The organism is Rhizobium sp. PP-CC-3G-465 (genome assembly GCF_004343445.1).
Taxonomy (GTDB): Bacteria; Pseudomonadota; Alphaproteobacteria; order Rhizobiales; family Rhizobiaceae; genus Ferranicluibacter; species Ferranicluibacter rubi.
This window is the reverse complement of record NZ_SLYH01000003.1, coordinates 227,502-285,172: the sequence shown is the minus strand read 5'-3', so window position 1 is coordinate 285,172 and position 57,671 is coordinate 227,502. Positions and strand designations below refer to the sequence as shown.

General features: G+C 62.7%; 52 protein-coding genes and 1 tRNA gene (2 of these 53 cut by a window edge). 21 read left to right on the top strand and 32 right to left on the bottom strand.

The features are described from left to right. On the bottom strand, positions 1–506 hold the start of the coding sequence (locus C8J33_RS15550) for an ABC transporter substrate-binding protein (protein WP_132664914.1). 565 nt of this gene lie to the left of the window's left edge; the window shows 506 of its 1,071 coding nt (coding positions 1–506); it begins with the start codon at positions 504–506; its stop codon lies beyond the left edge, outside the window. A 142-nt stretch (positions 507–648) separates the two neighbouring features. Between C8J33_RS15550 and C8J33_RS15545 the strand changes: the two genes are divergently transcribed. From C8J33_RS15545 to C8J33_RS15530, 4 genes are all read left to right on the top strand, one after another. After that, positions 649–1,347, top strand: coding sequence for a response regulator (locus tag C8J33_RS15545; protein ID WP_110730390.1), 699 nt, complete (start codon positions 649–651; stop codon positions 1,345–1,347). A 5-nt stretch (positions 1,348–1,352) separates the two neighbouring features. After that, entirely contained in the window at positions 1,353–2,756 is a 1,404-nt protein-coding gene (locus C8J33_RS15540) for a sensor histidine kinase (protein WP_165929830.1), read from the top strand. A gap of 169 nt (positions 2,757–2,925) precedes the next feature. Beyond that, positions 2,926–4,377: an NAD-dependent succinate-semialdehyde dehydrogenase gene (locus C8J33_RS15535; protein ID WP_132664845.1), complete on the top strand. Its 1,452-nt coding sequence runs from the start codon at positions 2,926–2,928 to the stop codon at positions 4,375–4,377. A 141-nt stretch (positions 4,378–4,518) separates the two neighbouring features. Next, entirely contained in the window at positions 4,519–5,763 is a 1,245-nt protein-coding gene (locus tag C8J33_RS15530) for a M24 family metallopeptidase (protein ID WP_132664844.1), read from the top strand. Between the two features lie 23 nt (positions 5,764–5,786). Here the strand turns inward: C8J33_RS15530 and C8J33_RS15525 are convergent, their stop codons facing one another. Together C8J33_RS15525 and C8J33_RS15520 are read right to left on the bottom strand one after the other, a co-directional pair. After that, a complete protein-coding gene (locus tag C8J33_RS15525) occupies positions 5,787–7,316 on the bottom strand; it encodes a UdgX family uracil-DNA binding protein (protein ID WP_245507191.1) in 1,530 nt (509 codons plus the stop codon). A gap of 32 nt (positions 7,317–7,348) precedes the next feature. Continuing rightward, positions 7,349–8,581, bottom strand: a complete 1,233-nt coding sequence (locus C8J33_RS15520) for a putative DNA modification/repair radical SAM protein (protein ID WP_110801105.1) — start codon at positions 8,579–8,581, stop codon at positions 7,349–7,351. A 234-nt stretch (positions 8,582–8,815) separates the two neighbouring features. Between C8J33_RS15520 and C8J33_RS15515 the strand changes: the two genes are divergently transcribed. The 3 genes from C8J33_RS15515 to C8J33_RS15505 all read left to right on the top strand — a co-directional run bounded on the left by C8J33_RS15515 (position 8,816) and on the right by C8J33_RS15505 (position 10,630). Next, on the top strand, positions 8,816–9,376 hold the full coding sequence (locus C8J33_RS15515; protein ID WP_132664842.1) for a type 1 glutamine amidotransferase domain-containing protein: 561 nt from the start codon (positions 8,816–8,818) through the stop codon (positions 9,374–9,376). A gap of 148 nt (positions 9,377–9,524) precedes the next feature. After that, positions 9,525–10,427 carry an HpcH/HpaI aldolase/citrate lyase family protein gene (locus tag C8J33_RS15510; protein ID WP_132664913.1) on the top strand — a complete coding sequence of 301 codons (903 nt, stop codon included), beginning with the start codon at positions 9,525–9,527 and terminating at the stop codon, positions 10,425–10,427. Continuing rightward, on the top strand, positions 10,424–10,630 hold the full coding sequence (locus tag C8J33_RS15505) for a DUF1737 domain-containing protein (protein ID WP_132664841.1): 207 nt from the start codon (positions 10,424–10,426) through the stop codon (positions 10,628–10,630). Before C8J33_RS15510 ends, C8J33_RS15505 begins: the two co-directional genes overlap by 4 nt. A 36-nt stretch (positions 10,631–10,666) precedes the next feature. Here C8J33_RS15505 and C8J33_RS15500 read toward each other — a convergent pair whose 3' ends face one another. Further along, positions 10,667–11,101 (bottom strand): metallopeptidase family protein, encoded by a 435-nt coding sequence (locus C8J33_RS15500; RefSeq protein ID WP_110801101.1) that lies wholly within the window; start codon positions 11,099–11,101, stop codon positions 10,667–10,669. A 171-nt stretch (positions 11,102–11,272) separates the two neighbouring features. Here C8J33_RS15500 and C8J33_RS27565 point away from each other — a divergent pair, with 171 nt between their 5' ends. The 6 genes from C8J33_RS27565 (at position 11,273) to bfr (ending at position 18,555) form a co-directional block, all read left to right on the top strand. Continuing rightward, on the top strand, positions 11,273–12,271 hold the full coding sequence (locus C8J33_RS27565) for an ImuA family protein (protein ID WP_245507190.1): 999 nt from the start codon (positions 11,273–11,275) through the stop codon (positions 12,269–12,271). After that, positions 12,222–13,748, top strand: coding sequence for a DNA polymerase Y family protein (locus C8J33_RS15495; RefSeq protein WP_245507202.1), 1,527 nt, complete (start codon positions 12,222–12,224; stop codon positions 13,746–13,748). The genes C8J33_RS27565 and C8J33_RS15495 overlap by 50 nt, the downstream gene beginning before the upstream one ends. Then, positions 13,745–17,332, top strand: coding sequence for an error-prone DNA polymerase (locus C8J33_RS15490; RefSeq protein ID WP_132664839.1), 3,588 nt, complete (start codon positions 13,745–13,747; stop codon positions 17,330–17,332). Before C8J33_RS15495 ends, C8J33_RS15490 begins: the two co-directional genes overlap by 4 nt. A 9-nt stretch (positions 17,333–17,341) precedes the next feature. Beyond that, a complete protein-coding gene (locus C8J33_RS15485) occupies positions 17,342–17,677 on the top strand; it encodes a hypothetical protein (RefSeq protein ID WP_110801098.1) in 336 nt (111 codons plus the stop codon). 97 nt (positions 17,678–17,774) lie between these two features. Beyond that, complete coding sequence (locus tag C8J33_RS15480; RefSeq protein WP_092930998.1) at positions 17,775–18,086, top strand: (2Fe-2S)-binding protein; 312 nt, start codon at positions 17,775–17,777, stop codon at positions 18,084–18,086. Further along, positions 18,052–18,555: a bacterioferritin gene (bfr, locus tag C8J33_RS15475; RefSeq protein WP_110730400.1), complete on the top strand. Its 504-nt coding sequence runs from the start codon at positions 18,052–18,054 to the stop codon at positions 18,553–18,555. Before C8J33_RS15480 ends, bfr begins: the two co-directional genes overlap by 35 nt. A 97-nt stretch (positions 18,556–18,652) precedes the next feature. Here bfr and C8J33_RS15470 read toward each other — a convergent pair whose 3' ends face one another. From C8J33_RS15470 to rplU, 14 genes are all read right to left on the bottom strand, one after another. Then, a complete protein-coding gene (locus tag C8J33_RS15470; protein ID WP_132664838.1) occupies positions 18,653–19,201 on the bottom strand; it encodes an RNA pyrophosphohydrolase in 549 nt (182 codons plus the stop codon). A 56-nt stretch (positions 19,202–19,257) separates the two neighbouring features. Continuing rightward, positions 19,258–20,445: a divergent polysaccharide deacetylase family protein gene (locus tag C8J33_RS15465; RefSeq protein WP_132664837.1), complete on the bottom strand. Its 1,188-nt coding sequence runs from the start codon at positions 20,443–20,445 to the stop codon at positions 19,258–19,260. A gap of 232 nt (positions 20,446–20,677) precedes the next feature. Continuing rightward, positions 20,678–22,000, bottom strand: coding sequence for a S41 family peptidase (locus C8J33_RS15460; protein WP_110730403.1), 1,323 nt, complete (start codon positions 21,998–22,000; stop codon positions 20,678–20,680). Then, positions 21,990–23,438 carry a murein hydrolase activator EnvC family protein gene (locus C8J33_RS15455; RefSeq protein ID WP_422038352.1) on the bottom strand — a complete coding sequence of 483 codons (1,449 nt, stop codon included), beginning with the start codon at positions 23,436–23,438 and terminating at the stop codon, positions 21,990–21,992. Before C8J33_RS15455 ends, C8J33_RS15460 begins: the two co-directional genes overlap by 11 nt. A gap of 131 nt (positions 23,439–23,569) precedes the next feature. Next, the gene (gene rlmH / locus C8J33_RS15450; RefSeq protein WP_132664836.1) at positions 23,570–24,052 is read right to left on the bottom strand and encodes a 23S rRNA (pseudouridine(1915)-N(3))-methyltransferase RlmH; all 483 of its coding nucleotides are present in this window, start codon (positions 24,050–24,052) and stop codon (positions 23,570–23,572) included. A gap of 153 nt (positions 24,053–24,205) precedes the next feature. Then, positions 24,206–24,652: a ribosome silencing factor gene (rsfS, locus tag C8J33_RS15445; RefSeq protein WP_110801093.1), complete on the bottom strand. Its 447-nt coding sequence runs from the start codon at positions 24,650–24,652 to the stop codon at positions 24,206–24,208. Between the two features lie 101 nt (positions 24,653–24,753). After that, positions 24,754–25,347 carry a nicotinate-nucleotide adenylyltransferase gene (locus C8J33_RS15440; protein WP_132448856.1) on the bottom strand — a complete coding sequence of 198 codons (594 nt, stop codon included), beginning with the start codon at positions 25,345–25,347 and terminating at the stop codon, positions 24,754–24,756. A gap of 39 nt (positions 25,348–25,386) precedes the next feature. After that, on the bottom strand, positions 25,387–26,667 hold the full coding sequence (locus C8J33_RS15435) for a glutamate-5-semialdehyde dehydrogenase (RefSeq protein WP_132664835.1): 1,281 nt from the start codon (positions 26,665–26,667) through the stop codon (positions 25,387–25,389). Further along, a complete protein-coding gene (gene proB, locus C8J33_RS15430; protein WP_132664834.1) occupies positions 26,660–27,835 on the bottom strand; it encodes a glutamate 5-kinase in 1,176 nt (391 codons plus the stop codon). Before proB ends, C8J33_RS15435 begins: the two co-directional genes overlap by 8 nt. Next, the gene (obgE, locus tag C8J33_RS15425; RefSeq protein WP_110801202.1) at positions 27,835–28,845 is read right to left on the bottom strand and encodes a GTPase ObgE; all 1,011 of its coding nucleotides are present in this window, start codon (positions 28,843–28,845) and stop codon (positions 27,835–27,837) included. Before obgE ends, proB begins: the two co-directional genes overlap by 1 nt. 120 nt (positions 28,846–28,965) lie before the next feature. Continuing rightward, positions 28,966–29,550, bottom strand: coding sequence for a GNAT family N-acetyltransferase (locus tag C8J33_RS15420; RefSeq protein WP_132664911.1), 585 nt, complete (start codon positions 29,548–29,550; stop codon positions 28,966–28,968). Positions 29,551–29,588: 38 nt separating this feature from the next. Next, a complete protein-coding gene (locus tag C8J33_RS15415) occupies positions 29,589–30,221 on the bottom strand; it encodes a GNAT family N-acetyltransferase (protein ID WP_110730409.1) in 633 nt (210 codons plus the stop codon). 123 nt (positions 30,222–30,344) lie between these two features. Beyond that, a complete protein-coding gene (gene rpmA / locus C8J33_RS15410) occupies positions 30,345–30,614 on the bottom strand; it encodes a 50S ribosomal protein L27 (protein ID WP_062477551.1) in 270 nt (89 codons plus the stop codon). Between the two features lie 30 nt (positions 30,615–30,644). Next, complete coding sequence (rplU, locus tag C8J33_RS15405; RefSeq protein ID WP_092930972.1) at positions 30,645–30,962, bottom strand: 50S ribosomal protein L21; 318 nt, start codon at positions 30,960–30,962, stop codon at positions 30,645–30,647. A gap of 317 nt (positions 30,963–31,279) precedes the next feature. On the opposite strand from rplU, the gene C8J33_RS15400 reads away from it, so the two are divergent. After that, positions 31,280–31,369 (top strand) — tRNA-Ser (locus tag C8J33_RS15400). Between the two features lie 685 nt (positions 31,370–32,054). On the opposite strand, the gene C8J33_RS15395 is transcribed toward C8J33_RS15400, so the two are convergent. The 9 genes from C8J33_RS15395 to C8J33_RS15355 form a co-directional block, all read right to left on the bottom strand. Continuing rightward, entirely contained in the window at positions 32,055–32,375 is a 321-nt protein-coding gene (locus C8J33_RS15395; RefSeq protein WP_132664833.1) for a hypothetical protein, read from the bottom strand. 300 nt (positions 32,376–32,675) lie between these two features. Then, the gene (locus C8J33_RS15390; protein ID WP_132664832.1) at positions 32,676–33,011 is read right to left on the bottom strand and encodes a hypothetical protein; all 336 of its coding nucleotides are present in this window, start codon (positions 33,009–33,011) and stop codon (positions 32,676–32,678) included. A 126-nt stretch (positions 33,012–33,137) separates the two neighbouring features. Then, positions 33,138–34,256, bottom strand: coding sequence for an AAA family ATPase (locus tag C8J33_RS15385; protein ID WP_132664831.1), 1,119 nt, complete (start codon positions 34,254–34,256; stop codon positions 33,138–33,140). 4 nt (positions 34,257–34,260) lie between these two features. Beyond that, positions 34,261–34,470, bottom strand: coding sequence for a helix-turn-helix transcriptional regulator (locus C8J33_RS15380; RefSeq protein ID WP_132448773.1), 210 nt, complete (start codon positions 34,468–34,470; stop codon positions 34,261–34,263). A gap of 679 nt (positions 34,471–35,149) precedes the next feature. Next, complete coding sequence (locus tag C8J33_RS15375) at positions 35,150–35,461, bottom strand: hypothetical protein (protein ID WP_132664830.1); 312 nt, start codon at positions 35,459–35,461, stop codon at positions 35,150–35,152. Between the two features lie 233 nt (positions 35,462–35,694). Further along, entirely contained in the window at positions 35,695–36,858 is a 1,164-nt protein-coding gene (locus tag C8J33_RS15370; protein WP_132664829.1) for a tyrosine-type recombinase/integrase, read from the bottom strand. A 345-nt stretch (positions 36,859–37,203) separates the two neighbouring features. Beyond that, a complete protein-coding gene (gene ispG / locus C8J33_RS15365) occupies positions 37,204–38,457 on the bottom strand; it encodes a flavodoxin-dependent (E)-4-hydroxy-3-methylbut-2-enyl-diphosphate synthase (protein WP_110801090.1) in 1,254 nt (417 codons plus the stop codon). Between the two features lie 178 nt (positions 38,458–38,635). Then, entirely contained in the window at positions 38,636–39,796 is a 1,161-nt protein-coding gene (locus C8J33_RS15360; RefSeq protein ID WP_245507200.1) for an MFS transporter, read from the bottom strand. A gap of 116 nt (positions 39,797–39,912) precedes the next feature. Beyond that, on the bottom strand, positions 39,913–40,692 hold the full coding sequence (locus tag C8J33_RS15355; protein WP_245507189.1) for a DeoR/GlpR family DNA-binding transcription regulator: 780 nt from the start codon (positions 40,690–40,692) through the stop codon (positions 39,913–39,915). 164 nt (positions 40,693–40,856) lie between these two features. Between C8J33_RS15355 and C8J33_RS15350 the strand changes: the two genes are divergently transcribed. Further along, positions 40,857–41,234 (top strand): CidA/LrgA family protein, encoded by a 378-nt coding sequence (locus C8J33_RS15350; protein WP_132664827.1) that lies wholly within the window; start codon positions 40,857–40,859, stop codon positions 41,232–41,234. A gap of 59 nt (positions 41,235–41,293) precedes the next feature. Then, on the top strand, positions 41,294–42,001 hold the full coding sequence (locus C8J33_RS15345) for an LrgB family protein (RefSeq protein ID WP_110801200.1): 708 nt from the start codon (positions 41,294–41,296) through the stop codon (positions 41,999–42,001). A 99-nt stretch (positions 42,002–42,100) separates the two neighbouring features. Here the strand turns inward: C8J33_RS15345 and pyc are convergent, their stop codons facing one another. After that, positions 42,101–45,556, bottom strand: coding sequence for a pyruvate carboxylase (gene pyc, locus C8J33_RS15340; RefSeq protein WP_132664826.1), 3,456 nt, complete (start codon positions 45,554–45,556; stop codon positions 42,101–42,103). Between the two features lie 368 nt (positions 45,557–45,924). On the opposite strand from pyc, the gene C8J33_RS15335 reads away from it, so the two are divergent. Further along, positions 45,925–47,679, top strand: coding sequence for a glucan ABC transporter ATP-binding protein/ permease (locus C8J33_RS15335; protein ID WP_110729802.1), 1,755 nt, complete (start codon positions 45,925–45,927; stop codon positions 47,677–47,679). A gap of 81 nt (positions 47,680–47,760) precedes the next feature. On the opposite strand, the gene C8J33_RS15330 is transcribed toward C8J33_RS15335, so the two are convergent. Then, positions 47,761–48,162 (bottom strand): RidA family protein, encoded by a 402-nt coding sequence (locus C8J33_RS15330; RefSeq protein WP_132664825.1) that lies wholly within the window; start codon positions 48,160–48,162, stop codon positions 47,761–47,763. Then, positions 48,162–48,767 carry a 3-isopropylmalate dehydratase small subunit gene (gene leuD, locus C8J33_RS15325; protein WP_110729804.1) on the bottom strand — a complete coding sequence of 202 codons (606 nt, stop codon included), beginning with the start codon at positions 48,765–48,767 and terminating at the stop codon, positions 48,162–48,164. Before leuD ends, C8J33_RS15330 begins: the two co-directional genes overlap by 1 nt. Positions 48,768–49,001: 234 nt before the next feature. Between leuD and C8J33_RS15320 the strand changes: the two genes are divergently transcribed. Then, entirely contained in the window at positions 49,002–49,493 is a 492-nt protein-coding gene (locus C8J33_RS15320; protein ID WP_132664824.1) for a DUF3597 domain-containing protein, read from the top strand. A 76-nt stretch (positions 49,494–49,569) separates the two neighbouring features. Here the strand turns inward: C8J33_RS15320 and C8J33_RS15315 are convergent, their stop codons facing one another. Together C8J33_RS15315 and C8J33_RS15310 are read right to left on the bottom strand one after the other, a co-directional pair. Continuing rightward, positions 49,570–49,893, bottom strand: coding sequence for a hypothetical protein (locus C8J33_RS15315; protein WP_132664823.1), 324 nt, complete (start codon positions 49,891–49,893; stop codon positions 49,570–49,572). 163 nt (positions 49,894–50,056) lie between these two features. Continuing rightward, entirely contained in the window at positions 50,057–52,732 is a 2,676-nt protein-coding gene (locus C8J33_RS15310; RefSeq protein WP_132664822.1) for a DNA translocase FtsK, read from the bottom strand. Positions 52,733–53,016: 284 nt separating this feature from the next. Here C8J33_RS15310 and C8J33_RS15305 point away from each other — a divergent pair, with 284 nt between their 5' ends. From C8J33_RS15305 to C8J33_RS15295, 3 genes are all read left to right on the top strand, one after another. Further along, positions 53,017–53,412 (top strand): hypothetical protein, encoded by a 396-nt coding sequence (locus C8J33_RS15305; RefSeq protein ID WP_110801081.1) that lies wholly within the window; start codon positions 53,017–53,019, stop codon positions 53,410–53,412. Between the two features lie 259 nt (positions 53,413–53,671). Beyond that, positions 53,672–55,069 (top strand): FAD/NAD(P)-binding protein, encoded by a 1,398-nt coding sequence (locus C8J33_RS15300; RefSeq protein WP_132664821.1) that lies wholly within the window; start codon positions 53,672–53,674, stop codon positions 55,067–55,069. A gap of 138 nt (positions 55,070–55,207) precedes the next feature. Beyond that, a protein-coding gene (locus C8J33_RS15295) for an alpha-2-macroglobulin family protein (protein WP_132664820.1) crosses the window boundary here: on the top strand, positions 55,208–57,671 show its beginning. 2,978 nt of this gene lie beyond the right edge of the window; the window shows 2,464 of its 5,442 coding nt (coding positions 1–2,464); the start codon lies at positions 55,208–55,210; its stop codon lies off the right edge, out of view.

The following is a 57,671-nucleotide window of genomic DNA, read 5'->3' as shown; positions in this document are numbered from 1 at the left end:
TTGCTGCCCGCCTCGCGCAGGAAGCGCACGAACTCCGCGCGGGTCGAGGGCGGTTTGCGGCCGGCAAAGCTCGGCTTGTGGTAGACGAAGACGGCCGGCTCGAAGGTCAGGGCATAGGCGGTGTTGCGCCAGTTGGCCCAGGCCGGCCAGGAGCGGGTGAGGGGCAGGTCGCTTGGCTGGGCATAGCCGTCATTGGTCAGCTTCACCTGCAGGTCCATCGCCGAGGAAAAGGCGAAGTCCGCCGTCTTCTGCCCGGCATCCGTTTCCCGGACGATCCGGTCGTAGATCTCGCCGGTCAGCATGTTTTCATGGCGAACGGCAATGTCGGGATTGGCGGTCTGGAACCCGTTGATCAGCGGCTGCGCCAGGGGATCGTCCAGCGAGGAATAGACGTTGAGCACCGGCGCATCCGCCCGGCCGGATCGTGCGGGGAAAAAATCGGGCGCGGCGGCGGCAGCGACCGGACCGGCAAGAAACAGGAGGAAGGCTGCGGCGAGGCGAAACATCGGCGGAGTGTGCGCCAGCGGTGGCCTTCGCACAAGCGTGGCCAAGCCGGCTTCCTCTGCAATTCCAAATCGATGGTCGAAAATCGTTTTGTCCGTACCAGGACTTATTCTAGGATCGCGAGGGTCGAGGAGCCGCCACGTTTTGAGAATTCTTCTGGTCGAAGACAACAAGGTCCTGTCGGAAGGGCTTGCCGCCATCCTGCGCGGCAGCGGCTATGCCGTGGACGTGGTGCGTGACGGTGCTTCGGCGGATGCGGCGGCGGCAACCGAGCGGTTCGATCTCGTGATCCTCGACCTGACCCTGCCCGAGATGGACGGGCTCGACGTGCTGCGCTCCATGCGGGCGCGGCAGAACCGGTCGGCCGTGCTGATCCTGACCGCGCGGGGGAGTGCGGAGGAAAAGGTGCGCGGGCTCGATCTCGGCGCCGACGACTATATGATCAAGCCCTTCGACATCGGCGAGTTCGAGGCGCGTGTGCGCGTTCTTCTGCGCCGGCAGGCGGGCCTGCGCTCTTCCATGGTCACCTTCGGCTCGGTTTCGCTGGACCTGACCTCGCGGACCTTCTCGTCCGACGGCATCCCTATCGACATTCCCCTGCGCGAGACCGGGCTTCTGGAGATCCTGTTCATGCGGGCCGGCAAGGTGGTGGCGAAGGACGCCATCATGCAGTCGCTGACGGCGTTCGACGACGATCTCAGCCCCAATGCCATCGAGCAATATGTCAGCCGCCTGCGCAAGCGCCTCTCGCCCTATGGGCTGACGGTGCGTACGGCGCGCGGCATCGGCTACTATCTCGACAAGGCGGCGGCGCCGGCCGATCCTGCGCCGGACATGGCATGAGCGGGGTGCGGGCAGCGCATTCGCTGCGCAGGCGGCTGCTGGCCTGGCTGCTGGCAGCCACGGCCGTCATCGGCATCATCGCACTCGGCGATACCTATCGGGAAGCCGTGAAGACGGCGAACAGCGTGTCGGATCGTGTGCTGGCGGGATCGGCGCTCGCGATTGCCGACCGTGTGGTCGTTGCGGAAGACGGCACGCTGGAGGTCGACATGCCCTATGTCGCGCTGGAAATGTTGACCTCGGCAGCGCAGGACCGGGTGTTCTACCGGGTCGATGGGCCGCCCGGCCATTTCATCACCGGTTACCGGACCCTGCCAGGCATTGCCGAAATGCAGGGACGGCAGGCGGTCTATCTCGATTCCGACTATCGCGGCGAGCCGATCCGTATTGCCGCGCTGGAACGCTCCGCCTCGACGGGGATCAATTCCGTACCCTTCGTCGTGACGGTGGCGGAAACCACGGTGGCGCGCCAGCAGTTGGCCCGTGCGCTGCTGTTTCGCTCCGCACTGCGCCTGTTCCTGCTGATCGTCGGGGCGGCGGCCATCGTCTGGATCGCCGTCACATTGTCGCTCCGTCCGCTCTACCGGCTGGGCGACGCCATTGCCGAGCGCAGCCCCGATGATCTTCGCCCGATCCGGCAATCCGTGCCGCGGGAGGTGGAAGGGCTGGTCGAGACGGTCAATTCCTTCATGGTGCGGCTGCAATCGGCGCTCGATGCCATGCGGCATTTCTCCGGCAATGCGGGCCACCAGCTGCGCACGCCGCTCGCCGTGGTGCGCACACAGCTCGCGCTCGCGGCCCGGTCCGAAAAGCCGAAGGACATCAAGACGTTCATCGCCCGCAGCGACGAGGCCGTCGGTCATGCGGAACGGATCCTGACGCAGTTGCTGCTTCTGGCAAAGATCGATGCGACGGGATCGGGATCGTCGACCACTCCGGTGCCGATGGACCTGACGATGGTCGCGCGGGAGATCACGGCGGAATACGTGCCCCGCGCGGCCGATGCCGGTATCGATCTCGGCTTCGAAGGCGAGGGAACCGCCTTCATCGCCGCGGAACCGCTGCTGATCGGCGAACTCCTGCGCAACCTCGTGGAAAATGCGCTCGCCTATGCCGGACAGGGTGCCGAGGTAACGGTGAGGGTGGGCCACGAGCTGGCCGTCGTGTTCCTTGATGTCGAGGACAACGGGCCGGGAATTCCACCGGAAAGATTGTCCGCCGTGCGCCAGCGCTTTGCCCGCGGCGAGAGCGAGGCGCCGGGTCTTGGGCTCGGGCTGCCGATCGTCGAGGAGATCGCGGTTCGCTTCGAGGGACGTCTCTCGCTCGGGCCGGCCGTGATGGATGAGCGCGGGACCGGCCGCGGCCTGAGGGCGCGGGTGGTGTTTCCCGCTGCAGCCATCGACGCCTGACGATCGTTCGCAGCGCCGATCATTCGCCCTTTTCATTCGTTGGCGTGGTCATCTGATCAGCGGATTTCATTGGTCACATCGGGCCAATCGCGGCAATGTCTGGAGCCTTCTCCCCGGGGCATTAGAACGCCTGACGCGGTGGGGAATTGCCTTGACTCGGGAGCCTGCCATGCGTGTCACATCCGACCTTACCCGCCATCTCCGGGATCCGCGGATCCTTGCCGAGGCCGAGGTGACGTGTGCGGCGTTCGAGGTTCGCAATCCCTCTTCCGGCGTTCTGCTCGCGACCCTGCCGGATATGGGCGTGCCGGAAACGCGCGCGGCGATCGAGCGGGCATCGGTGGTGCAGCCGGCCTGGGCGGGGCTGCCCGCCAAGGACCGCAGCCAGCTCATGCGGCGCTGGCACGATCTCGTCCTCGCGCATATCGACGATCTCGCCGCGATCCTGACCGCCGAGATGGGCAAGCCGCTGGGCGAGGCGCGCTCGGAGGTGCAGCATGCCGCAGCCTATATCGAATGGTATGCCGAAGAGGCGAAGCGCGTCTATGGCGAGACGTTTCCGGCACCGTCCACGGACAGGCGGATGTTCGTGATCAAGCAGCCGGTCGGCATCGTCGGCACGATCACGCCGTGGAATTTCCCGGCCTCCATGGTGGCGCGAAAGGTCGCGCCGGCGCTGGCTGTGGGGTGCCCCGTCATCCTGAAGCCGGCCGAACAGACGCCGCTGGTGGCCGTCGCGCTGCATCGGCTGGCGATCGATGCCGGCTTCCCCGAAGGCGTGTTCCAGCTCGTCCTTGCCAGCGAGGGCCAGGCGGTGGGCTATGAGCTCTGCACGCATCCGAAGGTGCGCAAGATCAGCTTCACCGGCTCCACCGAGGTCGGGCGGCTTTTGATGCGGCAATGTGCCGACCAGATCAAGAAGGTGAGCCTTGAACTGGGTGGAAGCGCGCCGTTCATCGTCTTCGACGATGCGGATATCGACGCCGCGGTCGATGGCGCCGTGCAGGCGAAGTTCCGCAATGCCGGGCAGACCTGCACGTCGGCCAATCGGATCTATGTTCAGTCCGCGATCTATGACACCTTTGCCGAAAAGCTCGCGGCCCATGTCGCCGATCTGTGCGTCGGGGATGGTTTCGAGCCGAGCGTTTCGGTCGGCCCGCTGATCGACGAGGCGGCGCTGCGCAAGGTGACGCATCATGTCGAGGATGCGGTGTTGCGCGGCGCGCAGGTGCTTTGCGGCGGCGGTCGGGTCGGCGAGACCGGCACCTTCTTTGCGCCGACGGTGCTGACCCATGTGGATCACGGCATGCTGGTCGCCTGCGACGAGACATTTGGCCCGGTGGCACCGGTCATTAGGTTCGAGACCGTCGAGGATGTGATCCATCAGGCGAACGACACGATCTACGGCCTTGCGGCCTATTTCTATGCCACCGAGCTGCGCAAAGTCTGGCGAGTGGCCGAGGCGCTGGACTACGGCATGATCGGCATCAACACCGGACGCATGTCGTCCGAGGCGGCGCCCTTCGGCGGGCTGAAACAGTCGGGGATCGGCCGCGAGGGGTCGCGGCACGGCATGGAGGATTACCTCGACATGAAATATCTCTGCATGGGCAATATCTAGAGTCTGTCAGGTTCATTCTGAAGCAGCCAGACTCTAGATTCCTTTGTTGTCGTTTGTCTCTTGGGGATAACCGGATTCCACTTATCCCTGACAAACTCTAGCGTACAGACCGCAATGAAGCCCGGGTGAATGGAGACGGATATGACGTATCTCGACAGGGACCGGGCGGCACGGCTCATGGCTGCGGCCGGACTCGATGCGCTTCTTCTGTTCACGCCGGAAGGCTTTACCTATGCGACGGGTGCGAGCCCCGGTGTCGGCACGATGTGGCGGCGTGCCGGGGCCGTCGCGGCCCTCGTTCCCGCAGATTCGGGTCTGCCCATCGGTGCCGTCGTCAGCGATCTGTTCGAGGAGAGTTTTCGGGCATCGAGCGCGGTCACTGATATCCGCATCCATCCGCTCTGGGTGGAGACGGCGGATGTGAGGCTGCACGACACAACCCAGCCTGTGCCCGATCTTATTGTCGCTGCGTGGGCAGGCTCCGGACGGGCGGCTGGCTTTGTGCGGCCGGAGACGTTCGATGCGGCGCTCGGGTTTCGCCTCGCCGGCGATCTTCTGGCGGCCCGGAAGCTTGGCAGCGCGCGTGTCGGCGTCGAGCTCGACAGCCTTTCGGTTTCGGATTTCGCCGCGTTGTCGGCGGCACTGCCCGGTTGCCGGCTGGTCGATGGCAGCGACGTGCTGCGCCGGCTGAAGATGGTGAAATCGGCGCGGGAGATCGAACATCTGCGCACCGCCGTCACGCTGGCCGAGGTCGGGATCGGCGCACTGGCGGCGGCGATCGCGCCCGGGCAGACGCGCGATGCGCTGGCGCAGGTCTGGACGTCGGCCGTGCAGGCGGCGGCGCGGGAGCGGGATATCCACAACCTGACAGGACATTGGGAATATGTGTCGGTCGGCGCCAATCCCTGGTCGCGGGGCGGCGTGGTGGAGGAGGGATCGCTGATCAAGGTCGATGTGGGTTGCCTGATCAGTGGCTATACGTCGGATACCGGACGGACCTTCGTCTGCGGCACGCCGACGGCCCTGCAGAGCCGGCTGTTCGACGCGCTGTCTCAGGCTTTCGCGGCGGGCCTCTCGCAGATCCGGCCAGGCATAGAGATGCGGGCGGTGCATGAGGCGGCGCGTGGAGCGATGGCGAAAGCGGGCTTTCCGGGTTTCAGCCGCGGCCATTTCGGCCATGGTCTCGGTGCAGGGCTCGGCAGCGAGGAGTGGCCGTTCTTTTCCGCGACCAGCAGCGTCGTGCTGGAGCCCGGTATGGTCGTCGCCTTCGAGACGCCCTGGTATGTGGAGGGCGTCGGCGGCATGATCATCGAGAACCAGTTGCTGATCACGCCGGATGGCCATGAGGTTATGAACAGCCTGCCATGGGGATTGGTCTCTGTCTGACACCGGCTACCGCATAGCCGGCTCTATAGTGTGTCGCTGAGGCTCTTGATCGCTTGCAGATCTTCGCGAAAACGGTCGATCTCCTCACGCTTGCGTCCCTCGTCGGGAATGCGCAGGAGGTAGGAGGGATGGACTGTGGTGTAGAGCGCACGCCCGTCATCGAGATCGACCCTGCGGCTCCGGTAGTCGCTGAGGCGTTCGGCATGGTTCATGACGGAGGTCAGCGCGGTTGCGCCCATCGCGACCACCAGTTTGGGCTGGATCAGGTCGAGTTCCAGCTTGAGCCACCAGCGACAGGCGCGGATTTCGCCCATATTCGGCTTCTGGTGGATACGGCGCTTGCCGCGTGGCTCGTATTTGAAATGCTTCACCGCATTGGTGACATAGGCATGTTTCCGATCGAGCTCGACCTCACCGGCGATCGTGTCGAACATCTTGCCGGCGGGGCCGATGAAGGGACGGCCGGCAAGATCCTCCTGGTCGCCCGGCTGCTCGCCGACGAACATCAGTTTTGCGTCGTCAGGCCCTTCGCCGAACACGGTCTGCGTCGCCTTGCAGGAGAGCGGACAGCGGGTGCAGTCGCGCGCTTCTGCTCGTGCGGCCTCCAGCGTACCGGGACGGGTGGTGTTCTCCTCGGTCTTTGGCATGGCGGCCTCGCGCACCTTCGCGTGGAAGGCCGGCGGGTCCCTCATCGCCTGTTCGGCCATGGCCCGCACTTTTTCTTCCGCGCCGGCGATCAGGCCGGGGATGAGGTCGGCTTCCGGCAGGTTCTTCCAATATTTCTTCGGCATTTCCGACTGCATCGCCTTCACCTTCAGCCGCGCCGGATTGAAGATGTTGCTGTAATAGGTGCGCCACAGTGTGTCCGCGTCATCGGTCAGTTTGGGATCGTCGGCCGGCTCCGACGTCACCGTCAGCGCGGTTCCATCCCAGGCGGCGGAGCCTTTCGGCGTGGCGATGATCCAGTCCATATCGGTGAAGCGCCGCTGGAAGAAAGGGGCCGCGCGCGCGACGATGAAATGATCCGGCTCGAACCAGGCGAAAAAACGCCGGCGGCCGATCGGGATGCCGCTCGCCTCCAGAGGGGCGGGACGGGCGATCACCTCCATGATGTCCGTCGTCGATGTGCCTGTTGTGGATGTGCTGGCGCCGATCTCCTTGAAGCGCACGAAGGCCTTCATCTTGTGACTGTCACGACGAACGGATTTTTCCATGGCATTGAGACGGACGACATCGGCATCGGAGACGATGTCGAGCAGATTGCGCTCGGCCTGCAGGCGCCAGAGCGTGCGATAGAGAAGCGTGAAACGGCCGGGATCGGAATGGCAGATCACGGTTTCCGCCAGCGTCATGAAGGCGCGGGGAACGGTGATCTCCGGCCGCGCTCCCTCTGGTTTCGCTTCTGCGTTCGGCTGCGCCGGCGGCGGATCGGCAAAGAGGTCGGTTGCGCCGTGCTTTTCCCGCCAGTCCACGGCGGCCGGCCGCGTTCCCACCATCAGAAGCCGGCGTGCGGCCTCCCGCCATTCGCCGAAATCGCCCTTCCCGTCGAGCATGACCGTTTGCCTCTCAAGGTCGAGCGGCTGCATCAGAGAAGGACCAGCTGTTCCGGTTTCGGCGCGAACATCGTGCGCAGGTCCGGCCGGTCGATCAAGCGCGACGGCGTCCAGCCTTCGGCAATGATGAAGGCCTGTACTTTTTTCAGCGAGACCTTGAGGCGGACGAGATCTTCCAGCCGCAAGGTGCGGTGCCGGCGGGCGGTGAGGATGGCGCGGACGATCTTCGTGCCGAAACCGGGTACGCGCAGAAGCATCTCGCGATCGGCCTTGTTGATGTCGACGGGAAAGCGCTGCCGGTTGGCGAGCGCCCAGGCGAGCTTCGGGTCGAGATCGAGATCGAGCATGCCATCCGGCTGGTCGCGCGTGATCTCCTCGATGCCGAAGCCGTAGAAGCGATAGAGCCAGTCGGCCTGGTAGAGCCGGTGCTCGCGCATCAAAGGCGGCTTGACGAGGGGCAGGTTGCGTGAGGCATCCGGAATGGGGCTGAAGGCGGAGTAATAGACACGGCGCAGGCCGTAGCTGCCGTAAAGCCGGGCGCTGGTGCCGAGGATGACGCTGTCGTTCGCCTGGTCGGCGCCGACGATCATCTGCGTGCTTTGACCGGCGGGCGCAAAGCGCCGTATGCGCTTGGTCTGAAGGGTCGGGTCGCGCATTTCCTCGATCTTCAGGCGGAGATCGCCCATCGACTTGCGAATGCCGGCAGGCCGTTTTTCCGGCGCATAGCGGGTCAAGCCTGCATCGGTCGGCAGTTCGATGTTGATCGACAGGCGGTCGGCATAAAGCCCGGCCTCTTCGATCAGCGCAGCGGATGCTTCGGGGATGGATTTCAGATGGATGTAGCCGCGGAAATTATGCGTGACGCGCAGCTCGCGCGCAATGCGCACCATCTCCTCCATCGTATGGTCGGACGAGCGGATGATGCCGGACGACAGGAACAGGCCTTCGATATAGTTGCGCCGATAGAATTCGAGCGTCAGCCAGACGACTTCCTCGACCGAAAAGCGTGCGCGCTCGACATTGCTGGACGACCTGTTGATGCAATACGCACAGTCGTAGATGCAGAAATTCGTCATCAGGATCTTGAGCAGGGAAATGCATCGCCCGTCGGGCGCATAGGCATGACAGATGCCGGATCCCTCCGTAGAGCCGAGGCCGCCACTGGCCGACGAATTGCGTTTCGTCGTTCCGCTGGAGGCACAGGACGCATCGTATTTGGCCGCATCCGAAAGGATGGCCAAACGCTCTTTCAGCGACTTTTTCATGATGTTCTACATATGTTCTTTTATCGTTCGCGTCAATGTTGTGTGCGTGAACGGTTTCATTTTCGACGTTGATCGTCTGCTGATGCGACAGGCCGGGTCGGAAATGATGCGGATGTTTTTGGGGAACGATCGGTGGAGCGTCTCGTTAACAGGGCGAACCCGTCGTGACATTCGCCTCCGATATCCCCGGGATGATCGGAAGCAAAATATCAAAAGACAGTAAGGAGCAGGCTTATGCCTTCCATCAAGGAATCCAAAATCCTCATTCTCGCAACGGACGGCTACGAGCGGTCTGAACTGCGCGTGCCCTATGATGACTTGCAGAAGCAGGGTGCGACCGTGAAGATCGCCTCGATCGGCAAGACCAGCATCAAGAGCTGGGACGAAAAGGATTGGGGCGACAGCATCGACGTCGATCTCGAGGCGAAGGACGTCAGGATCGAGGATTTCGATGCGCTCGTTCTGCCGGGCGGACAGATCAATCCCGACAAGCTGCGCGTCGAGGACGAGGCGCTCCGGATTGTTCGCGAATTCGTCTCGTCCGGCAAGGTCGTGGCCGCCATCTGCCATGCGCCGTGGCTGCTGGTCGAGGCCGGCGCGGTCAAGGGTCGCAAGGTTACGTCCTTCAAGTCGATCAAGACGGACGTTGTCAATGCCGGTGGCCTCTGGTCGGACGAGGCCGTGGTGACCGACAAGGGCATCATCACCTCTCGCAACCCTGGCGATCTCGATGCCTTTGTGGCGAAGATCGTCGAGGAAGTGGAAGAAGGCCGTCACGATCGCAAGGCCGCCTGAGGCCCGTATTTTTCCAGACATATCAGCCGGCTCCATCGAAAGACGGGGCCGGTTTTTTGATGACCGTCTGCAGGTGCGTTGCTGATAGGCGAGGCTCTGAAAGCATGAGACTTGCGAAGACGGGACGGGAAAGGCACAACATGGCATGATGTCCTTGTCCGATCGCCATCCCCACCGCATTCGTCGCTCGGTGCTCTGCGTACCCGCCGACAACGACCGCGCGCTCGCGAAGGTGGCGAGCCTTTCAACCGATGCAGTGATCTACGATCTGGAGGATGCCGTGCTTCCGGAGCGCAAAGCCGGTGCACGCGAAGCGCTGGTGCGTCATCTGGCACAGGCCACGCCCGGTATCGAGCGGATCGTCCGAATCAACAGCCTTGCCTCCGGTTTCGGCGAAGCGGATCTCGAAGCGCTGTCCGCCTGCCGGTTCGATGCGGTGCTGGTACCCAAGGTGGAAGGGCCGCGCGACATTCTCGACATTGCCGAAGCGATGGACGAGGGCGACGGTCTGGAAGACCTGCGGCTCTGGGCGATGATCGAGACGCCGCGGGGCGTTCTCAACGTGGCCGCGATCGCCGAGACCGGGCGAACCCGCGGCGGGCGGCTTGATTGCCTCATTCCCGGCCTCAACGATCTGCGCAAGGAAACGGGCGTTGCGGCTCTCCCAGGGCGCACCTATCTCGTGCCCTGGCTCATGCAGATCCTTCTTGCCGGGCGCGGCAGCGGGCTCGACGTTCTCGACGCCGTCTTCAACGATATCGGCGATGCCGAAGGGTTCGCACAGGAATGCGCTGCCGGCCGCGACATGGGTTTTGACGGCAAAATGCTGATCCATCCGCAGCAGATCGCACCGGCCAATGCCGCCTTCGGCCCAACGGTGCAGGATGAGGCAGAAGCGCTGGAGATCGTCGCGGCCTTCGCTCACCCCGACAATGCGGGCAGGTCGGTCATCGTTCACAAGGGAAAAATGGTCGAGGCCCTGCATCTCGAACAGGCGATCGCCTGTCTTGCAAAGGTCGAGGCCATCCGAAACAAAGGAACACAGCCATGAAGCTCTACCGTTTTCTCACCGGCCCCGACGATGCCAGCTTCTGTCACAAGGTAACGGCCGCCCTCAACAAGGGCTGGGATCTCTACGGCTCGCCGACCTACACCTTCAATGCCGATAGCCAGATCATGCAGTGCGGCCAGGCCGTGGTGAAGGATATCGAGGGCAAGGACTACGTGCCGGAGATGAAGCTGTCCGAGCAATAGAGGCGAAAGCCTCTCACAACGCTATGCGGCGGGCTCCTACCCGCCGACATGCTCCACGCTTTCCTCGATGCGCTCCATGTCGTCATCCGACAGGCCGAAATGATGGCCGATTTCGTGGATCAGCACATGGGTGATGATATCGCCCAGCGTTTCGTCGTTTTCGGCCCAGTAATCGAGGATCGGTCGGCGATAAAGCGTGATCCGGTTCGGCATCGTGCCGGTTTCCATGGTGAACCGCTCGCCGATGCCGCGACCTTCGAACAGGCCCAACAGATCGAACGGCGTTTCCAGCGCCATGTCCTCGAACACGTCGTCATCCGGAAAATCCTCGATCACAATGATGAGGTCTGTGGCCAGCAGCCGGAATTCCTCGGGAAGATGCCCATAGGCCTCCAGTGTCAGGGATTCGAACGTGCTGATGGTCGGCGCATGGCGTTCCCGCCAATCGTCGCTTTGGTCAATCCGGGCCATGGATACTCCTTGTCCTTTTTATATAGCCATTTTCCGGTTCATTTCGAGAAGCAATTCGTTTGGTAAGGCAATTGTGCATAATCTGCGGAATCTTTTCCCAACTGCGTTGACTCTTTTTTGAAGCTCTGGAATCTATAAGAACATATCAAGAACAGATAGGAGTTGACTGCCATGGCTGAAAACGCTGTGCCGCGGGAGACGGTGCTCGCCCTGCGCGATGCCATTGCCCGACTGGAACGAGACAGGCCATCCGGTTCCTGTCTTTCCAGATTGGAGACGGAGGGCGAACGGGCGGGATTTTCCGCGTCCGGACGGTCTCTCCCCATGCCGGACGTCACTGGGCAACACGGCACTGGGCAGGACGTCACCCGGCAGGCTGACGTTCTGCCGCTCGGCGTTCCCACGCTCGATCATGCCATGTCCGGCGGACTGCCGCTCAAGGGGTTGAGCGAGATCCGCGTGGCGGAAACGCGCGATGCCGGTGCCGCCACGGGGTTTACGCTGGGACTTGCCGCGCTCTGCCAGGCGCGGCGTAAGGCGCGGGGCGAGCTCGGGCCGATCCTCTGGATCTCTGAGACGATGGCCGGACAGGAGGCGGGCGAGCCTTATGGTGTCGGCCTGTCGCTTCTCGGGATCGATCTGCGTGCCGCCCTCTTCTCCCGGCCTCGCAATCTGCAGCAGGCGTTGTGGATTGCCGAGGCGGCACTCGGCTTTTCCGTGTTTTCCGCCGTCATTCTGGAGATCCGCGGAAATCCGGCGCGTCTCGGGCTTGCCGAAAGCCGGCGGCTGCAATTGCGGTCGATGGGCAGCGGCGTTCCGATCTTTCTCCTGCGGCAGGCGGGCGAGGAGGAGGCGAGCAGCGCGCACCTGCGTCTTCTCGTGCGCCCCGCGCCCGCAGCCCCGTTCATGCTGCCCGATGGCACGATGCTCACGACCGGCATCGGGCATCCCGCCTTTCACGTCATTGCCGAGAAGACACGGGCCTTTTCCCCTGTCGATGCCTACCTTGAATGGAGTTCCCATGCGCGCCGGTTCCATCCTCTCGACCCCGTCGCCGTCCCTCTTCCGGCAAACGCAGCGGATCCTGTCACTGTCCTTTCCGCATCTGTCGGCCGACCGGGTGGCGCGCCGGCGCTGGGGCGCGTCGTGGCTTTCAAGCGGGCGTCCTGATCACCCGCCGGTGGTGTTCTCCGACAAGGTCGAAAATGCCATGCGGATCGTGGCGCTCGACAGCGTGGCCGATCGCCTGCGACTGAAGCGGGGACAAGGGGTGGCCGAAGCCCGCGCCATGCATCCGCAGCTCGACGTGCTGCCGGCCGATCCCGCCGCCGATCAGACCTTTCTTTCGGCTCTCGCCGACTGGTGCGATCGCTATACGCCGCTGGTCGCCTATGCTGGTGCCGATGGTCTGGCGCTCGACATTACCGGCTGCACGCATCTGCATGGCGGGGAAAAGGCGCTGCTCGACGATGTCCTGTCGCGCCTTTTCCAGCTCGGCGTCGAGGCGCGCGGGGCGATTGCCGCATCTCCCGGCCTCGCCTGGGCTCTTGCACGATTTTCCACTGCGCGATTGTCTGACGATAGCGTGATCGAGGCGGGAGAGGAGGCCGCAGCGCTCGGCCCCCTGCCGGTGACGGCGCTTCGGCTGCCGGAGACCTTGACGGACACACTGATCCGGCTGGGGCTGACCCATGTCGCCGATCTCATGGAGGCACCTCGGGCAGCGCTCGCGCGCCGCTTCGGCCCGCTCGTCTTCCTCCGGCTCGATCAGGCGCTCGGGCATGACGATGAGCCGTTGTCGCCGCGCCGCCCGGTGGCCGAGCTTTCGGTCGAGCGCCGGCTGATCTCGCCGGTTTCAGGCGAAGACGATATTCTCGGGCTTGCGTTGCAGCTTGCCACGGGCCTCAAGACCACGCTTGAGGAGCGGGGAGAGGGCGGGCGCCAGTTCGAGCTGCTGCTCTTTCGGGTCGATGGCAAAGTGTTTCGACTGCGCGCCGGCACATCGTCCCCGTTGCGGGATCCGCAGCGCATCGCGGCGCTCTACAAGGAGCGGCTCGCCGCGGTGCATGACGATCTGGATGCCGGTTTCGGTTTCGAGATCCTGCGGCTCTGCGTCCTGAAAGTCGAGCCGATCAAATCCGTCCAGGACGATTTTTCCGGACGGCCGGACCAGAGCCGGGCGCTTGCCGACTTCACCGATCGCGTCATCGCCCGTTTCGGGGACGAGGTACTCTCCATCGCGGTTCTCGCCGCAAGCCATATCCCCGAGCGGGCGGCGAGCCTGCAGCCGGCGGGCGATGGCGTCTCTCCAGCCGGGAAAATGCTGCAGGCAGAGGAATGGCCGGTCATGCCCGTGCGACCCCTGCGCCTTCTGACCCACCCCGAACGGGTAGAAGTTCCCGCTGCCGATGTTCCCGACGGCGCGCCGGAGCGGTTCTTCTGGCGGCGCACAGCCTACAGGGTCGCCCGGGCGGAAGGGCCGGAGCGCATTGCCGCGGAGTGGTGGATCGATGGCGAGGACGCGCCGACGCGCGACTACTTCCGCATCGAGGACGAGACGGGGCGCCGTTTCTGGATGTTCCGCAACGGCCTTTTCCAGCGCGAGCGGATGCATCCGGACTGGTTCATGCACGGCATTTTCGCATGACCGGCCGCGAGCCCGGAAAAGGTCCGGTGGAGCGAGGTGGTGGGCCGCCCAAAGCCCAGCCGCCGACCTTTTTCGAGCTGGGCGCCTGTACCAATTTCTCCTTCCTGCGCGGCGCCTCGGGTGCCAAGGAGATGGTGGTCACGGCCAAGCGGATCGGTCTTAGGGGTCTTGGGATCGCCGATCGCAACACGCTGTCCGGTGTCGTCCGGGTTCATGCCGAGGCGCGCGAGGAAAAATTTCCTTTCCAGCCGGGCGCACGCCTCGTCTTTGCCGATGGTTCGCCCGACATGCTGGCCTATCCGCGCAACCGGCAGGGATGGGCACATCTCTGCCGCCTGTTGAGCGCCGGCAACCTGCGTGCTGAGCACAAGGGCACCTGCACCCTCTTCCTCTCCGATCTCCTGACATGGCAGGAACACCTGCAAGTGATCGTGATGAAGCGCTGCACCCATGAGAACGTGCATGAGAGCGTTCAGGCCGACCGACAGGGGGCCGACCGACAGGGGCCCGACCGACAGGGGAAAGCGTCGGATGGACCTCATGCAGTGCCATCCGATGCAGGCACGGACGATGGCCTTGACGGGAAGGAGGTCCGTGCCTGGAAGACGCTCGGCGATACCCTCCGGTCGCTACAGCCTCTCATGAAGAGCCGGCTCTTCCTCGGCATGACGCCGCGCTATGACGGGTTCGATGCGCAGGATTTCGCAGCTCTCGCAGTCCTTTCCGACAGTACGGGCGTGCGTCTCATCGCCACGAACGACGTGCTCTATCATTCCCCCGACAGCCGCCCGCTTGCCGATGTCATGACGGCCATTCGCGAGCATGTGACGATTGTGGAGGCAGGCTTCCGGCTGCAGGCCAATGCCGAGCGCTTCCTCAAGGCGCCGGGCGAGATGGTCCGCATCTTCCGTCGCTATCCGCAAGCGGTCGCCAATACCGAACGCTTTTTCCGGACGCTCGATTTCACGCTCGACGAGTTGAAGCATAATTATCCCGATGAAGCCAGTCCGGGCGAGACGTCGGCACAGACGCTCGAACGGCTGGTGCGGGAAGGGGCTGCGCGGCGATATCCGCACGGCGTGCCGGAGGCCGTGGAGACGAAGATCGCCTACGAGCTCGATCTGATCCATAAGAAGCAGTACGAGCCCTATTTTCTGACCGTCCACCGGCTGGTGGCCTTTGCGCGGTCGAAGGACATCCTCTGTCAGGGCCGGGGGTCCGCGGCGAACTCGTCCGTCTGCTACTGCCTGCACGTGACGGAGGTCGATCCGGTCAAGTTCACCCTTCTCTTCGATCGCTTCCTGTCGATGGACCGCGACGAGCCGCCGGATATCGACATCGATTTCGAGCATGCCCGGCGCGATGAGGTGATCAAGTTCATCTACGATACCTATACCAGGGAGCATGCCGGCATCGCGGCGGCGGCCATCAGCTATCGGGCGCGCTCGGCCGGGCGCGAGGTGGCCAAGGTGTTCGGCTTTTCCGAGGACGTGCAGACGGCGCTTGCCGCTTCCATCTGGGGCTGGTGGACGTCGTCGTTTACCGACGAACAGGCAAAGGCCGCCGGGCTCGATCTCACCGACCCGACCGTGATGCGCATGTTCACCTATGCCGGGCGGCTGATGGACATGCCGCGGCATCTCTCCCAGCATGTCGGCGGCTTCGTCATCACGAAGGACCGGCTGGACGAGGTGGTGCCGATCATGCCGACGGCCATGCCCGGCCGCTACATGATCGAGTGGAATAAGGACGATCTGGATACGCTGAAGATCCTCAAAGTCGACGTGCTGGCACTTGGCATGCTCACCTGTCTCGCCAAGGCGTTTCGCATGCTGGAGACCCATTACGGCAAGCAGATGCTGCTCTCGCAAGTCTACGACACCGAGCTCGACTATGGGAACGACGACAATCCGGTCTACGACATGATCTGCCGGGCCGATACGGTTGGGGTGTTCCAGATCGAGAGCCGGGCGCAGATGAGCATGCTGCCGCGGCTCCGACCCCGGGAATTCTACGATCTTGTCATCGAGGTCGCCATCGTGCGGCCGGGCCCGATCCAGGGCGACATGGTGCATCCCTATCTCAAGCGCCGGGAGGCCCGGCTGCGGGGCGAGGCGATCCCCTATGAAAGTCTGGACCTGAAGGCGGTGCTGCAACGGACGCTGGGCGTGCCACTTTTCCAGGAGCAGGCCATGCAGATCGCCATGACGGCCGCAGGGTTCTCGGCGGCCGAGGCCGACCAGTTGCGCCGCGCCATGGCCACCTTCCGGCGGTCGGGGCTGGTCGCGAATTTCGAGACCAAGATGATCGAGGGCATGGTCGCCAACAAATACAGCCGCGATTTCGCCGTCCGCTGCTTCAACCAGATCAAGGGCTTCGGCGAGTACGGCTTTCCCGAAAGCCATGCGGCCTCGTTCGCCCTGCTCGTCTATGCCTCCTGCTGGTTCAAGACCTTCTATCCCGACGTCTTCTGCGCGGCGCTCCTCAATGCCCAACCCATGGGTTTCTATGCCCCGGCGCAGCTGGTGCGCGACGCCCGCGAGCACGGAGTGCAGGTGCGGGCCGTCGATATCAACCGTTCCGACTGGGAAACGATTCTTGAGGACGATGTGGATGGCGGGGGACGAAGCGCCTTCGACCGGCGGGCGATCGATCCGCGGCATCGCGACATGCGGGACGTCATCCGCACGAAATATGGCGTCCGCCTCGGCTTCCGGCTGGTGAAGGGCCTGCGGGAAATCGACATGAAGCAGCTCGCTGCCGTCCGTGGCGAGGGCTATGTCTCGATCTATGATCTTTGGCTGCGATCCGGGCTGGCGCGCAGCGTGCTGGAGCGGCTGGCGGACGCGGATGCCTTTGGTTCGATCGGGCTCGATCGCCGCCGGGCGCTCTGGGCGATCAAGGCGCTCGACGAGCGTGCACCGGCCGAGCGCCTGCCGCTCTTTGCCGCAGCGGGAGAGGCGGACCTCCGGACGGACCCGGCCATGCGCCTGCCGACCATGCCGGCCGGTGAAGAGGTGGTCAACGATTACAGGGCGCTGTCCCTGTCTCTGAAGGCCCATCCTGTTTCCTTCATGCGGGAGGCCTTTGCGCGGGACGGCGTGGTGGCGAGCCGTGGGCTGTCGGGCCTGCGTCCCGGGCGACGCGTCACGGTGGCCGGCCTCGTTCTCGTGCGGCAGCGGCCGGGGTCCGCCAAGGGCGTGATCTTCATGACGCTGGAGGATGAGACGGGCGTTGCCAACATCATCGTCTGGAAAGCCGTCTTCGAGACGTTCCGCGCCGTCGTCATGGGGGCAAGGCTGGTCAAGGTCACCGGCCGCCTGCAAAGCCAGAACGGCGTCATTCACGTCGTTGCCGAGAGCATGGAGGACATGACCGAAGCTCTGGGTCTCCTGAAGGGCGAGGCCCGGCGCTTTGCCGTCAACGAACGGGCGGACGAGGTGCTGCGTGCGACCGTCGACGAGCGGCAGAAGGGCAATGCGGTGGATCAGGCCCAGCGGGAGCGCGCGCGCCGCGAGGCGCGAATCAAATCCGGCCTGATGGAGACGGCGCAGGTCATGCCGAAGGGCCGGAATTTTCACTGAGACCTATTTTTGGAGGTGCTCCGGCGAGAAAAAACGCGCGTCCACATATTTATTTTAGACGGCGCGCATATCGTCGTTCGTCTCATCCAAAGTGACCTGAGATCTCTTTCGAGACGCCCGAAATCTTTTGAAAATATTCCCGACGATAAGACGATGCGGATGTCATTTGATGAGCTGCCTGCGTCCGGGCGGGAACGCTTGCGCAAAGTGTCCGGGATCGATTTTTTGATTGCCCGCCTGTTCGCGAAGATAAGGGATCGCATCGACCTCCCGCCGTCAGTATCAGCCTATGGGCGGATATCCGGCTTCGGTTTCTCTTCCTCTATCTCTTTGGAATTGTTCTAAACTAGACCGGCTCCCCTCACGGGGTTTTTTCTTGACACGAATTATCTTGTTTGTTTACTGCTGGCCTCAGCGAGGATGCGAAAACAGGCAAGACGCCATGCTGGTTTGCAGTTGCAATTTCATCTCCGAAAAGGAGATCGAGGACACGATCACCGCCCTTCTCGATGAGGACTGTTGGCAGCTGATCGTGCCTGCGAAGGTGTATCATGCCATGGCCAAGCGTGGCCGCTGCTGTGGTTGTTTCCCCAATGTCGTCGACCTGATTATCCGGACCACCGAGCGCTATCATGCCCTGCGGCACTCGACGGATGACCAAATATTTGATTTCATGACCCGTCTCAAAAATTTCCATGAAGAAAACAGGAGAGCGGATCTTGAAAGGCGACACAAGGGTCATAGAGCGGCTTAACGAAGCCCTCTATCTCGAACTCGGAGCGGTCAACCAGTACTGGCTGCACTTCCGGCTGCTCGAGGATTGGGGCTATACGCTCCTGGCCAAGAAGGAACGGGCCGAATCCATCGAGGAAATGCATCACGCCGACAAGATTATCGCGCGCATCATCTTCCTCGACGGTCATCCCAACCTGCAGACCGTCGGTGCACTGCGCATCGGGCAGAACGTCAAGGAAGTCCTCGAAGCGGATCTCGCCGGCGAATACGACGCCCGCAGTTCCTACAAGGAATCGCGCGACATCTGTCACGCGGCCGGCGACTACGTTTCCATGAAGCTGTTCGAACAGCTGCTGATCGATGAGGAAGGCCATATCGACTTCCTCGAAACCCAGCTGCAGCTGTTCAATTCGATCGGCGCCGAGAAGTACGGCCAGCTGAACGCGACCTCCGCCGACAAGGCCGAAGTCGGCAGCGAAGACGCCTGATACAGGCTTTGATCGGATGCGGCGGTATTCTCGCCGCATCCTTTTTTCGTATCATCCAAGCCGACACGATCCAGTATCGGCCGCTATGCTGGCGCGTTCAGCCCTTGCGGGCCGTTTCCGTTGCCAGATGTGCGAAGGTGGCGACCACGGTGTCGTAGACCTCCCGCTTGAAGGACACGATGAGACCGGGAAGGTCGGTCATCGGCTTCCACGCCCATTCCTCGAATTCCGGTTCGTGCCCGCCCGGCGGCGGGTTGATGGCGATCTCGCCGTCATCGCCTTCGAAGCGGAACGCGAACCAGCGCTGGGTCTGACCGCGAAACTTGCCCTTCAGCCCGATGCCGATCAGATGGGCCGGCAGATCGTAGTTGATCCAATCGGGCGCTTCCATCAGCAGCGACACGCTGCGCATGCCCGTTTCCTCGTAAAGCTCCCGCTTTGCCGCCTCCAGCGGGTCCTCGCCCTTGTCGATGCCGCCCTGCGGCATCTGCCAGAGCTGGCCCGACCCGTCATATTCCGAATTTCCGAGCGGGATGCGGCGCCCGGCCCAGACAAGGCCGTCGCTATTCAGCACCATGATGCCGACGCAGAGCCGGTAGGGGAGGTCTTCAGCGCGAAGGGGAGGGTTCTTGCCGGTCTTGCTCATCGGGTGTCCTCAAGACGTGTGGCGGCTGTCCTGCAGCGCGCACAAGGGGGATCGGTTCAGTTTCGCTTCGTGTCCTTCACCAGCGCGGAGACGCCGACGAATTCGATGCCGCGCTTCTCTGCCTCTTCCATCCATTGCGCAATGGCCGAGACGCTTTCGTCGAAGGCAGATGCGGTACCGATCGCCGTGCCGTTGCGCCGGGCGACCCGCTCGAGATCGTCGAGCTTGCGCAGAATGGCGGTGCGGTCGAGTTGCGTATCCACCACGACGTCGCCGAACGCATAGGGCACGTCCAGCGCGTCGCCGAGCGTCGATGTCAGCGATTGTGCCGAGGTGCCGTCATCGAGGAACAGCAGCCCGCGGCGTCCGAGATCGCGCATCACGGGTTCGAGGGCGCCGGCGTCGGACAAGAAACGGCCGCCGAGGAAGTTCATGATGCCGGTATAGTTGGTAATCTTGCCGAGCGCGTCGCGCAGCTGCGCCAGGTTCTGCTTGGCGCTATCTCCCACCAGTAGGGTCTGTGGCCCGGGATTGTTCGCGGGGTAGTCGAAAGGTTCGAACGGCACCTGCAACAGGATCTCGTGACCCGTCCGCCGCGCTTCCTGCATCCAGCGCTGAAGGCTGTTGCCCGAGGCGGCGAAGGCGAGGGTGGTGGCGGGGGGAAGCGTGCGGATGGCGTTTTGCGTCCCCGTCTGGCTCATTCCCAGGCCGCCGACGACAAGTGCGATCCGCGTGCCGCGCGCGCCCGACCAAGGCCTTGCATACTGATCCATCGGCCGCAATCCATCCGGTCCGACGACCGGCAGGCGGCCCTCGGGCGCATCCTCCAGCAGGAGGTCGTTCGGCTGTGCCGCCATGCGCGGATCCTGGCCCCGCACCGGGCCGACCTCGATGATGGCGGGACCGTCCTTGCCGCGCTTGCCGGGCGAATAGGTCGTCACCACATTGCCGTCGTTAAGGAGCGTCCGGTTGACGCTCGCGCCCGACGACGATGTTTCGCGGGTCGGCTGGGCTGTCGCTTTCGCCGCGTCTTGTGTCTTGTCTTCGGGCTTTTCGCCGGCCGGCGCGACGGCGACGTCAGGCTTTGGAGGAAGAAGGCCCGTGGGCGACATCAGCGCGAGGACGGTCACGCCGGCAATGGCCGCCGCGAAGAGACCAAGCGCCGCCTGCCCCTTGCGGAGCGGCGTCTTCGTCTTTGCCGGTCGCCTGTTCTGGCCAAGCGGTGCGTTGAGATCCGTCCCCAAAGTCGTCCTGCACTGGTAGCTGGCCCATTCCCAACCGGAATATCACAGCGATGTCTTCAGCTGTGCCCTCAAGCGATTCGGCCGGGCGAGCCCGTGGTAACACAGTCATCTGCTATCGGCTTTGCCGACCTTGTTACCGGCCGAAGCTTGCGCGTCACCGACGCCTTACACGCAAAAACGCCGCCCGGGGGACCGGACGGCGTTTGAAGCGATAGCGATGGTCCCTCGACCTTTACGGTGCGAGTTCGGCCTTCTGTGGGTTGGCCGGGAAGCTCGGGTCGCTCTTCTTGCCGCGCAGCAGGTCCAGCGCATAGTTCAGCTGGATGTCGTCCTTGGGTTCCGGCGGAACGTAGGCGACGGAGCCGGAGCCCTCCTGCGTCTCGTTCTGGCCCTGGATATGGCCGCGCAGGCTGGATTCGCTGGTGTTCTCGACCTTGCCGAGAAGTTCCGGCGGCAGCGGCTGATCGACCTTGATGTCCGGCGAGATGCCCGTGCCCTGGATCGACTTGCCCGACGGCGTGTAATAAAGCGCCGTCGTCAGGCGGAGCGCACCGGCTTCGCCGAGCGGGATGATCGTCTGAACGGAGCCCTTGCCGAAGGATCGCGTGCCGAGAACGGTGGCACGCTTCAGGTCCTGCAGGGCGCCGGCGACGATTTCCGATGCCGAAGCCGAGCCGCCATTGACGAGCACGATGACCGGCTTGCCGTCCGTCAGGTCGCCCGGCGTCGCGTTGAAACGGCGGGTCTCGTCGGCGTTACGGCCGCGGGTGGAAACGACTTCGCCGCGTTCCAGGAAGGCGTCGGAGACGTTGATCGCCTGGTCGAGCAGGCCGCCCGGGTTGAGGCGCAGGTCGAGCACGTAGCCCTTCAGCTTGTCGGCCGGCACGTCCTTCTTGATCTTCTCAATTGCGTTCTTCAGGTCGTCATAGGTCTTTTCCGTGAAGGAGATGACGCGGACATAGCCTACATCGCCTTCGACGCGCGACTTGACGGCCCGTACCGCGATGACGTCGCGCACGATCGTCAGTTCGATCGGCTTGTCGGCGCCCTTGCGCAGGATGGTCAGCTTGATGGGCTTGCCGACGGCGCCGCGCATCTTGTCGACGGCTTCCTCGAGCTTGAGACCGCGAACGTCCTGGCCATCGATCTTGGAAATGAAGTCGCCGGCGAGGACACCGGCCTTGGCGGCAGGCGTGTCGTCAATCGGGCTCGTCACCTTGACCAGCTCGTCTTCCATCGTAACTTCGATGCCAAGACCGCCGAATTCACCCTTGGTCTGGGTGCGCATGTCTTCCGCGTCGGTCGCATTCATGTAGCTCGAATGCGGATCAAGGGAGGAGAGCATGCCGTTGATGGCGTTCTCGATCAGCTTGTCGTCCTGCGGCGGCGTGACGTACTGGGCGCGGACGCGCTCGAAGACATCGCCGAAAATCGACAGTTCGCGATAGGTGGACGGATTGGCCGCAACGGCCGGAACGACTGCGGAGTAGACGACGCTCATCGCCGTCGCGCCCATCAACGCCCCGACCAGAACTAGTGAAGCCCTACGAATCATTTCGACCCTTTCCGGTATCTGAGGCGGTCCACCAGGGTCGAGAATCAACCGGTTTACCGTCTTTTCTGAATTCAATGTAAAGCGTTGGTCGATCTGTTTCCAGCGCCAAAGCCGCAGCACTCGCCACTCTTTTCGCCCCCATCTGGCCAAGCGGTTCGCCCGCGACGACGAACTGGCCCGGCTGGACGGCGACCGTCTCCATCCCAGACAAAACAACAAGATAGCCGTCGCCCGGGTTGAGGATGATCATCTGTCCGTAGCTGCGGAAAGCGCCTGCGAACATGACCCATCCATCCGCCGGCGCCGTGACCAGCGCGCCGGCTTCGGTGCGCAGCATCATGCCTTGCGAGGAATGCCCGGTGCCGTCGTCTTCGCCGTAGCGGCGCAGGACGGAGCCAGCGACGGGAAAGGCGAGTTTCTTCTGCAACTCGGAAAATTCATATGCGGGGGCAATGCGGTTTTTGTCGGGCACCGCGTTGCGTGCCAGCGCGCGCGCGGCCTCGCGTTCGGACTCCGACAAGCGCGCACGGGCTTCCTCCTCCGCGCGTGCAGCCTCGGCGGCAGCCCTCACGGAGCCGATCTCGGTCTCGAGCGAGCCGATCAGGCCTTGCAAGCTCGTTGCCTGCGAGGCCAGCTGTTCGGCCTTGCGCCGTTCCGCAGCAAGCTCGGTGGCGTTGCGGTCTTTCAGCTTTTCCTTCTCGGCCACCAGCATGTTCATCCGCCGCTCTTCCTCGAGCCGTGCGGTCATGTCGTTGCCGAGTGCCTGCTTCTGATTGACGATCTCGGTGCGCAGGCCTGCCAGCGCCTGGAGGTCGGCGGCAAGGTTTTCCGTCTCGTGGCGGATGCCGGGCACGACGGCACCGAGCAGGATGGCGCTGCGAACGGAGCCGAGCGCATCTTCCGGCGTGACGAGCAGGGCAGGCGGCGGGTTTCGCCCCATGCGCTGGAGGGCGGCGAGAACTTCCGCCAGCACGCCGCGTCGCGCCTTCAGCGACTGGTGCACTGTGTCCTCGCGAACGCGCAGATCGGTCAGCTTCGTCTCGCCATCGGCGATCTGCTGTTCGAGCGCCTGACGCTTGCCGGCGGAATCAACCAAAGCCTGTCGCAGGGATTCATTGGTCTTTTCTATGTCGGCGATCTCGGACTGAAGCGCCAGCGCGCGCTCCTGCGAGACTCCAATCGTCTTCGACAAGGCTTCGAGTTCGATGCGGGTGTTGTTGCGCCGCTGGGAGAGCGCGGCAGCGGGATCTTCCGGTGCGGCAGCCGCAGCGGGGCGATCGCCACGCTCGGCTTCCTGCGCGTGAGCAGGCATACCGAGGGGGGCTGAGGCGGCGAGAATCGTGGACATCAGGAGAATGTGACGGAAGCTGCGGCCATGCCGCATCGTCCGGTCGCCCGCCCCGGCTTTCCCGCGTCTGGTCTGCCCCCTTTTGGTCATCCCGCCATCTGCCGTCGTCCGCCTTGCCCGAAGCTTGCTAGTGAAGTTAAGGCTCAAGCCTTTTGTCACAATTGCGGCAGGCGCGTGGCCTGTCTGCCTGATGACGCAAGGTTGATGGTGCCTGCGAGAGATCAGACGCGATGATAGGGATGGCCGGAGAGAATGGTCACAGTGCGGTAGAGCTGCTCGGCAATCAGGATGCGCACGAGCTGGTGCGGCCATGTCATACGGCCGAGGCAGATCACGGCGTCCGCGCGGGCGTGCAGGTCGGGGTCGAGGCCATCGGCGCCGCCGATCGCGATGGTCATGTCGCGTTTGCCTTGGTCGCGAAAGCCGCCGATGAGGTTGGCGAAATCGGGTGAGTCCAGGTGTTTGCCGCGTTCGTCCAAGAGGATGAGAAGACCCGCGTCGGGGAGCGACTTCAGAAGCTGAGCTCCCTCTTCGCGCTTGCGGGTGTCGCTGGACGAGGCGCGGCTTTCGGCGATTTCCGTCATCCGCCCGGCCTCAAGGCCGATAGCGGGGCCAGCCTTGGCGAAGCGGTCGAGATAACGCGCCGCAAGATCCTTCTCCGGGCCGGCTTTCAGGCGCCCGACAGCAAAAAGTCCGATTTTCAACCCTCTGGCCTCCGGCGCAGCTGTGATTTCGACCGACGTCGTCCGTCGCATTCGGCCGAACGATCCGCAGCGACGATGCGTCCTGCAAGCCGCGCGAGGTACAGCCTTCGACGAACCCTGGGGAGGTGTCGCCGAACGCCTGATATCAAAGGGTCAGTGGCGCGTGCCGTCATCCATCTCGGGGGCCGCCCACATCCGCTCGATATTGTAGAATTCGCGGATTTCAGGACGGAACACATGGATGATGATATCGCCGGCGTCGATCAGCACCCAGTCTGCCGTCTCGAGGCCTTCGACCCGGGGAGAGCCCAGGCCTTCGTCCTTCAGGTCGGACATCAGGTGGTCGGAGATCGCTGCAACATGGCGGCTCGATCGCCCGGAAACCACAACCATGTAGTCGCCCAGCGCCGATTTCCCGGCAATGTTGATCGTGACAATATCTTCTGCCTTTGAGTCCTCGAGGCTTGCGAGAACCAGTTGAAGCGCCCGGTCGGCGGCATCGTCGCCACGTTCCGTGCTTTTCGGGAAGATGCGGGTGACATTTCCCTTGGCGTGTACTGTTGTCAGAGTTTTTCCTTTCCCAATGACCAGAACATGCACGTCTGACACGTCTCGTGTCAGGGCAACCGCTTGTCGAACAGTCGCCTGTATAAATGTAGTCATCAAAGCCTTAAGGTTTCAAGACGCCGCCAAAAAGATCGTCAGCCTCGCACAGGCTTGCCCGCCCGCAGCGCCGTGGAACTTAAACGCGAGCGCGGACCGTGGAGGAACGTCCAGGCCGGTGCGGGTCTACGCGCGAGAAGAGCGGCATCCTCCTCGTCCACACGGGCATAGTCGAAGGTCTGCGCCATCTTCGAGGAGAGATAGGCAAGCGTGGCGCCCGGGCGATCGACGATGGCGATGGGCACGCTGCGGGCGATCTCCTGCCAGCGCTGCCAGCGGTCGAACGTTTTCAGGTTGTCGGCACCCATGACCCAGACGAAATGAATGGCCGGGTTGCGCGCGCGGATCTTTTCCAGTGTGCGCGCCGTGTAGCTCTGCCCGAGCGATTGCTCGAAGGCGGTCACCTTGATGCGCGGGTTTTCCGTGATCGCCTCGCTGAGCGCGATGCGATCGGCAAGCGGCGCCAGTTCGCGCCGGCTCTTCAGGGGGTTGCCCGGCGTCACCATCCACCAGAGCTGGTCGAGCCGCAGGCGGCGCAGGGCGATGTCGGCCACCAGCACATGCCCGTCATGCGGCGGATTGAACGAGCCGCCGAACAGGCCGACCGTCATGCCCGGCTCGACATGCGGCATCCGGAGATAGCGGTCGGCGACGGCTTCGTTTCGCGTCACCTAGGGCCGAACCTGGCCGGTGCCGTGCACGCGATACTGGAAGGAGGTCAGCTGCTCGACGCCCACAGGCCCGCGCGCATGCATCTTGCCGGTGGAGATGCCGATCTCGCCGCCCATGCCGAACTCGCCGCCATCGGCAAACTGCGTCGAGGCATTGTGCAGGAGAATGGCGCTATCGATCTCGGTGAAGAAGCGGCCAACGACGTCGGGATCCTCGGCGATGACGGCCTCTGTATGGGAGGACGACCAGAGACCGATATGCTCGATCGCCCCGGAAATGCCGTCGACCATCCGCACGGCGATGATTGCGTCGAGATATTCGGTCGCCCAGTCCTCTTCCGTGGCAGCGATGAGGCCGGGGACGATGGCACGAACCGTTTCGTCGCCGCGCACCTCGCATCCGGCGGCCTTCAAGGCTGCAATCAATGGCTCGACGAAGCGCCCCGCGCCGGCCTTGTCGATCAGCAGCGTTTCCGCCGAGCCGCAAACGCCGGTGCGGCGCATCTTGGCGTTGACGATGATGGCGCGCGCCATGTCCAGATCGGCCGAGGCATCGACATAGACATGGCAGAGGCCTTCGAGATGCGCAAACACGGGCACGCGGGCCTCGTTCTGCACCCGAGCAACAAGGCTCTTGCCGCCGCGGGGCACGATGACGTCGATCGTGCCGTTCAGGCCGGTCAGCATGGCGCCCACGGCGGCGCGATCGGCAACCGGAACCATCTGGATGGCATGTTCGGGAAGGCCGGTTTCGGCCAGGCCTTCGAGCAGGCAGGCATGGATCGCCTGCGAGGAATGGAGACTGTCGGAACCGCCGCGCAGGATTACCGGATTGCCGGCCTTGAGGCACAGCGCACCGGCATCCGCCGTCACGTTCGGCCGGCTTTCGTAGATGACGCCGATGACGCCGAGTGGCGTGCGAACGCGCTGGATGCGCAGGCCGTTCGGCCGGTCCCATTCGGCGATGACGTCGCCGACCGGATCCGGCAAAGCGGCGATATCGCGAATGGCGCTCGCCATGTCCGCAATCCGCGCTTCGCTGAGCGTCAGCCGGTCGATGAACGAGGCGGCAACGCCGGTTTCCCGGGCATTTTCCAAATCCATCACGTTGGCGGCAAGGATCTCGGCGGTCCGCTTCAGGATCGCATCGGCCATGGCCAGGAGGGCCGCGGTCTTCTGTTCCGGCGACGCCGTGGCGAGCGGACGGGCCGACGCCTTCGCCTGCCGGCCGATGGTCGCCATCAGGTCCTGAATTTCGCGCTTGCGGGGATCGTCAAGCATGGATGTCCCTCCTCTCCGTATCCTCAGTCATGGGCTGCTGCGTCGCACCGGTCATGACCAGATCGTCGCGGTGCACCATGGCGGCGCGCCCGGCATAGCCGAGAATCGCGGCGATCTCTCCCGATTTTCGTCCCACGATCTGCCGCGTTTCGTCAGCATCGTAGCCGGCAAGGCCACGGGCGATCTCGCGCCCGTTCGCACTCAGGATGGCGATCGTATCGCCACGGCTGAAGGAGCCGGTGACGTCGCGCACGCCGGCCGGCAGCAGGCTCTTGCCGGAGCGCAGCGCGGTTTCTGCCCCCGCATCGATGGTGAGGCTGCCGGAGGGGAGCAATTGCCCGGCAATCCAGGTCTTGCGCGCGGTCACCGGCGTGGTGGAGGGCGCAAACCACGAGGAGCGGGCGCCGTCGCCGAGCGCGCTCAAGGGGTGATCGACCTTGCCGGAGGCGATGATCATGGCGCAACCGGCGCCCGTCGCCATCTTGCCGGCGTCGATCTTGGTGCGCATGCCGCCACGCGACAGTTCCGATGCGGCCCCGCCGGCCATCGCCTCGATCTCGGGCGTGATGGACGGGATCGTCTCAAGGAATTGGGCCTGCGGATCGAGATGCGGCGGCGCCGTGTAGAGGCCGTCGATATCGGAGAGGAGAATCAGGAGATCGGCACCGATCATGGTTGCCACGCGCGCGGCTAGCCGGTCATTGTCGCCATAGCGGATCTCGCTGGTCGCGACCGTGTCGTTCTCGTTGATGATGGGGATCGCGCCCATCTTCAGAAGCTGCGTCATCGTCGCGCGCGCATTAAGGTAGCGGCGCCGCTCTTCCGTATCGCCGAGCGTCAGCAGCACCTGTCCGGCAATGATGGCATCCTGCGACAGGCTTTCCGACCAGGCACGTGCCAGCGCGATCTGCCCGACGGCCGCCGCCGCCTGGCTCTCCTCCAGCTTCAGGGCGCCGCCCGGCAGCTTCAGCACGGAGCGGCCGAGCGCAATGGCGCCGGAGGAGACCACGAGGACATCGACGCCCTTTGCCTTCAGGGCGGCGATATCGGCGCAGATGGCATGAAGCCATGCCGTCTTCAGCCCGCTTGCGCGATCGACCAGCAGGGCCGATCCGATCTTGATGACGATCCGGCGATAGGTCGAAAGCGGTTTGCGGGCTGAGCGCATCAGTCGTCGCTCCCCGCCGTCTGGGCCGTGACGATGATATCGCGCAGGGCGCGCAGCGTCTCCGTCATGCCGGTGCCGACGATGGCCGAGAGCAGGAAGGGCGTCTTGCCCGAGGCCTTCGCAAGAGCTTTCTGCTTCTTCTTCAGCTCGGTGGGGTCGAGCGTATCGACCTGCGACAGCGCCACGATCTCCACCTTGTCCGTCAGTTCGCCGCCATAGGCCTGCAGCTCGTGCTTCACGGTCTTGTAGGCCTTGGCCACATCCTCTTCCTGTCCGGAGACGAGGTGGAGGAGGACGCGCGTGCGCTCGACATGGCCGAGGAAACGGTCGCCGAGGCCGACGCCTTCATGCGCGCCTTCGATCAGGCCGGGAATGTCCGCCAGAATGAATTCGCGTCCATCGATGGTGGCGACGCCGAGGTTCGGGTGCAGCGTCGTGAAGGGATAGTTCGCGATCTTCGGCCGTGCCCGCGTGCAGGTGGCGAGGAATGTGGACTTGCCGGCGTTCGGCAGCCCCACGAGCCCGGCATCGGCGATGAGCTTCAGCCGCAGCCAGATGGTCTTTTCCTCGCCCTCGAGGCCCGGATTGGCCCAGCTCGGGGCCTGGTTGGTCGCTGACTTGAAATGCGCATTGCCGAAGCCGCCATTGCCGCCGGCTGCGATGCGGAAGCGCTGGCCCTCGCTGATCATGTCGATGATCAGGGTTTCGCCATCGTCTTCGAGGATCTGGGTGCCGACCGGCACCTTCAGCGTCACGTGATCGCCGCCTGCCCCGGTGCGGTTGCGGCCCATGCCGTGGACACCCGTGCCGGCCTTGAAATGCTGCTGGAAGCGGAAGTCGATCAGGGTGTTCAGGCCGTTGACGGCCTCCACCCAGACATCGCCACCGCGCCCGCCATCGCCGCCGTCCGGCCCGCCGAACTCGATGAACTTCTCGCGCCGGAAGGATACCGCGCCGGCACCCCCGTCGCCGGAGCGGATATAGACCTTGGCCTCATCAAGAAATTTCATCGTCGTGCCGTTCGTGGTTACTGCCGGAAATGCCGCCATCGATATAGGCGTGGCCCGGACAGGTCAAAGAAATCCTTCATGCGGGCGGCCCCAGCTTTGACGCCGGAGCCGCCCGCAATGTCATTCTGTGGCGGGCGCAAAAGCATCCCGCGTCAGCCGCGTCTCGATCCGGTTCACTGTCGCGCTGCGTGCCGGGACATAGACATCCGCAATGCCCGAGATCGCGAAGCCGAGCTTTGCCTGGACCTTCAGCGAGGCCGTGTTGTCGGCAAAGACGCCGGATAGCACGGTGCTGTCCGGGCGCTGCCGGAAGAACGCCGCGACGAGGGCCCATGCGGCTTCGCTCATGATGCCGCGGCCCCAGGCCTGGCGGTTCAGCCAATAGCCGAGGTGCCAGCCGTTCCGCAGCTTCTCGATCGAGACCACGCCGATATGTGCATCGTCCTTCTCGGTGATGGCCGCGTTCCATGCAGTGCCAGCATTCGCTTCCGTCTCCAGCCACTCCCGTGCGTCGCCCAGATGATAGGGCTGCGGCACGCGCAGGAGCATGCGGGCGACGCCGAAGTCGCAGAGCGAGGCGGTGATGGCCTCCGCATCGGAAAGAGCATGAGGCCGCAAGGTCAGCCGCGGCGTCCGGATGACCGGGCAGGGCGGCAAGCTTCCGGACGCTTGGCTCTTGCAATCCGGGCTCTTGGCGCCAGACATCTCAGGCTTGCGCCGTGCCGGCATTTCCAAGTCGAGCGTCATCGTCCGCCTCCCCAGCTTCTGAGCGAGATCCAGGTCTTGCGGTCCAGTCGGAACCACTCGACCGGCACCATGCCGCCGAGCGCAAGGCTGCCGACCATGCCGCCGCCCTGATACTGGAAGCCGCACTTCTGGATGACCCGCCGCGAGGCGACGTTCATCACCCGGCAGCGGGCATCCAGCTGCGCGATCTCGCGCGTGCGGAACGCCATGTCGATCAGGGCCTGGGCGGCTTCCGTCGCATAGCCCTTGTTCCAGTGCGGTTCGCCCAGCCAGTAGCCGAGTTCGGCCGTACGCCCGTCCTCATGCGGCTCGACGCCGCAGCACCCGAGAAAGGCGCCCGTGTCCGCTTTGGTGATGGCATAGACGCACTTGCCAATCGTGCCGGCATTCGTACGTCGCACGAAATCCGCGGCATCCGCCACCGTGTAGGGATGCGGCATGCGCGAAACCATGGTGGCGATGTTGGCGTTGTTGGCAAGATGGGCAAGGGCGTCGATATCGTCTTCATGGGGCGCGCGCAGCACGAGCCTCGGTGACAATAATATCGGGCAATCGGTCCTTGACCGTTGCGGCCTCAGCCGCTCTTCGGGAGACCTCGGCCGGTCTTCCCGTAACAATTCGCTCTGCATGTCTCGTCCTCCAGACGTGAAAAAGGGGAGTTGGGTCTTGCCCCATCTCCCCTTTGTCGTGGTCTGAACCTGAAACGGCCAGCCGGGTCGATGAGACGCCGGCTGTTTTAGAGCGCTACCGGCTTATTCCGCTGCTTCTGCTTTCGGCATCACCGAGACGTACACGCGGCCATTGGCCTTCGTGCGGAAGTCAACGTTGCCTGTCGTCAGCGAGAAAATGGTGTGGTCCTTGCCGAGGCCGACATTGGCGCCCGGATGCCACTTCGTCCCGCGCTGGCGCAGGATGATATTGCCTGGAATGACGGCTTCGCCGCCGAACTTCTTCACGCCAAGGCGCTTGGATTCCGAATCGCGACCGTTACGCGACGAACCGCCAGCTTTTTTGTGTGCCATGGGTCTTCTCCTTTAAACCTTCGATCGATCTTACTTGGCGCCTGCGATGTCCAGGATACGGACAGTCGTCTGGTGCTGGCGATGGCCGCGCGTGCGCTTGGAGTTCTGGCGACGGCGCTTCTTGAAGGCGATGACCTTCTTGGCACGACCATGGCTGACAACTTCCGCGCTGACGATAGCGCCTTCGACGAAGGGAAGGCCGATCGTGGCGTCGGCGCCAACGCCGACCATCAGGATCTCGGTGAATTCGATCTTGTCGCCCTCGGCGCCATCCAGTTTTTCGATGGTGATGACGTCGTTTGCGGCTACGCGGTACTGCTTACCGCCGGTCTTGATGACTGCGAACATGTCTTGTCCTTGTCTGTTCGGTCCGGCTCTGCCTCTTCGAGAGAAGAGAACGGCCGTCTTTTTATCAGTCGGAATGGCCAAGGGAAGGTTCTCCCCGGCCGACGAAACGAATACCCTTTCGGACATCCTGCCTGACGCGGCACCGCAACCCCATGACGGAGTTCGCACCACTTCAGACGCGCCCGTTACGTGAACTTTAGAAAACTGTCAAGGTAAAACCCCTGAAATCCCTCAAATTGAAGCCTTTCCCCCTCTTGCCATCCCCCCGAACTGCCGCTATGAACCGCCTCGCGCTCCAAAGCGCCTTCTGACCCCGCGGAGAGGTGGCAGAGTGGTCGAATGCACCGCACTCGAAATGCGGCATGCCTGCAAGGGCATCGTGGGTTCAAATCCCACCCTCTCCGCCATCCCCTAGCAAAATCAATGGGTTACGCGAGAATATTTCTTCTTGCCATAACCTTGAACATCAGCAATCCGTAGTATCGAACCCCGATTAGTCATCCTTAAACGCCAAAAAGCCGCGACTGAGGTGGAATCGAACCCCGGTCGCGGCTTTTCTGGCTTCCACAAGCTGACCATCTGCTGCCGCGCTTCGCTTGGCCTTCCCGCCCGCCCCTAGAGCCGCTGGATGATCTGGGGGGCTCTGCCTGGGTGACTGGCCTCGCTCATTCAGGGCCTCTGTATGACCCCCCATGAGGCTTAAAATCGCCCTATGACAATTAAGAATCGGTTTTTTAGATCAATTTCATTCAAGAAAAACTTTCATTTTGCAGATGCGCGCAGAATGGACCCCCGCCGGTCCCCAGCCAACATGTTGACTTGCAACACTTTTCGACCCCCCGCCCATTTCGAGGCCTCCTGAGTGACCTTTCCCTAATAGACAGCATGAGCGACACCTAATGGAACGCCTCTGACTTCGGGTCGCCCTAATGGAGATACCAGCAATGCACGGGCCTCCATTAGCCATCCATGAAACGCAAAAGCCGCGAAAAAGACAGAAATCTATCCTCATCGCGGCTTTCGTGAATCCTAAAGCCTCATATTCAACAACAGCCAACACAGCGACTAGTCTAGGGTATGCTGTGTGAGCGCTTAGTTAAGTCGAGCCTTCTGTGCGGCGCGCCGGGCGTTGCGGATTTTGGCCTTAGCGGACTCCTCCGCCAATCTGATTTCGAGATTCATCTGCTTATTTAGCTTAGCTAGCTCGGCCTTCTTCGAAATACACCACTCCAGACTATATTTCTCAAGGCTTTTATATGGCTTGATACCCTTCTCTTCCGCTCGTTTCGGCCTTTCAGGTACAGCACCTGTATCCTGATCTAATGCTTTGCTGTTATTTTTGATCCTATGCACAACAACCTCAGCTACAGCATCGACCAAAGCGTCAAGTTGCCACTGTTCCATATCATTCATCTTAATTCTCCTTCTGTGAAATTAACGTCTTGCTCCAACCCTGGGCTATGCATCCAGCCTAGGGGTCTTACTTCAATTGAGGGCGGGCAGCAGCCAAGCGCAGCGCGGCAGCAGATAGTCATCGGAATGAAGCCCAGAGACATAGGAATGTCTTCCCGCCGATCCCAGGCTTTAAGTCGAGGCATAAACCGACCCTCCCCGGCCCAGAGCGGGCCAGAGCGAGTCACACAGCGATGTTGAGGGACGTGCGGGAAGTCCGCGCCCTAGGGCGTCCAGAGACTTCCGTGTGCATGTGTGGCGTTAGGCGATGATAAGCGAACCATCGCGGAGCCGGGTGCCTTCGAATAGGCGCTCCATGAAGCTCACCGGATCAAGTTGACCATCAGCAGCTACGTTCAAGCTCTCATCATAGGCCAGATCGGTCCATTCCTGGTTTTCAAGCGCCATTGCCGCAAGTTTAGCCCACTGCCTTGCGTCCGTCTGCGGACGTGGCGGGATATCTTCTATATTGAGCGCTGTCACTGGCGTTGCAGTAAGCTTCCCCGACGCCTTGGGCTCGTCCTTACGCCGGGCCGCTTCGTTCTTCACGATGTGATATGCCTGCTCCGTAAGAGCCTTCACAATTTCATTACTCATTTCAAATCTCCTTCTGTTTGTGGGCTCCGGCTTCTCTCTCAATCTCAACTCTCACCAGTTATAGATAACTGGTTGAGAGTGAGATTTGAGAGCGTCGGAAATGCGCAGGTTTTCTCAATCTCAATCTCAATTCTCAGTGAGAGGCTTTTGAGAGAGCTTGAGACGATAGGCATTTTTGACATCATCAATCTCTAGCTCTCCATCCTTCACCAAGGCATCCCGGATACGGCCCCAGTTATTGCCAGCAGCCTTCCCGGCATTCGTAGCCTTAAAGCGAGTATCCGCCTCGATTACCCCAGACAGCCACCACCATCCGCTTTCATCATCCCCGCCGCTCGAAAAGGCTGCATTGACTACGGACAGGTGAAAAGCTTGCCGACGTGCGCGCCGCTGCCTCTCTCGCTCGCTCTCTCGCTTCTCTCTCACTTCGCTATCAGGCTCAGGCATATCCACCGGAATGAGCACCGGGGCCGTAGTCCATTCGCCATCTTGATCCTTGCCGAGCATCACGCTTTCGAATTCGTAGGCCAGAAGATCGCCCTCCTTGCCGTCATTTGCGCCGGTGTTTTCAAAGACAACTGACTTACCGCGCTTCGCAACCGAGAAAGACACGTCAACAGCGCCGTCAAGGTCGATTGCACCTTTTGCCCGTGTCCCGGCGTGGGTCGTGTGATGGATCACCGAAACATGCATATCGGGGACCTTCTCTTGGATCACGTCCACGCTGTTGATTAGCTTGCCCATGTCCTTCGCTGCATTTTGGTCGCCGCCGCCAAAGACGCGGGTCAAGGTATCCAGCACTAGCAATCCGCAGTCCATGCCCATCTGTTCTTCAGCGTCGCAGATCAGTTCGGCAAGATCGTATGCGTGGGACAGGTCTTTAGTGAGGTCCATATATCCCGATACCACCAGCACCGGCAGGGTGCCCGTATGAGCATGTTTCTTGCGCCAAGCCTTAATGCGCCGCCGAGTGAGTGAAGCGCGCTCAGCGGCCACATAGATGACCATGCGCGGTGTCTTCACCTTGTATCCGTGCCAGTCCCATCCCGCCGCCAGATGACATGCAATGTCCGTCGCAACCATGGATTTACCGGTGCCTGGAAGACCGACGATGTAAGAGAACTCGCATTCGGCGAAGACATCGCGCACCACCCATTCCTTAAAATTGTCTTCGTCGCCGATGTCGTGCGCCCAGACCATGTTCCAGCTTGTCTTCGCCTCCTGTTCCTCACTAAAAACGGACATGGCCTCAAGCCGCGATGCCGCGAGCCGCGATACGCGTATCGATCCACGCCTCCACTTCAGCACGCACCCAAGCCAGACGTTTTACACCAATCGAAAGCGGAGCCGGGAACTGATTTTCCGCCGCCATCTGGCGCACTAGCGTCTTGGAAAGCGTAGTGGCAGCGGCAACGTCGTTAAAGCTCATCAGGCGCGGCGAATTAGTCTCAGTGTTCATGTTGTCTCCTTCTCGTGGGTGCACGCCACCGCACGCGCCGAAAGCGGCACGGGGTCATGCTGTATTTGTTGGGAGAAGGGCTCAAAACCCCCTCAGACGGCCTTTAGCCACCGCCAATCCTTTCATCAAGCAAACTACGCCCATTTTTCTCTCCGAGCATATCGGTCAGACCCCTGGGCGCAGAAAACGCGCCTTGCTGGAACGGCGAACCGGGCGAGGCAAAGCTCCACTATGGATAGCGGGCAGCAGCCAAGCGAAGCGCGGCAGAAGATGGTCGAGGGTTATAAATCGAACTGAGCAACGGAGGTCTTGCCGCCATAGACACAGGCTAACGCGGCTCTTTGAAGACGCTGGAAACTCTATTCGACGTGAAAATGTATCCCCAGAGGCTGCGTTTGAAGACAGAAAAAGACCAAAAAGGAGGATAAATGGCTAAGCCAAAGACTGCCCGTTTCGGGAAATTCGTCGTTATGCTTGGGACTCGCGTAACAACCCCGGTCTATAGCGCCCCGTGCGGCTTCAATTCCAAGAGCCTTGCTCTGTCCAAGGACCTCAGCGAAATCGTTGTCCCAGACTGCGATGATCCGGATACGGCGTCCTGGGTTGGTCGCCATGTTACAAGCATGTCCGATGCCGTTACGGGTGTCGCACGAGTTTCTGGAGTGTCAATCGAGTTGCATTATGCTCGCTCAAGATAGGGCATCAGCTTGAATATATCCTGATCTTTCACCGGACCAATAATCCTGGCGGATTTTGTATCAAGTGACCTGATCAGGACAATATCGTAGCTGGAGGAAACGACAGCTTTAATGTCAGATACAATCTGACTAAGATTTGCGTCCGTTTCAAAAACTATGAATGCTGTCGTTTCCCGCCACCAATTCGTAGAAATATTATTGATTGCTGTATTTAGCGCTGCCCATCTATCATCATAGGACTTGCCGGAAATCGTACGTGAGTCCAATGTGAACGATAGCCAATAGGTGGTCATAGCTCTCTCCCAGTTGCATCATATGCTAAACACAATCCGATTTGATTGACTAGGGAAAACATTGATCAATAGGACTTTTGAGACACTCTCTAAAGATGCATGACGCTCGCGTGGAACTGCCCTTTGCAGACGATATGCATTCGTTTCGTCTGGGGGAGTTGATCGAACTCAAGGAAAAATCCGACGCAGGGACTACCGTTCGCCCATGGTTAGAGCGGGAAGCCCCAAGCCCGTTAGGGCTTGCCAGAGCTATCCATGGCGCAGAATTTTGCCCAGTCAGTCATCAAGACAAGCCGCTTTGCCAGACCATCAGACCGGCGATATGCTGCCTCGGTCTTGTCCTTTAAAACGTGCGCAAGTGCTGTTTCAATAACATCGCGAGGATGGTGGGTGTCATCACCAGCCCAATCTCGGAAGCTCGACCGCAATCCGTGTAAGGTTTCCGTCCCGCCTGAAGCAGACCGAAGCGCCTTGGTCATTGCTGTTTCGGATATAGGTTTCCCTTCGCTCTCGCCCTCAAAGACGAGTTCGCTAGTTGCCTTAAGTCTCCGCCCCCTCAGTATGTCAACTGCCTCCTGTGACAAAGGAACACGATGCTCTCGACCAGCCTTCATGCGCTCTGCCGGGATGATCCAAAGGGCCTTCTCAATATCGACCTCGCCCCATGTCATGTGACGAACCTCACCACATCTAGCGGCGGTTAAGCACGTGAACTCCACCGCCCTAGCTGAGACGCCCACAGCGCCCCTTAGACGGGATAACACGGCGGGAAGCTCTTTGTATTCGATGGCCTCGTGATGGCCGCGACTGAGCTTCTGTCGGGCTGGCAACAGGTCTTTAAGTCCCGATTTCCAATCAGCAGGATTGTCCCCGATGAAAAGGCCACGAGCCTTAGCGTGGTCAATCACGGCTGCTATCCGCATCCGGGTTCTGTCGGCAGTTTCGGGTTTAGTTTCCCAAATCGGCTTCAGGGTCTCTACGACATCGTCACGACTGATGTTTGCAATTGGCAGGTGGTGTAGCGGCGCGGCGTAGACATCTAGCGTCATCTGCCACTGGGCCTTGTGTTTTTCATTACGGGAATTGGCAGTTTTGACTTTGATTGTATCCAGCATGACATCCGCAAACGTGACACGCTTATCTAAATCCTCGCCACGAGCCAGCCGCTCTCTAATTGCCTCGGCCTTTTCACGAGCTAGCGCCAAGGATACAGGTGCGGTGCCTTGACCGTAGCCTCCCAAACCAAGCTCAGTTCGTTTTCCATTGCGCTTGTAAATGAAGAACCATTGCTTTGATCCACCAGCCCGAACTCGCAGGTATAGGCCGTCACCATCAGAGTGAATGCCCGCTACATCAAGCCTTTTGATTTTGGCTTCTGAGAGTTTATATCTTGCCATTACGTATGCCCGTTGCCATAGTCTCTGTATGAAAAATACGGAAAATACGCGCGAATGCAAGCGAACTGATACGTAAATTCAATAGCTTACGCGAAAGAGCGGACACCCTCTCCGCCATTGTCTGATGATTTAGTCGCGAATTATTGCGATCTTCAGCACATCTACGCATCCGCTTTTGTCGGTTGACAGAGACGGATCTCGGGCTGATCCATCAGCATACATTTCCTATGGGAGAAATCGCTGGTCCGAAGCGGTCGTTGTTGTGCGAATCACGCGCCAGATCGTCCGGCAATACAATGATTGCCATGCGCCTTCGCCATGCGGGGCTGTATCGACAGCGCCGTCTTACTCCGCCGCAGCCTGGCCGTGGCCGAAGCGTTTCTCGATGTACTCGCCGACCAGGGTTTCGAAATCGCCGGCGATGTTGGTGCCGCGGATTGTGAGGGCTTTTTTGCCGTCGATGTAGACGGGGGCGGCCGGGAGTTCGCCGGTTCCGGGGAGGGAGATGCCGATGTCGGCGTGCTTGCTTTCGCCGGGGCCGTTGACGATGCAGCCCATGACGGCGACCTTCAGGCCCTCGACGCCCGGATATTTCTCGCGCCAGACCGGCATGTTGCGGCGGATATCGTCCTCAATCTTCTGCGCCAGTTCCTGAAACACCGTGGAGGTGGTGCGCCCGCAGCCCGGACAGGCGGCAACGACGGGGATGAACTGGCGGAAGCCCATGACTTGCAGCAGCTCCTGCGCCACCTGCACCTCGCGGGTGCGATCGCCGCCCGGCTCCGGTGTCAGCGAAATGCGGATGGTGTCGCCGATGCCCTGCTGCATGAGAATGCCCAGCGAGGCAGACGAGGCGACGATGCCCTTGGAGCCCATGCCGGCTTCCGTCAGGCCGAGATGGAGCGCGTGGTTGGTGCGAACCGAGAGCATGGCGTAGGTCGGGATGAGATCCTGAACGTTGGAAACCTTGGCCGACAGGATGATGCGGCTGCGGGGCAGGCCGATCTCCTCGGCAAGCTCCGCCGAGATCAGTGCCGACTGGACGATGGTTTCGCGCATCACCTGCTGCGCGGTAAGCGGAAAGCCCTTTTCCTGGTTCTCGTTCATCAGGCGGGTCAGGAGTTCCTGGTCGAGGGAGCCCCAGTTCACGCCGATGCGCACCGGCTTGTCGTATTGGATGGCCCGCTCGATGATCGCGCCGAACTGCCGGTCCTTCTTTTCCTTGAAGCCGACATTGCCGGGGTTGATCCGGTACTTGGCCAGCGCCTCCGCGCAGGCCGGGTGATCGGCGAGCAGCTTGTGGCCGATATAATGGAAGTCGCCGATCAGGGGCACGTCGAGGCCGAGGCGCTCCAGCCGCTCGCGGATGCGCGGCACTGCCGCCGCACTCTCGTCGCGATCGACCGTGATGCGCACGAGTTCGGAGCCGGCACGGTGGAGGGCTGCGACCTGCGCCACCGTCGCATCCACGTCGGCCGTATCGGTGTTGGTCATCGACTGCACGACGACGGGCGCGCCGCCACCGACGAGCACGCCTCCGACATCCACGGCAACCGTTTCGCGGCGTGGCTGAGGTTCGAAGGCAAAGGACATGGACATGGTGGGCCTCGTGCATTCCCGGTCGATCGGCGCCCCTGAGGTGCAGGAGGATCGACGCGCTGTCAACTGACGCCGCACCTTCCAGGTCGAAAAGGCGCACCCGGCAGCACCCGGGCTCCAGCAGGTTTTGGCGGCGAATTCATGACGCCTATCCGCCGCCTGGCATCAGGCTCTCATCCTATCCGTTCTTTGCTGCATCCGCATGAACCGCATGGCCCGACAGCAGGAGGACGACGAGGAAGAGCAGGGGGATGGAGGTGAAGACGAGAGAGAAGCCGACGTGTTCGGCGATGAAGCCGATGAGGGATGGGGCAACCAGGATGCCGGAATAGCCCATGAAGGTGACGACCGAGAGGCCTATGCCCGGTGCAAGCCCCGGCAGGTTGCCAGCCGCCGAAAACGCGATCGGCACCATGTTGGAAATCCCGATGCCGGCGACCGCAAAGCCGATGATCGCGACGGTTGGGCTGGGTGCAAGCCCGGCCGTCACCAGTCCGAGGAGAGCGAGCAGCGTGCAGACGCGCAGCGTCCTCACGGCGCCGAAGCGATCGCGGACATGATCGCCGGCAAAGCGCATGATGGCCATGGTGGCGGAGAAGGCAGCAAAACCGTATCCGGACAAGGCGACGGAAGCGCCGAGTTCGTTGCGCATATACAGCGCGCTCCAGTCGATGACCGATCCTTCGGGGATCATCGAGAACAGGGCGACGATGCCGATCAGCCAGGGAAGGGCCGAGCGAGGCAAGGCCAGCTTTTCCTTTTCGGCCTCGGGATGCGGGTGATCCGCCATCACCATGGGCCAGGCGACCGCGAGGATCGCAAGGCCGGTGATCGTGACCAGCACGGCATGCGTGACTTCGCCGAAATGGGCGAGCGCCGGGCCGCCGAGCGCTGCACCGAACAGCGCGCCGAGGCTCCAATAAGCGTGGCAGGACGACATGATCGCCCGCCGCATGCGTTTTTCCACGGCCACCGCATTGGCGTTCATCGCCACGTCCATGGCGCCGATGAAGCCGCCGAGCAGGAAGAGGACGACGAAGGTGAGAGGCAGGCCCGGCACGAGGCTGAGCAGGAGCAGAATGGGCGCCAGACAGGCGGCCATGAGGTTCGAGATCTGCCGCGAGCCGAGCCGTGAGATAAGCCCGCCCGCCACCGGCATCATCAGCAGGGAGCCGATGCCGAAGGTGAGGATCAAGAGGCCGAGCATGCCCTCGCTGATGCCGAGCCGATCCTTCAGCACCGGAATTTTCAGCGCCCAGCTGCCCATCATGAAGCCGTTCATGAGGAACAGCAGCGACACGGCGAGCCTGATCTTCGGCATGTAGCCCCGTGGCGCCATCTCCGCTGCTGCGTGCGCTGGCCCGTCCGGTGCTCCTGTGGTCGTGTGGTGGTCCATCATCTGTCTCCTCCCGGCCGCCCTGCGACCGGATCATGTCGTCTTTGTATATTTGCGGATCAGCCGGCGACCGGCTCGGCCCGCAGGATTGTCGCACCTGTATCCTTGAGCCCGGTCGCGATGGCGTCTGGTGCGTCCGCCTCGAGGATCAGCGTCATCCGGTCGCTGAGGCTGGCGATCACGAAAGGGTGCACCGCTTCCAGTTTGTCGCTGGTGCACGCGACGAGCACGGCCGCCGCGCGCGCGGCGGCGATCTTCTTGAAAGCGACGTCGTCATAGACGAGTCCCGTCAGGCCTGCTCTCGCATCAAGGCCGCAGGTGCCAAGAATGCAGAGGTCGGGCCGCAGCATCTCCAGGTCCCGCTCCGCCTGCGCGCCGATCGCCGCGCCCACATGACGGTCGATCCGCCCGCCGATGGTGATCACCTCGATCCCGGCGTGCTCCAGCGCTGCAACGGCGATGGCCGGCATGTTGGTCGCAAGCGTGAGGGAGAGCCCGGGCGGAAGCGCCTGGACGATGGCGAGATTGGTCGATCCGGCATCGACGAACACCGTCATCCCGTCCTTGAGGCAGGAGACGGCGGCTGCGGCCAGCATCTGCTTGCGTCCGCGCGAAATGCCGGTCCGCACCGAGAAGGGCTGCTCGGCGGGCAATGCCAGCGCGCCGCCATAAACGCGTTCGCAAAGGCCTGCTGCTGCCATCTCGCGCAGGTCGCGACGTATCGTGTCTTCCGAGACCTTGAACGCGCGTGCGAGATCGCCGGCCAGCACCCGGCCGGACTGGCGGAGTTCGGCGCGGATCGCATCCTGTCTCTCGCGCGACAGCAGGTCGCTTGCCATCTTCATTCTCAATCATGCATGAATCGGTAAGAACGTGCATAAACAATTTTGGACGAGGTGCAAAGGGATTTCTATCTGCCGGGCTTGACCCTCCGCAAAAGAGGGGTTCACAAGGCATCTCTCGACAGAAGACGCATCTCCAACATCGACAGGAGACACCCAGCATGATTCAGGGCATCACGTGGCTGCTCGGCTTCCAGCTCGTCGGGGAGACTCTTTCCTATGCGAGCGGCGGCCATGTTCCGGGACCTGTCATCGGGCTTGCGCTGCTCGCGCTCTTTCTGCTTGCGACCCGACACCTTTCCGCTGCTGCCGCCATGGAGCAATCCACCGGCAAGGTGGCCGACGGGTTGCTCGCCAATCTCGGCATCCTCTTCGTGCCGGCCGGTGTCGGCATCATCCAGCACCTCGATCTCGTGAAATCCATGGGGCTGCCGATCCTCGTCGCCATTCTCGTCTCCACGGTCGTCACGCTCGTCGTGACCGTCTGGGCGTTCACCCTGGCCAAGCATCTGGAACAACGGTGGAGGCGCAAGCCATGACCGAGATGTCCAACCTGGGTCAGATCGCGGCACAGGCTGCCACCGATCAGGCGCAATCCCTGCCGGCCTTGCCGTCCAGCCTCTGGGTCTACCTCTCCGCGACGCCGCTTTTCTGGTTGACGGCGACGCTCGTTGTCTGGCTGCTTGCCAATGCTGCTGCCCGAAAGGCGAACGGACACCCGCTGGTCAATCCGGTGCTGATCTCGGTCGTCGTCATCGGCACGGGCCTGACGCTCGGTGGGGTCGCCTATCCCGCCTATTTCGAGGGCGCGCAGTTCATCCATTTCCTGCTGGGTCCGGCAACGGTGGCGCTGGCGGTGCCGCTCGTGCGGCAGATCAAGCTGGTTGCCGCCAATCTCCTGCCCATGCTCGCAGCGCTCGCCGCCGGCAGCGTTACGGCGGTCCTGAGTGTTCTCGCGCTCGGCGCGCTCTTCGGCTTTCCGGAAGCGCTCACCGTCTCCATGGCGCCGAAGTCCTCGACGGCCGGCGTTGCCATGGCGATATCGAAGGGCCTCGGCGGCGATCCCGGCCTCACCGCCGTTTTCGTGATCCTGACCGGCATTACCGGTGCGGTCATCGTCACCGGTCTGATGAACCGCATGCGGATCACCGACTATGCTGCCCGCGGCTTTGCGGCGGGTCTTGCCTCGCACGGTATCGGCACCGCCCGCGCCTTCCAGGTCGATCCCGTTGCCGGCCTCTTTGCCGGCATCGCCATGGCGCTGAACGCGCTGGTGACGGCGCTGATCGTGCCGCTGTTTTTGTAGGGAGAACGCGCCGCGCCTGATACCCGCATGCGGGCTCCCAAAACGCAAAACACCGGCCGTTGCCGGCCGGTGTTTCTCACATCGTCAGGATTGCTGGTTTCAGCCGAAGACGACAAGCAGGTCCTTGGTGTCGATCTGGTCGCCGGTCTTCACCAGCACCTCCGCGATCGTCCCGTCCTTCTCGGCGTGCAGCGCCGTTTCCATCTTCATGGCTTCGATCGACAGCAGGACGTCGCCCGCCTTGACGGTCTGTCCGGCGGATATGGCGACGGTCGAGACGACGCCCGGCATGGGCGCGCCGAGATGGGCGACGTTGCCGGCTTCGGCCTTGCGACGAACGGCGGCGGTCGCCGCGCGGTTGCGGTCGGGCACCTTGATCATGCGGGCCTGGCCGTTCAGTTCGAAGAAGACTTTGACCATGGCCTGCTCGTCCGGCTCGCTCTTGGCCTGATGCTGGATGACCAGCGCCTTGCCGCGCTCGATTTCCGGCAGAAGCTCCTCGCCCGTCGTCAGCCCGTAGAAATAGGCGTGCGTCGGCAGCACGGAGACCGGGCCATAGGTATCGACGGCCAGAGCGTAATCGGTGAAGACCTTGGGATACATGAGATAGGAAGCGAACTCGACATCCGAGACCGAACGGCCGATCTTGGTTTCGACCTCCTGCCGCTCGGCATTGAGATCGGCTTCGGGAAGCAGCGAGCCCGGACGGGCGGTATAGGCTTCCTCGCCCTTCAGCGCCTTCTTCTGCAGTGCTTCCGGCCATCCGCCCGGAGGCTGGCCGAGATCGCCTTTCAGCATGGAGACGACCGATTCCGGAAAGGACACGTCCTTGGCCGGGTTTTCGACGTCGGCGACGGAGAGATCCTGGCTCACCATCATCAGCGCCATGTCGCCCACCACCTTGGAGGACGGCGTGACCTTCACGATGTCGCCGAACATCTGGTTGACGTCGGCATAGGTCTGGGCGACCCGGTGCCACTTGGTCTCCAGACCGAGCGAGCGTGCCTGTTCCTTGAGGTTGGTGAACTGTCCACCCGGCATTTCATGAAGATAGACTTCGGATGCCGGCCCCTTGAGGTCGCTTTCGAAGGCCGCATACTGGTGGCGAACCGCTTCCCAGTAGAAGGAGATACGGCGGATGGATTCGGGATCGAGACCCGGATCGCGCTCCGAGCCCTTCAGCGCCTCGACGATCGAGCCGAGGCAGGGCTGCGAGGTGTTGCCGGAGAGCGAATCCATGGCCGCATCGACCACATCGACGCCCGCATCCACGGCGGCCAGCACGGTCGCAGCCGCGATGCCCGACGTGTCGTGCGTGTGGAAGTGGATCGGCAGGTCGGTCGCCTCGCGCAGCGCCCTGAACAGCACGGTGGCTGCCGCCGGCTTCAAGAGGCCCGCCATGTCCTTCAGCGCGATCATGTGCGCACCGGCACGTTCCAGTTCGCCTGCAAGCGCGGTGTAGTATTTCAGGTCGTATTTCGGACGTGCGGAATTGAGGATGTCGCCCGTGTAGCAGATCGCCGCCTCACAGATACGGTTCTCCTCGTTCACGGCATCCATCGACACGCGCATGTTCTCGACCCAGTTCAGGCAGTCGAACACGCGGAAGACGTCGATCCCCTCGCGGGCTGCCTGGCGCACGAAATACTTTACGACATTGTCGGGATAGTTTTTGTAACCGACGCCGTTCGCGCCGCGCAGCAGCATCTGCAGCAAGAGGTTCGGCGCATCCTCGCGGATGCGGGCGAGACGGTCCCACGGATCCTCGGTCAGGAAGCGCATGGAAACGTCGAAGGTCGCTCCACCCCAGCACTCCAGCGAGAACAGTTGTGGTAGCGCCCTGGCATAGGTGCCGGTGATCCGTGCGATGTCATAGGTCCGCATGCGGGTCGCCAGCAGCGACTGGTGGCCGTCACGCATGGTGGTGTCGGTCATCAGCACGCGTTTTTCGGCGCGCACCCATTCGGCGAATTTCTTCGGGCCGAGTTCGTCCAGCTTCTGCTTTGTGCCGGGCAGGATGTCGCCCTTGACGTAGGGCACGACCGGCTTGGCGATATCGGCGGAGGGGCGCGGCCGTCCCTTGGCCTCGGGGTGGCCATTGACGGTCACGTCGGCCAGATAGGTGAGGAGCTTCGACGCACGGTCCTGCCGCTTGACCTGTTGGAAGAGCTCCGGCGTCGTGTCGATAAAGCGCGTCGTATAGGAATTGTCGCGGAACTTCGGGTGCGTGATGATGGCTTCGAGGAAGGTGAGGTTCGTCGCCACGCCGCGGATACGGAATTCGCGCAGAGCGCGCTCCATGCGGGTAATGGCCTCGGGAGCGCCCGGCGCCCAGACGGTGACCTTCACCAGCAGCGGATCGTAGAAGCGGGTGATGACTGCGCCGGTATAGGCCGTGCCGCCATCGAGGCGGATGCCGAAGCCGGCTGCCGAACGGTAGCCGGTGATGCGGCCATAGTCGGGAATGAAGTTCTGCTCGGGGTCTTCCGTGGTGATGCGGCACTGCAGCGCGTTGCCGTTGAGGCGGATGTCCGCCTGCTTCGGCACACCGGATTCCGGTGTCCCGATGGCATGGCCATCGAGAATGTGGATCTGCGCCTTTACGATATCGATGCCGGTGACGACTTCGGTGACGGTGTGCTCGACCTGGATGCGCGGGTTCACCTCGATGAAGTAGAACTTGCCGGTATCCATATCCATCAGGTACTCGACCGTGCCGGCACCGACGTAATTCGTCGCCTGGGCGATCTTGACCGAATAGGCTGCCAGCTCCTGACGCTGTGCCTCGTTCAGATAGGGGGCCGGCGCCCGCTCCACGACCTTCTGGTTGCGGCGCTGAACCGAACAGTCGCGCTCGAACAGATGCACGACATTGCCATGGGTATCCCCCAGAACCTGGCTCTCGACGTGGCGGGCACGCTCCACCAGCTTTTCGAGATAGACTTCGTCCTTGCCGAAAGCGGCCTTCGCCTCGCGCTTGGCTTCCGTCACCTCGCGGGCGAGATCCTTCGGGTCGCGAATGGCGCGCATGCCGCGCCCGCCGCCGCCCCAGGAGGCCTTGAGCATGATGGGATAGCCGATCTCCTCGGCCATGCGCGCCACTTGCGCCATGTCCTCCGGCAGCGGCTCGGTCGCGGGCACCACAGGAACGCCGATCTCGATGGCGAGGTTGCGCGCGGCGACCTTGTTGCCGAGACGGCGCATCGTGTCGCCCGTCGGGCCGATGAAGATGATGCCGGCTTCCTTGCAGGCATCCACGAATTCCGGGCTTTCCGACAGCAGGCCGTAGCCCGGATGGATCGCATCCGCGCCCGACAGCTTGGCCACGCGCAGGATCTCGTCGATCGAGAGATAGCTTTCGATCGGTCCGAGGTCGCGCTCCAGATGGGGCCCCCGCCCGATCTGGTAGCTTTCGTCGGCCTTGAAACGGTGCAAGGCGAGCTTGTCCTCCTCGGCCCAGATCGCGACGGTTTTCAGGCCCAGCTCGTCGGCGGCTCGAAACACGCGGATCGCGATTTCGGATCGATTGGCAACGAGAATTTTTTTGATGGACAAGCTGGCCTCCTACACCTTGACGTGCGGTTCTGCTGCACCGCGATATGAGTTCTATCCGCTCATTTTAGGAAGTTCAATTTCGGATTTCACAAGAATGTCAGAATCATGATGCCGGTCTGGCGCCCGTCCGGACCGAGCAAAGCCCAGCTATTTCGCCTGTCCAGGCCAGCTTGCGCGAAGACGACGCTTGAGGGTGTCCGCGGTGCTGCATTGCAACATGAATACCTCGTTCAGCGACCATTCATGTTGCGATTGCGATAGTGGCCTCATCGAACAGGGAGAAGCACGTCTTCTCACCGGTTCGTTTTCAAGCCGGGCCGGTTGGCCGGTCTGGCGCGACAACGAGTTTTCCCACGAGGGATAAGATAGTGTCATTGTTCCAGGTCTATGCGAGAGCACTCCAGTATCTCGCCGCTCACAAGCTTCGCGTTTCCGCAATCGTGGTCGCCAACATCGTTTTGGCCTGCATCACGATCGCCGAGCCGATCCTGTTCGGCCGCATCATCGACGCGATCTCCTCCAAGACGGAAGTCACGTCGACCCTGATCATGTGGGCGACGCTCGGCATCTTCAACACCATTGCTTTCGTGCTGGTCGCCCGTGAAGCCGACCGCCTGGCGCATCAGCGCCGTGCGACGCTGATCACGGAAGCCTTCAGCCGCATCATCTCCATGCCGCTTTCCTGGCACAGCCAGCGCGGCACGTCCAATGCGCTGCATACACTGCTGCGGGCGTGCGAAACGCTGTTCGGCCTTTGGCTCGAATTCATGCGCGAGCATCTCTCGACGGCCGTCGCGCTGACGCTGCTGGTTCCCACCGCCTTTGCGATGGACTGGCGCCTCTCGATCGTCCTCGTCGTTCTCGGCACGCTCTACGTCATCATCGGCAAGCTGGTCATGGCGAAGACGAAGGACGGTCAGGCTGCTGTCGAAGGTCATTACCACACCGTGTTCGGCCATGTGTCGGATGCCATCAGCAACGTCTCGGTTGTTCACAGCTACAACCGTATCGAAGCCGAAACGCGCGAACTGAAGGCTTTCACGCAGAAGCTTATGTCGGTGCAGCTGCCGGTTCTTGATTGGTGGGCGCTGGCCAGTGGCCTCAACCGCATGGCGTCCACGATCTCCATGATGACGATCCTCGTCATCGGCACCATCCTCGTCCAGCGCGGCGAACTGGGTGTCGGCGAAGTGGTTGCCTTCATCGGCTTTGCGAACCTTCTGATCGGCCGTCTCGACCAGATGAAGAACTTCGTCAACCAGATCTTCGAAGCCCGTGCCAAGCTGGAAGACTTCTTCAACCTCGAAGACTCGGTTCGTGACCGTGAAGAGCCAGCGGATGCCGGTGAACTGAACCATGTTCGTGGCGACGTCGAGTTCCGCGACCTGACCTATCACTTCCCGGGCACCTCGGATGGCCTGCACGACATCAACATCAAGGTGAAGGCCGGCCAGACCATCGCCATCGTTGGCCCCACCGGCTCCGGCAAGACCACGCTGATCAACATGCTGCAGCGTGTGAACGAACCGGCCTCCGGCAAGGTGCTGATCGACGGCGTCGATGTTGCCAAGGTGACCCGTAAGTCGCTGCGTGCCTCGATCGCCACCGTCTTCCAAGACGCCGGCCTTCTCAACCGCTCCATCTCGGACAATATCCGTCTGGGCCGCGAGGATGCCACGCTGGAAGAGGTCGTGAAGGCTGCTGAAGCTGCCGCTGCTTCGGACTTCATCGAAAGCCGCGACACGGGTTACGACACACGGGTCGGCGAACGGGGCAACCGCCTCTCCGGCGGCGAGCGCCAGCGGATCGCGATCGCTCGTGCCATCCTGAAGAATGCACCGATCCTGGTGCTGGACGAAGCCACCTCCGCGCTCGACGTGGAAACCGAAAACCGGGTGAAGGACGCTATCGACAACCTGCGAAAGGACCGCACGACCTTTATCATCGCACACCGTCTCTCGACGGTTCGCGAAGCCGACCTGGTGGTCTTCATGGACCGTGGCCGGATCGTCGAAATGGGCGGCTTCAACGAGCTCAGCCAGTCCAACGGCCGCTTTGCAGCCCTGCTGCGGGCCTCGGGCATCCTGACGGACGACGACGTCCGCCGCGCAACGGCTGCCTGATTCGGGAAGGATCACGACACCGAATACGAAAACGCCCCGTCGAAAGCGGGGCGTTTTTGCGTTGGGGCATTGGTGTTGTGGTCAGCGGCGAAGCGCCGTGACCTCGATCTCGATCAGCATCTCCGGGCGGATCAGGCCGCAGACGACCATGGTGGCGGCCGGGCGGATCTCGCCGAAGGCTTCCCCAAGGATGGGGAAGACCCGGTCGGCGAAGCTGGCATCGGTGATGTAATAGTGGCAGCGAACGACGTCGGACAAAGAGAAACTGGCTTCGCGGACGACGCTTTCGATGGTCTTTAGGCAATTGCGCGCCTGTTCTTCCACCGTCTCGGGCATGGTCATGGTCGCATAATCATAGCCGGTGGTGCCGGAGACAAAGCACCAGTCGCCCTGGACGAGCGCCCGCGAATAGCCCGCCGTCCTTTCGAACGGCGAGCCTGACGAGATCAGACGGCGGGTGTCCGGTGCCTCGGCGTCGGACATCAGGCCCAGGGACGCTCGACGGCGTTCGACTTCTCGAAGCCGTCGATGGCCGAAACCTTCTCTAGCGTCAGGCCGATATCGTCGAGGCCGTTCAGCATGCAGTGACGCTTGAAGGCATCGAGCTCGAAACTGATCTTGCCGCCATCGGGGCCGGTGATTTCGAGGTTTTCGAGGTCGACCGTCAGAACGGCGTTCGAGCCGCGGCTCGCATCGTCCATCAGCTTCTCGAGATTCTCGGGGCTGACGACGACCGGCAGGATGCCGTTCTTGAAACAGTTATTGTAGAAGATGTCGGCAAACGAGGTCGAGATGACGCAGCGGATGCCGAAGTCGAGCAGTGCCCACGGCGCATGTTCGCGCGAGGAGCCGCAACCGAAATTGTCGCCGGCGACAAGGATCTTGGCGTTCTGATAGGCGGGCTTGTTCAGCACGAAGCTTTCGTTCGGCGTGCCGTCCTCGTTGTAGCGCGCTTCGGCAAACAGGCCGGTGCCGAGCCCGGTGCGCTTGATCGTCTTCAGGTAATCCTTCGGAATGATCATGTCCGTGTCGATATTGACGACGGGCAGGGGAGCGGCGACGCCGGTGAGCTTGACGAACTTGTCCATGGCCTTGCGACTTTCGTTTTCCAGGGGGGAACGGAATTGCCTCGCGCTTTAGAACAAAACGCCGATGATTTGAAGAAAAATCTCCAGCGGGCACGGGGCGCCTCTATCCGCTTCTGTCCTTTTACCAAGTGCCATTCCAGGGCGAGCCCTTGGAGAATGAAACCTGCGGCTTAGTTAAAGCGTGCAGGCAGGCGCGCATGCGATGCGCCGCCCCCACCAAAGGAGGACGTTCCCATGGGCATTTTCGACAAGATCAAGGACGCGATCTTCGGCCATCACGACAAGGCCGCCGCACCGGCTTCGCCGACCGGCACGACCATCAACCCCACGGGCACCGGCCCGGTTATTGCATCCACGGCACCGTCGGCCACACCCGTTGCCCCGACAGGTCCGGCGGTAAACACGACATCCGGTACGCCGACGGCCGCCCCGTCGCAGGCGCCCTCGGCCACCACCGCTTCGTCCGGTCCTGTCGATGTCGCCGCGATGCTCGACAAGGCTGTCGCCACTAACGGCCAGAAGCTCGACTGGCGCCACTCCATCGTCGACCTGATGAAGGCGCTCGGCATGGAAGCCAGCCTTTCGGAACGTAAGGAACTGGCGCAGGAGCTTCATTATACCGGCGACGCGAACGACTCCGGCAAGATGAACATGTTCCTGCACAAGGCGCTGCTCCAGAAGCTGTCGGAAAACGGCGGCAAGGTTCCGACCGAACTGCTCGACTGATCCAAACCGTCAAAACATGAAAAAGGGCTCCCGCAGCGATGCGGGAGCCCTTTTTAGTCGTCGCCTTTAAAGGCGATCAGATTTCTGGGCAGCCGTTCCGGTTGGCGAAGGTAATGCGCTGCGGACCGCGACGGGTCATGCCTTCGACGACGACACGGCGGTCGGTGACGCGGACGACTTCCGGATCGCGGAGACCCGAGTCGCGGGCGGCAGCGCGGGCTTCGCGTTCGCCGCAACGATCACGACCACGTTCGCGGCGCGGCTCGCGGATGACAGGACGGATGCCGTCCGGCCCGACGCGCAGTTCCACGCCTTGAGCATTGGCAACGCCTGCAAAACCGGCCGTGCTGCCAGCTGCGATCGCCAGCGCAATGCCGGCAGAAGCTAGAATTTTCTTCATTACGATATCTCCCACGCGCGTCGTCGCGCCCCTAAGAACACGGGATAATTCGCGAACCCGGGTTTGGTTCCAAATGCCTGCCGCAAAGGGGTTTGCGAGACCGGACAGCGTCTGGATCGCGGAACCCGGGGCGAATGTCTCGCCCCGGGCGCCCTGCATGTCCTCAGTCTTCGCTTTCAAGGGTAGCAGGCTCGATGGCGATGGGCTCCATGGTGTCCCGTCCGCCGGCGATGATCGACCGCTTGCCGACGTGGTTGGCCGCGCCGACGAGACCTTCGCGTTCCATGCGCTCCACCAGCGAGGCCGCACGGTTGTAGCCGATCTGCAGGCGGCGCTGGATGTAGGAGGTCGAGCACTTCTTGTCGCGCAGCACCACCTTGACCGCCTTGTCGTAGAGGTCCTGCCCGTCTTCCTCGGCCATGCCGGACTTGTCGAACACGGCCGTATCTTCCTCGGGCGCCTCCTCCACCTCGTCGGCGTCCTCGGTGACGGTGCCAAGATACTCGGGACGACCCTGCGCCTTCAAATGGTTGACGACCTTCTCGACCTCTTCGTCCGAGACGAAGGGTCCATGGACGCGGGCGATGCGTCCGCCGCCGACCATGTGCAGCATGTCGCCCTGTCCGAGCAGATGTTCGGCACCCTGTTCGCCGAGGATGGTGCGGCTGTCGATCTTCGAGGTCACCTGGAAGGAGATGCGGGTGGGGAAGTTCGCCTTGATCGTGCCGGTAATGACATCGACCGAGGGGCGCTGCGTCGCCATGATCAGGTGGATACCGGCGGCACGCGCCATCTGGGCCAGCCGCTGGATCGCGCCTTCGATCTCCTTGCCGGCGACCATCATCAGGTCGGCCATCTCGTCGACGATGATGACGATATAGGGCATCGGTGCGAGGTCGAGTTCCTGCTCCTCGAACACCGGCTCGCCGGAGCCGCGGTCGAACCCGGTCTGGACCGTCGTGAACACCGTCTCGCCCTTGGCACGGGCGATCGCCGCGCGGCCGTTATAGCCGTCGATATTGCGGACGCCGAGCCGCGACATCTTGCGATAGCGGTCTTCCATTTCCCGCACCGCCCATTTCAGCGCCATCACGGCCTTCTTCGGGTCGGTGACGACGGGGGTGAGGAGATGCGGGATGCCGTCATAGATCGACAATTCCAGCATCTTCGGATCGACCATGATCAGTCGGCATTCCTCGGGCTTCAGGCGGTAGAGGAGCGACAGGATCATCGTGTTGATCGCCACCGACTTGCCGGACCCCGTCGTTCCCGCGACGAGCAGATGCGGCATCTTGGCGAGTTCCGCCACGACCGGCTCGCCGCCGATCGTCTTGCCGAGGCAGAGCGGCAGCTTGAACTTCGTTTCCTCGTAGCTGTGCGACTCGATCATCTCCCGGAAATAAACGGTTTCGCGCACCGGGTTCGGCAGCTCGATGCCGATAACGTTGCGGCCGGGAACGACCGCGACGCGGGCCGACAGGGCCGACATGGAGCGGGCGATATCGTCGGACAGGCCGATGACGCGCGAGGATTTGACCCCCGGTGCCGGCTCGAACTCATAGAGCGTGACGACCGGGCCCGGCCGCACGTCGATGATCTCGCCGCGCACGCCGAAATCTTCCAGCACGCTTTCGAGCAGGCCCGCACTCTGTTCCAGCGCTTCCTGGCTCATGGACGTGGTCTGCTGGAACACCGGCTCCTGCAGCAGTTCGACCGACGGAAGCTGGTAGCCTTCCATCTCCGGCAGGACCGAGAGATCGATGGCGCGGGCAGCGGCGCTCAGCTGCAGCGAGGGTGTCAGCCGGCCGGCAAGAACCTGAGCGGCGCGGATGCGCGGCTTGAAGGCGGCTGGCGCCTCCTCGGCAACCTCGGGGGCGGCCGGCGCTTCGGCGACCGGTTCCGGTGCGGCCTGTGGCTCCTCGGTAACTGTTTCGACAGGTGCGGTCTCATCGATGCCGGAAACGGCAACGGCCTTGGCCGGGCCGACCTCGATCACCCGATACAGCGCCGTCACGGATTCCGGGCTTGTCCGAAACGCGATCGTCGGCGGCACGGGAGCCGGCGTTTCGGCCGCAACCGGGATTGCCATCTTTTCGGGCTCGGTCCTGACCGATGCCGTTTCCTGGATGGCGGGCGCAGGGATGAGAGAGAGGGACGGATCGAAATCCGGGTTCGAGAGCAGCGTCTCGAAGAAGATCGCATCGTTGATCGCGAAGCTGAAGGCGCGGGGAGCGAGCGATACCGGCGCGGGCGTCTCTGCCGGGACGGCGACGTCTTCGATCACAGTCTCGGGTTCGACAGACACCACGTCGATAATCTCTGTCGGCTGGGCATTCCTCGGCGCCTCGATCTGCGCCACCTGCGGCCAGGCGTCGCTCTGCGGGAATTCACGGCGCAGTTTCAGCGCCAGAGCCAAGGCGCCGCGCGCGGTCGCGAAATCGGTTTCCGGCATGTCGAAGGTCTGTGTCATTTCGGGTCGTTCCATTGAGGCCGTGGCCTCTGTCATGTCGGAGATCGACGCTGGGGGATGCTCGTTGATCTGTACCATTTCGAGCATGGGCGGCGATTTCGGGCTGCGCTTGGGATAGGCGCTGTCCGGCGTGCGGGTGAAGCGGACGTTGGGGCCGATGACGAAGTTGCTCTGCCAGATCGGCGCGCGTCCTTCGATCTCGCCGGCGGCCATCTCGTCGGCATTCTCCGTGTCGGTGCCTGACAGGAAAGCGCCGCCGAGCGTCTCCGGCGTACCGTAGATCCGCTTGACCGGCTCGATACGCTGCTGCGCATCCTCCGCCTTCGCATTGTCGATACCGTGGGGAAGATTCGTTCTGGATAGACGCATGGGAACCTGCAAACTCGGGAACATGAGGGCCGATGGGCACCTCTATTCAATAGAAAATAAAGGTTAATCAGCCCTTTCCACGCAGCACCGATAACAAGGGCGAAAGATGGATGTACCCACGCAAAGCTATTGTAATCCTTGGCTTAAGGATTGTTACCTCTGCGAAATGCGCAAAAAAATTTCTCAAAAGGCTGGAACCCGGCGGCAAAGCACGTCATTAATGTGTCAGGCGGAAATGTGCAGGCGCGACCCGCCCGCGTCGAAGCAAATGTGAGGAGACGCAGATGAACACTCTACTGCCAGAACTTCACCAGGGGCATGCTCCGATTACGCTGCATCAGCTGTTCCGCGAGGCGATCGACGCCTACGAGGAATGGAACGGCGGCGCCGATGCGCCGACCATCTACTATCAAGGTGCACTCCTGCCGATCGCACTGGTCTTCGATCATATGCGCGGATGCACCGATATTCTGCCGACGTCCGTCCGGGAGGTGGTGACGTCGCAGCTGACCAAGCCGTGGTCGAGCGAAAGCCCGCTCGACGATATGACGGTCTCTACGGCAGCACGCATCATGGGCATCATGATCCGCAAGCGCCAGGTGCGCAGCGGACGGGCCGATATCAACGCGTTTATCCGCCGGATGGAGCGACAGCAGGCGCATCGCCTCGTTCGCTCATAACCCAAAGGGGCTGCGAAAGTGGCCCCTTTCTCGTTGTGGAAACGCTCGCGCGCCGTCCTACCCGACGATGGCAGACGTTAACGGATCGTGAAAACCGCTTGATGGCGGGCGAAACCCGTGTTGTAATCCCCGACTGACGACATGACCGCATATGTGTGAACGCATGCGCCCGAGGCAATGTCCTCTAGGACGACCAGGGCGAGGGCATCCGGTTCAACGATCCGACACCTGCTGGAGGCGGCAGGAAGGGAGGAATGATATGACGGTTCACGGCATTTCCGCGCCCGGCCGACGTGCATCCGGCGACCCGCTCGATATAGCCGTGGTCGGCCGTGGTTTCTCCGGCATCATGATGGCGATCGCGCTTCTAAAGACGGTGACGCAACCCTTCCGGCTGCGCCTGTTCGACCCTGCTCCCACCATCAGCGGTGGTCAGGCGCTGGCCGGCGCCCGCTCGACGGAGATCCTCAACAGCCGCGCGCGCGATCTCTCGGTCGCGACCGGGGAACCGAAGGATTTCACGCGCTGGCTGCAGGCGAGCAGCGAATTTCGCGATGCCGTTTCCGCCGCCATTCCCGGCTTCGGGCAGATCTTCGTGCCGAAATCGATCTTCAGCGACTATGTCTATCAGCGCTTTTCCGAGGCGCTCGCCCAGCGGCGCGATGTCACGGTGCAGATGTCGCACGATATCGCCGACGATATCTGCCGCCTCGATCATGGTGGCGTTCGCCTCGGCTTTGCCGATGGTGGGGCCATGGTGTTCGACGATGTGATTCTGGCAACGGGCTATGGCCTGAAGGCGGATGCCGGCGATGTCGCGCGGGCGCTGACCCGCGAGATCACCACGCCGCAAAGCGTCGAGAAGCACGTGATCGTCATGGGCAGCGGCCTGCGGGCGGTGGATCAGGTGCTGCAGCTGCGCGACGCAGGCTTCGCCGGCCGGATCTCCATCCTCTCTCGCCGCGGATTCCTGCCCCAGCCGCACACGCGGCTTGCCGCCGATTCGGTGTTCCCGACCCAGCCCATGCCGTCGCAGTTGCGTCACATCCTGCGCTTCGTGCGCGAAGCCTGTGCCGAAGCGGAGGAGAACGGCTGGAGCTGGCAGGCGGCCATGAACGGGCTCCGCAAGCGGGCAAGCTCGCTTTGGTCGTCCCTTCCGCCCAGCGAGAAGCGGCAGTTCAACCGGCATCTGCGCTCGATCTACGACGCCCACCGCAACCGGTTGCCGGCCGACGTCCATGCCCGGCTGGAGCGCGAGCTTGGGGCCGGACTGACGGAACTGCGGCGTGGCACTGCGCTGCGCAGGTCCTCTCAAGGCCTCGTGGTCCGCTGGGCCGGCGAGCAGGCGGAAAGCCTGTTCACGGCCGACCGCATCATCGATTGCCGCTGCCTGTCGGCCGATCTGGATGTGCCGGTGATCGCGGCCGCCCTTCGCAACCAGCTCGCCGTCACCGACGAGCTCCAGCTCGGCCTCTCGGTCAATCCGGCCGGCGAGCTTCTCGATGCGCGCGGCCGCTCCCTCGGTCTCTTCGCCATCGGTCCGCTCGGCCTCGGCTCCCTGCCGGATATCGATCTGGTGCCCGAGATCGTCGCCCAGACCTATGCCGCAGCCACGCTCATCGACATGCGCGCCCGCCCGCAGCGCCAGGCCGGCTGACGCGACAGCGCGGTTGCCGAAGGGTCTGCCGATCCCTCTATGAACGTGCCTTTGGATTGACAATGACAGGGCCCGGACAGAGAGTGGCGCCGGAACTGGCCGCCTTGAGCAGGCCGGACCTTACGGGGGAAATTCGGCATGCGCGCGACACTTCGGTTCTCCTTGGGCCTGTTTATGCTGCTCGGTTCGGTGATCTCGGTCGCTGCCGCCGGGGGGCGAACCGTCGCGACGACGAGAGATCACGACTATTTCGGCTTCGACCTGCGCACGGAGCAGAACCTGTCGCTCGCCGATTGCGAGAAGGTCTGTATCGCTGATCGCAACTGCCGCGCCTTCACCTATAATCCCAAGGTGAAGTGGTGCTTCCTCAAGTCCGATTTCCACACGCTGAACACCTTCCCCGGCGCCGTTGCCGGCCGGATCGTGGATGCCGCAAGCGACGGCCCGGATATCGGTGCCGCCCTTTCGCTGCCCTTCCTGTCGGAGGAATTGGTAACCCAGGCGCGCGAGGCCAAGCGCGCACTTACCGTGCCGGAAGATCGCGCGGACGCCGGTCGTGCGGCGCTGATTGCGCAGGCCGCCCGCGAGCGGCAGGAGGGTGCCAACGAGGCGTCCCTCCAGAGCCTCATGGCCGCGCTCGCGATCGATGCCGAGGATGGCCGCTTGTGGACGCAGGCCTCCCGCACCGCCAACCTCATCACTGGCAATGCGACCGTCGCCAACCAGTCGGCGCTTGCCGCCATCAATGGCTACGAGCTGTCGCGCACCGCCACCGACCGCGCCGACGCGCTGGCCATGCTGGCACAGGCGCTTGCCGCCACCGAAAGTTTCCGCCCGGCGCTCGAAGCCTACAAGGCAAGCCTTGCGCTGGTGGAAAACCCGACGATACGGGCCGCCTTTGCAGATCTGCGCAGCAAGAACGGCTTTCGCGTGATCGGGAATACGGTGGAGGCGGAAGCCGTTTCGCCGCGTGCCTGCGTTCAGTTTTCCGAGCCGCTGCAGCCGGGCGTCGATTATACGCCGTTCCTGACGCTGGATGGCGCCGCGCCGCAGGCGGTCGAAGCGAAGGACAGTCAGATCTGCGTCGAGGGCCTGTTGCACGGTCAGCGCTACAAGCTCGCGCTGCGCTCCGGTCTTCCCTCGTCGGTCGAGGAGCCGCTCGAGGCGGCCGTCGATCTCGATCTCTACATTCCCGATCGCCCTGCCATGGTGCGCTTCACCGGCGATAGCTTCGTGCTGCCGATGACGGCGCGGCGTGGCATTCCCCTCGTGTCGGTCAACACGACAAGCGCCAATCTCAAGCTCTACCGCGTCGGCGATCGCAACATCGCCCAGCTGCTGACGAACTCGCAATTCCTGACCCAGCTCGACGGCTACAGCGCCGACCGCATTCGCGACGAAAGCGGCGAACTCGTCTGGCAGGGCACGATCGACCTCCAGACGGATCTCAACAAGGAGGTCGTCACCAGCTTTCCGGTGGACGAGGCGCTGCCGCAGCGCAAGCCCGGCGTCTACGTGCTGACGGCCGTCTCAGCGACCGGCGCCTCCAACGAATGGGACAATCGGGCCACGCAATGGTTCGTCGTCTCCGATATCGGCCTCTCGACCTTTGCCGGCACCGATGGCCTCAGCGTGTTCACCCGTTCGCTCTCGTCGGCACGCCCCTTGTCCGGCGTCGCGCTGGAACTCGTCGCGAAAAACAACGAGGTGCTGGGCACCGCAACCACCGACGCCGATGGCCGTGCCGTCTTTGCCGCCGGTCTCCTGCGCGGTGGGGATGCCACGCTGCCGGCCGTCATCGCGGCCCGTGCCGGCACCGACGACTATGTCTTCCTCGATATGACGCGCGCCGGCTTCGACCTGTCCGACCGCGGTGTTACCGGCCGCCCGGCCCCGGGCGCCGTCGATGTGCTCACCTGGACGGAACGCGGCATCTATCGGGCCGGGGAGACGGTCCATGTTTCGGCGCTCGCCCGCGATCCCGCGGCGACCGCCGTTCCCAACCTTCCGCTCACCTTCGTCTTCCTGCGCCCGGATGGCGTGGAGGACAGGCGGATCGTGTCGTCCGACAGCAAGCTCGGCGGTTACACGCTCGATATGGCGCTGCAGCCGAATGCCATGCGCGGTACCTGGACGGTGCAGGTCTTCACCGATCCGAAAGCGAAGGCCATCAGCGAAAAACCGTTTCAGGTCGATGATTTCGTACCGGATCGCATCGAATTCGACCTCAAGAGCACCGCGCAGGCTATCACACCCGGCACGCCGGTACCGGTCACCGTCGATGGCCGTTTTCTCTATGGCGCGCCGGCGGCGGGTCTTGAGCTCGAAGGCGACGTGCTCCTGAAGCCAACGCATGAAAGCACTGATTATCCCGGCTACGTCTTCGGCCTTGCGGACGAGGAGAACACCGAGGACAGCCGCCAGACGCTCGACATGCTGACGCCGCTCGATGCGGACGGCAAGGCGAGCTTCGATGTCGATCTCTCCGATGTCCCGGCCACGACCCAGCTCATCAACGCCACCATCGCCGTCCGGCTTCAGGAAGCCGGCGGACGGGCGGTCGAGCGGACGCTGGAGATTCCGGTGCGCTCGGAGACCGACC

Bases quoted from the DNA above. Each gene is read 5' to 3' on its own strand.
- C8J33_RS15535 (WP_132664845.1), top strand. From the start codon at position 2,926: ATGCGTGTCACATCCGACCTTACCCGCCATCTCCGGGATCCGCGGATC.
- C8J33_RS15530 (WP_132664844.1), top strand. From the start codon at position 4,519: ATGACGTATCTCGACAGGGACCGGGCGGCACGGCTCATGGCTGCGGCC.
- C8J33_RS15525 (WP_245507191.1), bottom strand. From the start codon at position 7,316: ATGCTCGACGGGAAGGGCGATTTCGGCGAATGGCGGGAGGCCGCACGC.
- C8J33_RS15520 (WP_110801105.1), bottom strand. From the start codon at position 8,581: ATGAAAAAGTCGCTGAAAGAGCGTTTGGCCATCCTTTCGGATGCGGCC.
- C8J33_RS15515 (WP_132664842.1), top strand. From the start codon at position 8,816: ATGCCTTCCATCAAGGAATCCAAAATCCTCATTCTCGCAACGGACGGC.
- C8J33_RS15510 (WP_132664913.1), top strand. From the start codon at position 9,525: ATGTCCTTGTCCGATCGCCATCCCCACCGCATTCGTCGCTCGGTGCTC.
- C8J33_RS15505 (WP_132664841.1), top strand. From the start codon at position 10,424: ATGAAGCTCTACCGTTTTCTCACCGGCCCCGACGATGCCAGCTTCTGT.
- C8J33_RS15500 (WP_110801101.1), bottom strand. From the start codon at position 11,101: ATGGCCCGGATTGACCAAAGCGACGATTGGCGGGAACGCCATGCGCCG.
- C8J33_RS27565 (WP_245507190.1), top strand. From the start codon at position 11,273: ATGGCTGAAAACGCTGTGCCGCGGGAGACGGTGCTCGCCCTGCGCGAT.
- C8J33_RS15490 (WP_132664839.1), top strand. From the start codon at position 13,745: ATGACCGGCCGCGAGCCCGGAAAAGGTCCGGTGGAGCGAGGTGGTGGG.
- C8J33_RS15480 (WP_092930998.1), top strand. From the start codon at position 17,775: ATGCTGGTTTGCAGTTGCAATTTCATCTCCGAAAAGGAGATCGAGGAC.
- C8J33_RS15470 (WP_132664838.1), bottom strand. From the start codon at position 19,201: ATGAGCAAGACCGGCAAGAACCCTCCCCTTCGCGCTGAAGACCTCCCC.
- C8J33_RS15460 (WP_110730403.1), bottom strand. From the start codon at position 22,000: ATGATTCGTAGGGCTTCACTAGTTCTGGTCGGGGCGTTGATGGGCGCG.
- C8J33_RS15455 (WP_422038352.1), bottom strand. From the start codon at position 23,438: ATGACCAAAAGGGGGCAGACCAGACGCGGGAAAGCCGGGGCGGGCGAC.
- C8J33_RS15440 (WP_132448856.1), bottom strand. From the start codon at position 25,347: ATGCCGCATGTCGAGCCGGGCATGACGGTCGGCCTGTTCGGCGGCTCG.
- C8J33_RS15435 (WP_132664835.1), bottom strand. From the start codon at position 26,667: ATGCTTGACGATCCCCGCAAGCGCGAAATTCAGGACCTGATGGCGACC.
- proB (WP_132664834.1), bottom strand. From the start codon at position 27,835: ATGCGCTCAGCCCGCAAACCGCTTTCGACCTATCGCCGGATCGTCATC.
- obgE (WP_110801202.1), bottom strand. From the start codon at position 28,845: ATGAAATTTCTTGATGAGGCCAAGGTCTATATCCGCTCCGGCGACGGG.
- C8J33_RS15420 (WP_132664911.1), bottom strand. From the start codon at position 29,550: ATGTCTGGCGCCAAGAGCCCGGATTGCAAGAGCCAAGCGTCCGGAAGC.
- C8J33_RS15415 (WP_110730409.1), bottom strand. From the start codon at position 30,221: ATGCAGAGCGAATTGTTACGGGAAGACCGGCCGAGGTCTCCCGAAGAG.
- rpmA (WP_062477551.1), bottom strand. From the start codon at position 30,614: ATGGCACACAAAAAAGCTGGCGGTTCGTCGCGTAACGGTCGCGATTCG.
- rplU (WP_092930972.1), bottom strand. From the start codon at position 30,962: ATGTTCGCAGTCATCAAGACCGGCGGTAAGCAGTACCGCGTAGCCGCA.
- C8J33_RS15395 (WP_132664833.1), bottom strand. From the start codon at position 32,375: ATGAATGATATGGAACAGTGGCAACTTGACGCTTTGGTCGATGCTGTA.
- C8J33_RS15390 (WP_132664832.1), bottom strand. From the start codon at position 33,011: ATGAGTAATGAAATTGTGAAGGCTCTTACGGAGCAGGCATATCACATC.
- C8J33_RS15385 (WP_132664831.1), bottom strand. From the start codon at position 34,256: ATGTCCGTTTTTAGTGAGGAACAGGAGGCGAAGACAAGCTGGAACATG.
- C8J33_RS15380 (WP_132448773.1), bottom strand. From the start codon at position 34,470: ATGAACACTGAGACTAATTCGCCGCGCCTGATGAGCTTTAACGACGTT.
- C8J33_RS15375 (WP_132664830.1), bottom strand. From the start codon at position 35,461: ATGACCACCTATTGGCTATCGTTCACATTGGACTCACGTACGATTTCC.
- C8J33_RS15370 (WP_132664829.1), bottom strand. From the start codon at position 36,858: ATGGCAAGATATAAACTCTCAGAAGCCAAAATCAAAAGGCTTGATGTA.
- ispG (WP_110801090.1), bottom strand. From the start codon at position 38,457: ATGTCCATGTCCTTTGCCTTCGAACCTCAGCCACGCCGCGAAACGGTT.
- C8J33_RS15360 (WP_245507200.1), bottom strand. From the start codon at position 39,796: ATGGCGCCACGGGGCTACATGCCGAAGATCAGGCTCGCCGTGTCGCTG.
- C8J33_RS15355 (WP_245507189.1), bottom strand. From the start codon at position 40,692: ATGGCAAGCGACCTGCTGTCGCGCGAGAGACAGGATGCGATCCGCGCC.
- C8J33_RS15350 (WP_132664827.1), top strand. From the start codon at position 40,857: ATGATTCAGGGCATCACGTGGCTGCTCGGCTTCCAGCTCGTCGGGGAG.
- C8J33_RS15330 (WP_132664825.1), bottom strand. From the start codon at position 48,162: ATGTCCGACGCCGAGGCACCGGACACCCGCCGTCTGATCTCGTCAGGC.
- leuD (WP_110729804.1), bottom strand. From the start codon at position 48,767: ATGGACAAGTTCGTCAAGCTCACCGGCGTCGCCGCTCCCCTGCCCGTC.
- C8J33_RS15320 (WP_132664824.1), top strand. From the start codon at position 49,002: ATGGGCATTTTCGACAAGATCAAGGACGCGATCTTCGGCCATCACGAC.
- C8J33_RS15315 (WP_132664823.1), bottom strand. From the start codon at position 49,893: ATGAAGAAAATTCTAGCTTCTGCCGGCATTGCGCTGGCGATCGCAGCT.
- C8J33_RS15310 (WP_132664822.1), bottom strand. From the start codon at position 52,732: ATGCGTCTATCCAGAACGAATCTTCCCCACGGTATCGACAATGCGAAG.
- C8J33_RS15305 (WP_110801081.1), top strand. From the start codon at position 53,017: ATGAACACTCTACTGCCAGAACTTCACCAGGGGCATGCTCCGATTACG.
- C8J33_RS15300 (WP_132664821.1), top strand. From the start codon at position 53,672: ATGACGGTTCACGGCATTTCCGCGCCCGGCCGACGTGCATCCGGCGAC.